This is a genomic window from Achromobacter sp. SIMBA_011 (genome assembly GCF_046535435.1).
Taxonomy (GTDB): Bacteria; Pseudomonadota; Gammaproteobacteria; order Burkholderiales; family Burkholderiaceae_B; genus Achromobacter; species Achromobacter dolens.
Genome location: NZ_JAWRWN010000004.1, coordinates 169,151 through 226,271 on the forward strand (window position 1 = coordinate 169,151; position 57,121 = coordinate 226,271).

The 57,121-nt window shown below is 68.3% G+C and carries 47 protein-coding genes (1 of these 47 only partly in view); 27 read left to right on the top strand and 20 right to left on the bottom strand.

All coding sequences use genetic code 11. From position 1 onward, the window contains the following. Both SB816_RS16545 and phbB read left to right on the top strand, forming a co-directional pair. On the top strand, positions 1–393 hold the final stretch of the coding sequence (locus SB816_RS16545) for a CitMHS family transporter (protein ID WP_064523123.1). It extends 948 nt beyond the left edge of the window; the window shows 393 of its 1,341 coding nt (coding positions 949–1,341); the start codon falls outside the window, past its left edge; it ends in the stop codon at positions 391–393. 39 nt (positions 394–432) lie between these two features. Further along, positions 433–1,173, top strand: coding sequence for an acetoacetyl-CoA reductase (gene phbB / locus SB816_RS16550; protein ID WP_054417571.1), 741 nt, complete (start codon positions 433–435; stop codon positions 1,171–1,173). Positions 1,174–1,276: 103 nt separating this feature from the next. Here the strand turns inward: phbB and SB816_RS16555 are convergent, their stop codons facing one another. The 3 genes from SB816_RS16555 to SB816_RS16565 form a co-directional block, all read right to left on the bottom strand. Further along, positions 1,277–1,636, bottom strand: coding sequence for a helix-turn-helix domain-containing protein (locus tag SB816_RS16555; RefSeq protein ID WP_054433400.1), 360 nt, complete (start codon positions 1,634–1,636; stop codon positions 1,277–1,279). 19 nt (positions 1,637–1,655) lie between these two features. After that, entirely contained in the window at positions 1,656–1,910 is a 255-nt protein-coding gene (locus tag SB816_RS16560) for a type II toxin-antitoxin system RelE family toxin (RefSeq protein WP_054501956.1), read from the bottom strand. 185 nt (positions 1,911–2,095) lie between these two features. After that, a complete protein-coding gene (locus SB816_RS16565; protein WP_175188608.1) occupies positions 2,096–2,860 on the bottom strand; it encodes an SDR family oxidoreductase in 765 nt (254 codons plus the stop codon). 157 nt (positions 2,861–3,017) lie between these two features. Between SB816_RS16565 and SB816_RS16570 the strand changes: the two genes are divergently transcribed. Next, a complete protein-coding gene (locus tag SB816_RS16570; protein WP_410547297.1) occupies positions 3,018–3,851 on the top strand; it encodes a symmetrical bis(5'-nucleosyl)-tetraphosphatase in 834 nt (277 codons plus the stop codon). Here the strand turns inward: SB816_RS16570 and SB816_RS16575 are convergent. Further along, positions 3,806–4,207: a response regulator gene (locus SB816_RS16575; RefSeq protein WP_269873258.1), complete on the bottom strand. Its 402-nt coding sequence runs from the start codon at positions 4,205–4,207 to the stop codon at positions 3,806–3,808. The genes SB816_RS16570 and SB816_RS16575 overlap by 46 nt on opposite strands. A gap of 435 nt (positions 4,208–4,642) precedes the next feature. Here SB816_RS16575 and galU point away from each other — a divergent pair, with 435 nt between their 5' ends. Next, complete coding sequence (gene galU / locus SB816_RS16580; protein WP_054501634.1) at positions 4,643–5,476, top strand: UTP--glucose-1-phosphate uridylyltransferase GalU; 834 nt, start codon at positions 4,643–4,645, stop codon at positions 5,474–5,476. Positions 5,477–5,618: 142 nt separating this feature from the next. Here galU and SB816_RS16585 read toward each other — a convergent pair whose 3' ends face one another. Continuing rightward, entirely contained in the window at positions 5,619–5,927 is a 309-nt protein-coding gene (locus SB816_RS16585) for a DUF1272 domain-containing protein (protein WP_054501633.1), read from the bottom strand. Between the two features lie 163 nt (positions 5,928–6,090). Here SB816_RS16585 and SB816_RS16590 point away from each other — a divergent pair, with 163 nt between their 5' ends. Further along, positions 6,091–7,002: a DUF808 domain-containing protein gene (locus tag SB816_RS16590; RefSeq protein ID WP_410547298.1), complete on the top strand. Its 912-nt coding sequence runs from the start codon at positions 6,091–6,093 to the stop codon at positions 7,000–7,002. Positions 7,003–7,093: 91 nt separating this feature from the next. On the opposite strand, the gene SB816_RS16595 is transcribed toward SB816_RS16590, so the two are convergent. Continuing rightward, a complete protein-coding gene (locus SB816_RS16595) occupies positions 7,094–9,250 on the bottom strand; it encodes a TonB-dependent receptor family protein (RefSeq protein ID WP_410547299.1) in 2,157 nt (718 codons plus the stop codon). Positions 9,251–9,544: 294 nt separating this feature from the next. On the opposite strand from SB816_RS16595, the gene SB816_RS16600 reads away from it, so the two are divergent. From SB816_RS16600 to SB816_RS16630, 7 genes are all read left to right on the top strand, one after another. Beyond that, entirely contained in the window at positions 9,545–9,970 is a 426-nt protein-coding gene (locus SB816_RS16600) for an Lrp/AsnC family transcriptional regulator (RefSeq protein ID WP_047992161.1), read from the top strand. A 595-nt stretch (positions 9,971–10,565) separates the two neighbouring features. After that, positions 10,566–11,429, top strand: coding sequence for an alpha/beta hydrolase (locus tag SB816_RS16605; protein WP_410547300.1), 864 nt, complete (start codon positions 10,566–10,568; stop codon positions 11,427–11,429). 58 nt (positions 11,430–11,487) lie between these two features. Continuing rightward, positions 11,488–12,432 (top strand): ABC transporter permease, encoded by a 945-nt coding sequence (locus SB816_RS16610; RefSeq protein WP_006393367.1) that lies wholly within the window; start codon positions 11,488–11,490, stop codon positions 12,430–12,432. After that, on the top strand, positions 12,429–13,250 hold the full coding sequence (locus SB816_RS16615; RefSeq protein WP_049071983.1) for an ABC transporter permease: 822 nt from the start codon (positions 12,429–12,431) through the stop codon (positions 13,248–13,250). The genes SB816_RS16610 and SB816_RS16615 overlap by 4 nt, the downstream gene beginning before the upstream one ends. Further along, the gene (locus SB816_RS16620) at positions 13,247–14,902 is read left to right on the top strand and encodes an ABC transporter ATP-binding protein (protein WP_175142137.1); all 1,656 of its coding nucleotides are present in this window, start codon (positions 13,247–13,249) and stop codon (positions 14,900–14,902) included. Before SB816_RS16615 ends, SB816_RS16620 begins: the two co-directional genes overlap by 4 nt. Before the next feature lie 90 nt (positions 14,903–14,992). Continuing rightward, entirely contained in the window at positions 14,993–15,613 is a 621-nt protein-coding gene (locus tag SB816_RS16625) for a GntR family transcriptional regulator (RefSeq protein ID WP_049071990.1), read from the top strand. A gap of 190 nt (positions 15,614–15,803) precedes the next feature. Further along, positions 15,804–17,363 carry an ABC transporter substrate-binding protein gene (locus SB816_RS16630; protein ID WP_144654926.1) on the top strand — a complete coding sequence of 520 codons (1,560 nt, stop codon included), beginning with the start codon at positions 15,804–15,806 and terminating at the stop codon, positions 17,361–17,363. A gap of 303 nt (positions 17,364–17,666) precedes the next feature. Here SB816_RS16630 and SB816_RS16635 read toward each other — a convergent pair whose 3' ends face one another. The 5 genes from SB816_RS16635 to SB816_RS16655 all read right to left on the bottom strand — a co-directional run bounded on the left by SB816_RS16635 (position 17,667) and on the right by SB816_RS16655 (position 23,316). Then, positions 17,667–19,229, bottom strand: a complete 1,563-nt coding sequence (locus SB816_RS16635) for an ABC transporter substrate-binding protein (protein ID WP_410547301.1) — start codon at positions 19,227–19,229, stop codon at positions 17,667–17,669. Positions 19,230–19,305: 76 nt separating this feature from the next. Beyond that, positions 19,306–20,442, bottom strand: coding sequence for a C45 family autoproteolytic acyltransferase/hydolase (locus tag SB816_RS16640; protein WP_054501626.1), 1,137 nt, complete (start codon positions 20,440–20,442; stop codon positions 19,306–19,308). Positions 20,443–20,645: 203 nt separating this feature from the next. Continuing rightward, positions 20,646–21,416 (bottom strand): polysaccharide deacetylase family protein, encoded by a 771-nt coding sequence (locus tag SB816_RS16645; protein ID WP_410547302.1) that lies wholly within the window; start codon positions 21,414–21,416, stop codon positions 20,646–20,648. Continuing rightward, the gene (locus SB816_RS16650) at positions 21,413–22,303 is read right to left on the bottom strand and encodes a polysaccharide deacetylase family protein (protein ID WP_175142140.1); all 891 of its coding nucleotides are present in this window, start codon (positions 22,301–22,303) and stop codon (positions 21,413–21,415) included. Before SB816_RS16650 ends, SB816_RS16645 begins: the two co-directional genes overlap by 4 nt. After that, positions 22,303–23,316 (bottom strand): Bug family tripartite tricarboxylate transporter substrate binding protein, encoded by a 1,014-nt coding sequence (locus tag SB816_RS16655; RefSeq protein ID WP_410547303.1) that lies wholly within the window; start codon positions 23,314–23,316, stop codon positions 22,303–22,305. Before SB816_RS16655 ends, SB816_RS16650 begins: the two co-directional genes overlap by 1 nt. Positions 23,317–23,581: 265 nt before the next feature. Between SB816_RS16655 and SB816_RS16660 the strand changes: the two genes are divergently transcribed. Then, positions 23,582–24,352 (top strand): IclR family transcriptional regulator, encoded by a 771-nt coding sequence (locus SB816_RS16660; protein WP_082401890.1) that lies wholly within the window; start codon positions 23,582–23,584, stop codon positions 24,350–24,352. A 45-nt stretch (positions 24,353–24,397) separates the two neighbouring features. Here the strand turns inward: SB816_RS16660 and SB816_RS16665 are convergent, their stop codons facing one another. The 3 genes from SB816_RS16665 to SB816_RS16675 are packed head-to-tail and all read right to left on the bottom strand — an operon-like array spanning position 24,398 to position 30,302. Next, entirely contained in the window at positions 24,398–25,954 is a 1,557-nt protein-coding gene (locus SB816_RS16665; protein ID WP_410547304.1) for an efflux transporter outer membrane subunit, read from the bottom strand. 2 nt (positions 25,955–25,956) lie between these two features. Next, positions 25,957–29,130 carry an efflux RND transporter permease subunit gene (locus SB816_RS16670; RefSeq protein WP_410547305.1) on the bottom strand — a complete coding sequence of 1,058 codons (3,174 nt, stop codon included), beginning with the start codon at positions 29,128–29,130 and terminating at the stop codon, positions 25,957–25,959. After that, a complete protein-coding gene (locus SB816_RS16675; RefSeq protein WP_082401862.1) occupies positions 29,127–30,302 on the bottom strand; it encodes an efflux RND transporter periplasmic adaptor subunit in 1,176 nt (391 codons plus the stop codon). Before SB816_RS16675 ends, SB816_RS16670 begins: the two co-directional genes overlap by 4 nt. 167 nt (positions 30,303–30,469) lie before the next feature. On the opposite strand from SB816_RS16675, the gene SB816_RS16680 reads away from it, so the two are divergent. The 6 genes from SB816_RS16680 (at position 30,470) to SB816_RS16705 (ending at position 39,875) form a co-directional block, all read left to right on the top strand. Continuing rightward, positions 30,470–31,093 carry a TetR/AcrR family transcriptional regulator gene (locus SB816_RS16680; RefSeq protein ID WP_054501620.1) on the top strand — a complete coding sequence of 208 codons (624 nt, stop codon included), beginning with the start codon at positions 30,470–30,472 and terminating at the stop codon, positions 31,091–31,093. Between the two features lie 120 nt (positions 31,094–31,213). Further along, a complete protein-coding gene (locus SB816_RS16685; protein WP_054417589.1) occupies positions 31,214–33,184 on the top strand; it encodes a BCCT family transporter in 1,971 nt (656 codons plus the stop codon). 228 nt (positions 33,185–33,412) lie between these two features. Next, positions 33,413–34,543: an efflux RND transporter periplasmic adaptor subunit gene (locus tag SB816_RS16690; protein ID WP_116792037.1), complete on the top strand. Its 1,131-nt coding sequence runs from the start codon at positions 33,413–33,415 to the stop codon at positions 34,541–34,543. A 16-nt stretch (positions 34,544–34,559) separates the two neighbouring features. Beyond that, positions 34,560–37,679 carry a MexW/MexI family multidrug efflux RND transporter permease subunit gene (locus SB816_RS16695; protein ID WP_410547306.1) on the top strand — a complete coding sequence of 1,040 codons (3,120 nt, stop codon included), beginning with the start codon at positions 34,560–34,562 and terminating at the stop codon, positions 37,677–37,679. Positions 37,680–37,689: 10 nt separating this feature from the next. Next, complete coding sequence (locus SB816_RS16700) at positions 37,690–39,159, top strand: efflux transporter outer membrane subunit (protein ID WP_144654935.1); 1,470 nt, start codon at positions 37,690–37,692, stop codon at positions 39,157–39,159. 53 nt (positions 39,160–39,212) lie between these two features. Continuing rightward, positions 39,213–39,875: a helix-turn-helix transcriptional regulator gene (locus tag SB816_RS16705; RefSeq protein ID WP_144654936.1), complete on the top strand. Its 663-nt coding sequence runs from the start codon at positions 39,213–39,215 to the stop codon at positions 39,873–39,875. A 43-nt stretch (positions 39,876–39,918) separates the two neighbouring features. Here the strand turns inward: SB816_RS16705 and oprZ are convergent, their stop codons facing one another. Genes oprZ through axyX form a run of 3 tightly spaced genes read right to left on the bottom strand, consistent with a single transcriptional unit; the run spans position 39,919 to position 45,626 of the window. Continuing rightward, positions 39,919–41,310, bottom strand: a complete 1,392-nt coding sequence (gene oprZ, locus SB816_RS16710) for a multidrug efflux RND transporter outer membrane subunit OprZ (RefSeq protein WP_175142146.1) — start codon at positions 41,308–41,310, stop codon at positions 39,919–39,921. Continuing rightward, complete coding sequence (gene axyY, locus SB816_RS16715; protein ID WP_175142147.1) at positions 41,307–44,444, bottom strand: multidrug efflux RND transporter permease subunit AxyY; 3,138 nt, start codon at positions 44,442–44,444, stop codon at positions 41,307–41,309. Before axyY ends, oprZ begins: the two co-directional genes overlap by 4 nt. Positions 44,445–44,450: 6 nt before the next feature. After that, complete coding sequence (gene axyX / locus SB816_RS16720; protein ID WP_054501613.1) at positions 44,451–45,626, bottom strand: multidrug efflux RND transporter periplasmic adaptor subunit AxyX; 1,176 nt, start codon at positions 45,624–45,626, stop codon at positions 44,451–44,453. Positions 45,627–45,857: 231 nt separating this feature from the next. Here axyX and axyZ point away from each other — a divergent pair, with 231 nt between their 5' ends. The 7 genes from axyZ (at position 45,858) to SB816_RS16755 (ending at position 53,724) form a co-directional block, all read left to right on the top strand. Further along, entirely contained in the window at positions 45,858–46,496 is a 639-nt protein-coding gene (axyZ, locus tag SB816_RS16725) for a multidrug efflux transcriptional repressor AxyZ (RefSeq protein WP_054501612.1), read from the top strand. A 45-nt stretch (positions 46,497–46,541) separates the two neighbouring features. Further along, the gene (locus SB816_RS16730) at positions 46,542–47,438 is read left to right on the top strand and encodes a LysR family transcriptional regulator (protein ID WP_144654939.1); all 897 of its coding nucleotides are present in this window, start codon (positions 46,542–46,544) and stop codon (positions 47,436–47,438) included. A gap of 246 nt (positions 47,439–47,684) precedes the next feature. Continuing rightward, positions 47,685–49,187, top strand: a complete 1,503-nt coding sequence (locus tag SB816_RS16735) for an ABC transporter substrate-binding protein (protein WP_410547307.1) — start codon at positions 47,685–47,687, stop codon at positions 49,185–49,187. Positions 49,188–49,282: 95 nt separating this feature from the next. Further along, on the top strand, positions 49,283–51,082 hold the full coding sequence (locus tag SB816_RS16740) for a gamma-glutamyltransferase family protein (RefSeq protein WP_410547355.1): 1,800 nt from the start codon (positions 49,283–49,285) through the stop codon (positions 51,080–51,082). Positions 51,083–51,158: 76 nt separating this feature from the next. Next, positions 51,159–52,130, top strand: a complete 972-nt coding sequence (locus tag SB816_RS16745) for a diacylglycerol/lipid kinase family protein (protein ID WP_054501951.1) — start codon at positions 51,159–51,161, stop codon at positions 52,128–52,130. Further along, positions 52,127–52,921 (top strand): metallophosphoesterase family protein, encoded by a 795-nt coding sequence (locus tag SB816_RS16750; RefSeq protein WP_410547308.1) that lies wholly within the window; start codon positions 52,127–52,129, stop codon positions 52,919–52,921. The genes SB816_RS16745 and SB816_RS16750 overlap by 4 nt, the downstream gene beginning before the upstream one ends. A gap of 35 nt (positions 52,922–52,956) precedes the next feature. Beyond that, positions 52,957–53,724: a phosphatase PAP2 family protein gene (locus SB816_RS16755; protein ID WP_269875700.1), complete on the top strand. Its 768-nt coding sequence runs from the start codon at positions 52,957–52,959 to the stop codon at positions 53,722–53,724. Here SB816_RS16755 and SB816_RS16760 read toward each other — a convergent pair. From SB816_RS16760 to SB816_RS16770, 3 genes are read right to left on the bottom strand one after another with little or no spacing between them, the layout of a single operon-like run. Then, entirely contained in the window at positions 53,695–54,129 is a 435-nt protein-coding gene (locus SB816_RS16760) for an NAD(P)-binding domain-containing protein (RefSeq protein ID WP_064525988.1), read from the bottom strand. The genes SB816_RS16755 and SB816_RS16760 overlap by 30 nt on opposite strands. Continuing rightward, a complete protein-coding gene (locus SB816_RS16765; RefSeq protein ID WP_054501607.1) occupies positions 54,126–54,572 on the bottom strand; it encodes a PaaI family thioesterase in 447 nt (148 codons plus the stop codon). The genes SB816_RS16760 and SB816_RS16765 overlap by 4 nt, the downstream gene beginning before the upstream one ends. Continuing rightward, positions 54,569–55,183, bottom strand: a complete 615-nt coding sequence (locus SB816_RS16770; RefSeq protein WP_054501606.1) for a TetR/AcrR family transcriptional regulator — start codon at positions 55,181–55,183, stop codon at positions 54,569–54,571. The genes SB816_RS16765 and SB816_RS16770 overlap by 4 nt, the downstream gene beginning before the upstream one ends. A 442-nt stretch (positions 55,184–55,625) precedes the next feature. On the opposite strand from SB816_RS16770, the gene SB816_RS16775 reads away from it, so the two are divergent. Continuing rightward, positions 55,626–56,789 carry a porin gene (locus tag SB816_RS16775; protein WP_054501605.1) on the top strand — a complete coding sequence of 388 codons (1,164 nt, stop codon included), beginning with the start codon at positions 55,626–55,628 and terminating at the stop codon, positions 56,787–56,789. Positions 56,790–57,121 lie beyond the last annotated feature (332 nt).

The window sequence follows — 57,121 nt, forward strand, 5'->3', positions numbered from 1 at the left end:
GGCATGGTGGAAGCCATGTCGCGCAGCCTGCTGGCGGTGATCCCCGACGCGCTCGGACCGTACCTGGCCGGCATCACCGCGCTGGTCAGCCTGCCGTTCACCTTCTTCATGTCGAACGACGCTTTTTATTTCGGCGTGCTGCCGATCCTGAGCGAAGCCGCGCAAGGCTATGGCATCACGCCGGTGGAAATGGCGCGCGCCTCGCTGATCGGCCAGCCGGTGCATCTGCTCAGCCCGCTGGTGCCGTCGACCTACCTGCTGGTGGGCCTGGCGGGCGTCGAGTTTGGCGACCACCAGCGCTATTCGCTCAAGTGGGCCACGATGGTCTGCCTGGTGATGCTGGCGGCCGCGCTGGCGTTCGGCCTGTTCCCCCTGGTCGGCTCCGTCGCCTGACGGCCGCGCTTTCCCACGTTTCTTGAAAGGAGCACGTTCATGGCTTTGCGCATTGCTTACGTCACCAGCGGGATGGGCCACACGGGCACCGCGATCTGCCAGGCCCTGCACCGCGCCGGTCACCGCGTCATCGCCGGCTGCGGGCCGCGCTCGTCGCGCAAGGATCACTGGCTGAAGGAACAGAAGTCGCTGGGTTACGACTTCATCGCTTCGGAAGGCGACGCCACCGACTGGGCCTCGACCGAGGCGGCCTTCGCCAAGGTGCGGCGCGAGGTCGGGGAGATCGACGTGCTGGTCAACAACGCCGGCGCCATGCTCGACATGCGCTTTCGCCAGATGAGCCACGCCGACTGGTCGGCCGTGCTGCGCAGCAACCTGGACACGCTGTTCAACAGCACCAAGCAGGTGGTCGACGGTATGGCCGAGCGCGGCTGGGGCCGCATCATCAACATCGGCTCGGTCGCCGCCGAGAAGGGCCAGATCGGCCAGATCAACTACGCCACCGCGAAGGGCGCCGTCATCGGCTTCACCCGCTCGCTGGCGCAGGAAGTGGCGGCGCGCGGCGTCACCGTCAACCTGGTGTCGCCGGGCTTCATCGCCGACGACACCGTCAAGGCCTTCCCGCCGGCGCTGCTGGACCGCATCATTGAAAGCGTGCCGGTGGGCCGCCTGGGCACCGCCAAGGACCTGGCCGGACTGTGCGCCTGGCTGGCGTCGGACGAGGCGGCGTTCGTGACCGGCGCGAACTATGCGATCAATGGCGGCGTGTATATGAGTTGAGGGGGGCTTGGCGAGTTTGCTGTCGGTGGTGTCGTCCGGACCTAAGGCAATCGGTGATCACTGTGGGGAATGGCCCGCCTGAAGGGCCATTCCTTTTCCCGAGCTACACGTCGAGCTGGTCGAACTGGATGCCGAGGGCTGCCGCGATGCGCTCACGCGTGCTCTTTCGAGGATTGGCATCGGGGGCTTCCATCGCCGCGTAGCTGGGTTGACGTATGCCCAGCCGGGTGGCCATGTCGATCTGGGTGATCTCCAGGTACTCGCGCCACGCGCGTACGATGCTCCAGCCATTTCCGCTCATCAACGCAACGACCTCATGGGGAATCGAGCCATCCGCGGGCACCCGCGCAGGGCGCCGGGTCTGGCGCGATTTCTTGCCGGTCAACGCCAGGTATTCCGCGTAGGGAAGGACGACGAACGCAGGCTTGCCGTCGGACTCGAGAATAGTGGGGTGCAGGCGCATGGAGGTTCCACGGTTGGTATCAATAGGTATTGTCGTCGCGTCGCTTCACTTCCTGAACGTCAATGATGCGAACGGCGGTTGCGACATCAAACAGGACGCGGTACGCGCCGATCCGCAGACGGAAGCCATATTGGTGTTGGCTGAGTGCCTTGATGTTGTGCATGGCCGGGAAGGCTTCCAGTTTGGCGACTTCTCCAAGGATGCGTCGTTGATCGCTGACGGGGAGTTTCAACAATTGCCTGACGGCCTTCTTTGCCCAGTTGATGACGTACACAATGCGGAGCCTGTCCAGTATATAGCTTAATCTATATAGGTTTACGCCCTGCCAAAGCAAAAGAAGCAGGAACCTGAGACTTTCTAAGGTTCCTGCCCACACGTATCAAGCTTGTTGCGTGTTTCTAGGACAATCGACTGATTCTTCGCCGAGCGTCTGCGGCGCGAGAATGTCCACGGCGGCGCTCACCCCCGATTGACCGACACCCCGCCATCCACCAGCAATGCCGTGCCGGTGGTGAAGCTGGACGCGTCCGAGGCCAGGTACAGGGCCGAGCGCGCGATCTCGGCCGGCGTGGCCAGGCGCTTGAGCGCGTGCAGGCCTTCGATGTAGCGGCGCGCCTCGGGCGAGTCCATCGAGGCGCGGCCCATCGATGTGTCGGTGCCACCGGGCAGCAGGGCGTTGGCGCGGATGCCCTGGGCGCCGTATTCCACGGCGATGGCCTGGACCAGGCCGATCAGGCCGGCCTTGCTGGCGGCATAGGCGCCCATGCCCGGAAATCCCGCGGTATGGCCGACGAACGTGGACGTGAAGACCAGCGAGCCGCCGCCGCGCCGCAACAAGGCCGGGATCTGGTGGCGCGCGCCGAGGAAGGCGCTGCCCAGGTTGGTGTCCAGGATGGTGCGCCACTGCGCCGGCGTAACCTGGTGCAGCGGCATGGCGTCGCCGGTCATGCCGGCATTGTTGAAGGCGATGTCCAGGCCGCCGTAGTGGGATTCGGCGGCGGCGACGGCCGCTTCGGCCACCGCCTCGTCGCGCACGTCGCCGGCCAGCGCCACGGCGCGGCCGCCGTCGGCCTCGAGCAGCGCGGCCAGTTCCTCCAGTTCGGTGCGGCGCCGCGCCACCAGCACCAGGCTGGCGCCCTCGCGGGCGAACAGCTTTGCCGCTTCGTAGCCGATGCCCGAGCTGGCGCCGGTGATGATGGCGACTTTGCCGGTCAGTTGTTGCATGGTGAATCCTTGTAGATAAGTAACCTGGCGACGATAGGCAAGCCGCGGCGCGTCGGCTATCCGGATCTTGCGATGGGGCCCGGGCGCGGCAATTGCTGACATCGTCCCGACGTCCGCGCATGCCTGCGCGTGGCGCTGTGCAGAAGGACTGAACGCCATGGAATCGATCTGGGTGATCGGCGATGTGCATGGTTGTCGCGACTCCCTGGATGCCTTGCTGGCACGTCCCGAGATCGCCGATGACCCGCGTTGCCGGTTCTGGTTCGTGGGTGACCTGGTCAACCGCGGGCCGGCCTCGGCCGCGACGTTGCGACGGGTCAGGGCGCTGGGCGAACGCGCCTCCGTCGTGCTGGGCAATCATGACCTGCGGGCATTGGCGGTCGCCGCGGGCTGCCTGCGGCCGGGCCGCCGCGATACGCTGGACGAGTTGCTGCGAGCGCGTGACGCCACGTCGCTATTGGACTGGCTGCGCCGGCAGCCGTTGCTGCACGCTGAAGCCGGCCACCTGCTGGTGCACGCGGGCGTCTACCCCCACTGGGATCCCGCCACGGCGATGGCGCGCGCGCGTGAGGTCGAGGCGTTGCTGCGCCACCCGCGATGGCGCCAGCACCTGCCGCGGATCCGGGGGCCGTCGACGCTGTCCTGGCGCGACACAATGTCGGGCGCGGATAGGCTGAGGTTCATTGTCCGGGCGTTTACCCAGATGCGGCTCTGCCGCCCCGACGGCACATTGGCGCCGCACGCCAAGGCCGCGCCGGGACGCTGGCCATCCGGCGTGCTGCCCTGGTTCGACGTCCCGGGGCGGCGGGCGGGCCCAGCTCCCGTCCTTTTCGGACACTGGGCAACGCTGGGACTGCTGGTGCGGTCGGACGTGGTGTGCCTGGACACCGGGTGCGTATCGGGCGGCGTATTGACAGCCCTGCGCCTGGCTGACCGCAAGTTGCTTCAGGTGGGACGCGAGGCGTTGCGGCCCGTGCCAGCCCGAGCGTGATCGGCGCAGCGATTCAGATAGTCCAGCAACTCGGCGGGATCGGCAGGCTTGGTGAAATAGCGGTCGAAGCCGGCGATGCGCCCGCGTTCGAGGTCTTGCGGGCCGCCGTAGCCGCTGAGCGCGGCGATCACCAGGCCCGCGGCCCAGGGTTCGCGCCGCAACCGTTGGCAGAGGGTGTAGCCGTCCAGTTCCGGCATGCTGATGTCGAGCAAAACGATATCCGGCCGGTGCGCCTGCGCCAGGGCGAGGGCCGTGCGTCCTTCGAACGCGGTATGGACCTTGTGGTGGTCGAGCCTGAGGATTTCCGCCAGGGTTTCGACGGCGTCCTGGTTGTCGTCTGCGAGCAGGATGGTCAAAGGCCGCGGGGGTGTCGGCGGGCCATTTTGTCCGGTCGCGGGCTGCGGGTTGTGCGATAGGGTGCCGGCCGTATCCTGTCTGGGCGTGCGGATTGTCACGGATGGAGTCCTCCTCAACCTGTTTGCTGGCAGCTTAGTTGCTGTGGTCGGACGGATGCTTCACTTTTGTTTCACTAAATTTCATCCTATGCCGTCATCCCGGGGGACGGTGAGAGGCCCGCAAACCAGTGCATATGTACCCGCCCGCGGCAGAACGCGGCGTCACTCACGGATGTTTGGGCGCGCCGACCCCGGCAGGGTAATGGACACTTACATTTTCGGCGCCGCCAGGTGATCGGGTGCTTGCGCCGCGACGCGGCTCGCAATCGGGCACGGCATTTGCTAAACGCTGCCACGGCTCCCGCTCCGGCGAGCCGCCCGACTGAGGTTCATACCATGCTTCCCATACGCAAAGCGGTTTTCCCCGTTGCTGGCCTCGGCACGCGCTTTCTGCCCGCGACCAAGGCCATGCCCAAAGAAATGCTGCCCATCGTCGACCGGCCGCTCATCCAGTATGCCGTCGAGGAGGCGGTGGCCGCCGGCATTACGGAGCTGATCTTCGTGACTGGCCGCAACAAGCGCGCCATCGAAGATCATTTCGACCGCGTGCCGGAACTGGAGCGCGACCTTGAACAGAAGAACAAGGCCGTGCTGCTTGATAGCGTGCGCAATGTCATTCCGGAGACCGTGAAGTGCGTCTATACCCGCCAGCCCGCCGCCCTGGGGCTGGGCCACGCCGTGCTGTGCGCCGCCTCGATCGTGGGCAATGAGCCGTTCGCGGTATTGCTGGCGGACGACATGATCGACGCGGAAACGCCCGTCATCGGCGAGATGATGAAGGTGGCGCGGGAGTTCGACGGCAGCGTGATCGCGGTGCAGAAGGTGCCGCCTGCCAACACCGATCAGTATGGGATCGTCTCCGGCACGCAGGCCTCGTACGGAGTGCTGCGCCTGACCGGCATCGTGGAGAAGCCGCGCCCCGAGGACGCGCCGACCGATCTGGGCGTGGTGGGACGCTACATCCTCGATCCCGCCATCTTCCCGGCGCTGCAGGCGACCCAGCCGGGAGTCGGCGGCGAGATCCAACTGACCGACGCCATCTCGGCCCTGCTCGATGGGGGCCGCGTGTTCGGCTACCAGTACGACGGTCAACGCTACGACTGCGGCAGCAAGGAAGGCTTCTACCGCGCCACCATGGAGATGGGCCGGAAGTATCACGGCCTGGGGTGAGCGGCCGGGGCGTGGGCTTGTGGCTCCGTTTTCTACCCCGAAGAGGATCGCGCCGCCTGCAGGGCGGCACGCGGACTCATGCACGCCGGCTCCCTGTCCCGCCGTGGCGGCGAGGGATGCGCGGCGCGCGGGCCCGGCGGTTTCAGCGGTCCTGTGGCGGGATGCCGCGCAGCGCCTGCCGCAGCGCGGCGTGGGCGGCCAGGTCGGCCGGCCGGTGCTTGCGCTCGGCCGCCGCCGGATACCTGCCCAGGAAATTGCCATTGCGCCGGTCCGTGGCCGGCCGCACCGGCCGTGGCGCGAAGCCGCCGCCGCAATTCGGGCAGACGTTGCCCAGCACCTCGTCGGCGCAGCGCGCGCAGAAGGTGCATTCAAAGCTGCAGATGCGGGCCTCGGTCGAGGCCGGCGGCAGGTCGACGTCGCAGTGTTCACAACTAGGGCGCAATTCGAGCATGAAAGTCTCCTTCGGGCGGACTGGTGGCCAGCATACGCGGACAGCAGGTGGGCGCCCACGCCGCCTCCGGACAAGTAACGGGCGGAAACGGCCATGTCCGGGACGCGTCTGCTGGCCGGCGGGCGCCTGTACACTCGGGCATCTCCACTTTGCGGAATCCGCCATGGCAGGCAGCAGCTTCTTCGCACTGTTCGACGACATCGCCACCATCCTGGACGACGTCTCCGTCATGACCAAGGTGGCGGCCAAGAAAACCGCCGGGGTGCTGGGCGACGACCTGGCGCTGAATGCGCAGCAGGTCTCGGGCGTGCCGGTCAATCGCGAACTGCCGGTGGTGTGGGCGGTGGCCAAGGGCTCGCTCATCAACAAGCTCATCCTGGTGCCGTCGGCGCTGGTGATCAGCGCCTTCGCGCCCTGGGCCGTGACGCCGCTGCTGATGGCCGGCGGCCTGTTCCTGTGTTTCGAGGGTGTCGAGAAGCTGGCCCACAAGTTCCTGCCGCACGGCGACTCCGCCGAGGGCAACCATGCCGCCCGCGCCGAGGCGCTGCAGGACGCGACGGTGGACATGGTGGCCTTCGAGCGCGACAAGATCAAGGGCGCGGTGCGCACCGACTTCATCCTGTCGGCGGAGATCATCGCCATCACCCTGGGGGCGGTGGCCGGCGCCGATCTGCTGCGTCAGACGGTGGTGCTGGCCGGCATCGCCCTGGTCATGACGGTGGGGGTCTACGGCCTGGTGGCAGGCATCGTCAAGCTCGACGACCTGGGCCTGTACCTGAGCGCCCGCCGCGCCGCGCTGGCCGCCTGGTTCGGCAAGCGCATCGTGGCGGCCGCGCCCTACCTGATGAAGACCTTGTCGGTGGTGGGCACCGCCGCCATGTTCATGGTCGGCGGCGGCATCCTGACGCACGGCATCGCGCCGCTGGGCGCGGCCATCGAACACGTCGCGGCGGCCAGCGGCGGCGGCCTGCTGCCGCCCTTGGTGTCGACCTTGCTCAGCGCGCTGTTCGGCATCGTTGCCGGGGCGGTGACGCTGGGCGTGGTCGCTGGCGTCAAGCGCCTGTTGGGCAAATAGCGGCGCCGAGATCCCGCGATGAACGCGCGGGTTCAGCCCGCCGTGCCGCCGGCGCATGCGCCGAAGCGGCGCCGCACGCGCCGGCGCCCGATCAATACGCCAGCGACGCCTGCAGGTACACCGTGCGCGGCATGCCCACGTACTTGCCCGCGTTGTTGTCGGTGGAGCGCGTGAAGTAGCGCTTGTCGAACAGGTTCTTCACGCCCAGCGCGAGGTTCAGGTTGTGCATCTGCTTGCCGAAGTCGTAGGCCGCGCGCACGTGCACCGTGCCGTAGCCCGGAATGTCGCCGTAGGCGCCGTTGGCGCTTTCCTCGGTCTGGTAGCGGGCGCCAGGGTCGGGCGCGCCGGGCGACCGCTGCTTGGACTGCAGGAAGGTGTCGACGTTGAAGGTCCACTGGTTGCGCGTGTAGCGCGCGCCCAGCGAGGCCACGTTGCGCGAATAGAAGGGCAGGTCGCGGCCCTCGAACACGCCGGCCTTGTAGGTGGCCTGGGTGTAGGTATAGGTGCCGTACAACGACAGGCCCGACAGCGCCGCCGACAGTTCGCCCAGGTCGTACGACAGCCCGGTCTCCAGCCCGCGGTGGCGGGTGGCGCCCAGGTTGGTCCAGGCGTCCGAACCGCCGTTGGTGCCGCCGCGCAATTGCAGTTCGTCGTCGAAGTCGATGTTGAACAGCGTCAGCTCGCCCTTCCAGCCGCCGCTATTGAAATGCGTGCCCACTTCATAGGTGGTGGCCTTTTCCGGATGCAGGCCGTTGGTGGTCGAGGCGATCTGGAAGTACTGCAGCGGGCCGAATGACTGGCCGGCGTTGGCGAACACGCTCCATTGTTCGCTGACGTGGTAGACCACCGACAGCGAGGGCAGGGGTTCTTCGGACTTGATGCTGGTATGGGTCCTGGCCGCGGGATTGGACTTGTCGTTCAGGAACGAGTCGATGAATTCATAGCGCAGGCCCGGCGTGATGGTCCAGTTGCCCACGTTGATGGTGTCATCGATGTAGACCGCATGCGCCGTGGTGCCGCCGGTGCGGTACTGGTACTGCGGATTGGGCGCGTTGGGCGCGTCGAAGCCGCTGTCCGGCACGTAGAACGCGGTGCGCGAGGCGCGCTCGTCGCTGGCTTCCTTCAGGTAGCGGTAGCCCACGCTGATCTCCTGCGTCACGTCGGCGCCGCGAAACAGGCGCGAATAGCGCGGCTCGATCGCGAAGGTGTGATAGTTGCGCGGGTTGAAGGTCAGGCGGCGCTTGCCGGCGTTGGCGCCGGTGCCCTCCGTCTCGATACTGCTGCCGCGGAAGCTGTCGGTGTAGTACGTCAGCAGCTCGAACTTATTGATGCCGTCGTCGTGGTTGTAGCGGAACGAGGCGTCGGTGCGGCGGCCGGTGAAACTGTCGTAGGGCCGGGTGGACTGGAACGGGTCGTCGGAATACTGCCGCGCGGTCAGCCCGCCCGGCATGCCGGCGCGGCCTTCGTAGTGATGCAGCGCGGCCGACACGCTGTCGTCGGCGCCGATGCGATAGGTGCCCTTGAGCATCACGTCATCGATGTCCACGCGGTCGTTGCTCTCGCGAAAGCCGTTGCCGTGCGTGCCGGAATAAAGCAGTGCGCCGCCCAGGCCGCGTTCGTTGGTGCCGCCGATGAATGCGCTGGGCGAGGTCTTCACGCCGCCGTGGCTGTACATGTCGGTCTCGACCGTGGCGTCGGCGGTGAAGTCCCGCGGAATCGCGCGCGTCACGAAGTTGATGATGCCGCCCACGTTCTGCGGGCCATAGCGCACCGAGCCCGCGCCGCGCACCACGTCCACCGCCGACAGGTTGCCCAGCGACACCGGCGCCATCGACAACTGCGGCTGGCCATAGGGCGCCACCGCCAGCGGAATGCCGTCCATCAGAATGGTCGAGCGCGGCGACAGGCGCGAGGTCAGCCCGCGCACGCCCACGTTCAGCGACACATCGCTGCCGCCCGTGCCATTGCTTTCCTGCACCTGCACGCCCGGCACGCGGCGCAACACATCGCGCACGTTGGTCGCGCCGGTGTCCTGGAACGACGAACGCTCGATGATCGTGCGCGCGCCGCCATGTTCAAGCACCTTCTCTTCATTCGGGTTTTCCAGCCAGTCGCCCACGACGCTGATCGCGCCCAGGGTGTTGTCGGCGGGCGTGGCGTCTGCGGCGGTCTGCGCCTGGCTGTGGGCGGCCAGCGTCAGCATGGCCAGCGCGAGCGTCAGGCGTCGCGGGGGAAAAGGAATCGGCATTGGGAGTCCAGGAAGCGGGGGAGGGCGCGCGTCATTAATACGAGCGTCAATCACATTGAGAATCTTTACTGGTTCGGCGCGGACCACTACCAGGGGCGCTCACGAGCCGAGTCGGACCTTGCCCGACCGGCCCGAAATATAGCAAAAATTGGCGCCAATCCAAACGCGGTAAATTGGGGTCGTGGCAAAAACACGCCACCGCCCGCCAGGACCGTGCGCCCGATGGCGCGCGCCGGTATCGCGTCGAATCCGTATAAGATGTGAAATTGGCGCCAATTTTTAGCGGGAACAATCATGGACACACTCGATCAGCAATTGCTGGGTCTGTTGCGCGCCGACGCTCGCGCAACCGTCGCGACCCTGGCCAAGAAGCTCGACGTATCAAGGGGCACCATCAACAACCGCATCGCCCGCATGGAAGACGAGGGCATCATCGTCGGCTACACCGTCCGGCTGCGCCCCGAATCCCAACCCGACCAGATCGGCGCCTGGATGAACATCGCCGTCGACGGCAACGAAACCCGCCGCGTCGTCAGCATCCTCCTGGGCGATCCCGCCGTCGTCGCCCTGCACGACACCAACGGCCGCTGGGACCTGCTGGCCGAACTGCGCGTCGCCAACATCGAGGAAATGTCCCGCGTCCTGGACCGCGTCCGCCTCATCAAGGCCATCTCCGCCACGGAAACCAGCATCCACCTGAAAAGCTACAAGCTCGATTGAGCCCTGCCGCCCATCCTTGCGACCGTCCCTCCCAGAGCGCAAAATCGCCGCTCTTGTCTCTACCCTTCCTGTTGACGACGCCTACATCATCTCCGCAAACCCGGACGTCGACGCCGCACCGCTGAACGCCCAAAAAGGCCGCCCGCGCGGCCGCCTTGGGCGACCCCGCAAGATCTTCCTACTCCACACAACATCGCCACGAAGCCCAAGCACGTGACACATCCCGGCGGCGTCTCGAAACGCGCTGACGCAGCGGGGTGGCCGGGCCGGGCGGAGGGCGGGGCGTGTAGATGCGCCCAAGGGAAACCGTAGGGAGCCGAAGGCGTACGAGGTTGACGCAGGGGCAGTCCGGAGCGAACGCTCCGGACCGCAATCGTAGCCCCGCCCTCCGCCCGGCCCGGCCACCCCGCGTCAAAAGAACCACAGCCCTAGCCGCCCGACCCATCCCCCCGGGGCAAGGTCAAGAACCACCCGTTAGGGATTCCCCCCGCTTGCCCCCACCCACACCTGGTTCCTAAAATTGGCGCCAATTTAGTCAACCATACCCGCCCGCAACACCCCCCCGGCACACCCCCGCCCGGGAATCGAGGAAACCATGCAGTCCACCGCAGCACCCGCCCTGGCCCCCGACGCCGCCCGCGCCCGCGCCATCTACGACCTCGGCCACAGCACCGTCTTCGCCTCGCGCATCGACCCGCGCTTCTCGTACTGCATGTACGTCCCCCCGCACATCGACCAGGCCAAACACCCCATGGAGCTGGTCGTCATCATGCACGGCACCGGCCGCGCCTTCGTCGAATACCGCGACGCCTTCGCCGAATTCGCCCGCTGGAACGACTGCATCGTGCTGTGCCCGCTGTTCCCCGTCAGCCCGCTCGGCGACGGCAACCGCGACGGCTTCAAGCAACTGATCGAAGGCGACATCCGCTACGACCACATCCTGCAAGGCATGGTCGCCGAAGTCGGCGAGAAATTCGGCCGCGACTTCACCCGCTTCGCCCTGTTCGGCTATTCGGGCGGCGGCCAGTTCGTCAACCGCTACACCCTGCTGCACCCCGAAACCCTGTGGGCCACCTCGATCGGCGCGCCCGGCTCGGTCACGCTGCTCGACCCCACCCAGGACTGGTGGGTCGGCGTGCGCGGCGCCGAGGCCCGCTTCGGCAAGGCCGTCGACATCGAGGCCCTGCGCCAGGTCGCGGTGCACATGATCGTCGGCAAGGCGGACCTGGAGACCTGGGAAATCACCCACCGCGAAGGCGGCAAGTTCTTCATGCCCGGGGCCAACTCCGCCGGCGCCACGCGCCCCGAGCGCCTGGAATCGCTGCGCCGCTCGTTCGAGGCGGCTGGCGTCAAGGCCGTGCTGGACGTGGTCGACAACGTGCCCCACGACGGCCTGAAGTGCGTCGGCCAGGTGCAGGACTTCCTGGCCGCCGAACTGCGCAAGCTGCGCAATGAATAACGTCGACAACCCGATCGGCGGGCGCGCGAGCGCCTGCCTGCCGCGATAGGAGAGGGCCATGCTGCGTTTCGCGCTATCCCGTATCGTCATGGCCATTCCCACACTGCTGATCGTGGCGGTGGCGGTGTTCGTCATGATCCGCCTGATTCCGGGCGACCCCGCGCAATTGCTGCTGGGCGACCTGGCCACGCCGGCGGCCCTGGCCGACCTGCGCGCGCGGCTGGGCCTGGACCAGACCTGGCCGACCCAGTTCGGCATCTGGTTCGGCAACATGCTGCACGGCGACCTGGGTTCGTCCATCAACACCGGCCAGCCCGTGCTGCCGCTGGTGTGGGACCGTTTCCTGATCAGCGGCCGCGTGGTGCTGGTGGCCGTGCTGTTCGCCGCCCTGGTGGCCGTGCCCGCCGGCATGATCGCCGCGTGGAAGCAGAACAAAGCGCCCGACCTGATCCTGGTCGGCACCGCCACGCTGCTGGTGTCCATTCCCACCTTCTGGCTCGGCCTGCTGCTGCTGATCTTCTTCGGCCTGAAGCTGCAATGGCTGCCGGTGGTGGGCTACGTGTCGATCGGCGAAGACTGGAAGGCCGGCCTGCTGTACCTGGCCATGCCGATCCTGACGCTGTTCCTGCACGAGATCGGCGTGCTGATGCGCATGGCGCGCGCCAGCACGCTGGAAGTGCTGCGCCTGGACTACATCACCCACGCCCGCGCCAAGGGCCTGTCGGAGTCCGCGGTGCTGATGCGCCACGCCTTCCGCAACGCCTTCGGTCCCACCTGGACCCTGATCGGCCTGGTGCTGGGCAACCTGCTCGGCGGCATCGCCGTGGTCGAAACCGTGTTCACCATTCCCGGCCTGGGCCGGCTGCTGGTGGATTCGATCTTCGCCCGCGACTATCCCGTGATCCAGGGCTGCCTGCTGTTCGTCGGCGTGATCTACGTGATCGTCAACCTGCTGATCGACCTCTGCTATCCCATCTTCGACCCGAGAGTGACCGCCGAATGAAAAAGCGAATTGCAGCTAACGCGCTGATAGGCGGCGTGATCGTGGCGGCGATGCTCGTCGCGGCCATCATGGGCGCCTTCTGGACGCCGCACGACCCGCTCAAGATCAACTTCGTGGCGCGGCTCAAGCCGCCCGGCGGCGACTTCCTGCTGGGCACCGACGAGTTCGGCCGCGATGAACTGTCGCGCCTGCTCGCCGGCGCGTCCAGCAGCGTCTGGATCAGCCTGCTGACGGTGGGCTTCGCCATCATCGCCGGCACCATTGTCGGCACCCTGACCGGCTTCGTGCGCGGCTGGACCGACCGCATCATCATGGCCTTCAACAACGCCCTGCTGGCCTTTCCCGGCCTGCTGCTGGCGCTGGGCCTGCTGGCCGTGGTCGGCGCCAACAAGTACGGCATCATCCTGGCGCTGGGCCTGGCCTATACGCCGTCGGTGACGCGCATCGTGCGCGGCACGGTGCTGTCGCTGCGCGAGAAGGAGTTCATCGAATCCTCGCGCGTGCTGGGCAACTCCGAGCTCTACACCATGGTGCGCCACGTGCTGCCCAACTGCGTCGCGCCGTTGACGGTGCTGGCGACCTCGATGTTCGGCTGGGTGATCCTGGCGGAAAGCGCGCTGTCGTTCCTGGGCCTGGGCGTGCCGCCGCCGGCGCCCACCTGGGGCAACATGCTGGCCGCCGCCCGGCCGTTCATGGCGCAGGCCTCCTATCTTTCCATTCTTCCGGGCCTGGCCATCGCGCTCGCGCTGCTCGGGATCAACCTGCTGGGCGACGCGGTGCGTGACCGTCTCGATCCCCGCATGAGGGGCGTGCAATGAGCGCACTGGTTACCGTATCGAATCTGTCCCTGACCGTCGGCCGCGGCGGTCGCGAGATCGTCAGCGGCGTGTCCTTCGAGGTGGCGCCGGGCGAAATGGTCGGCATCGTCGGCGAGTCTGGCAGCGGCAAGACCCAGGCGGCGCGCGCCATCATGGGCCTGACGCCGCCGCCGCTGGTGGTGGCCGGCGGCTCGATCCGCTTCGAGGGCGTGGAAGTCACTCAGGCCCGCCCGGCCGAGCTGCGCAAGCTGCGCGGCGCGCGCATCGGCATGGTGTTCCAGGAACCCATGACCTCGCTCAATCCGTCCATGCCCATCGGACGCCAGTTGGACGAGGGCCTCAAGCTGCACCGCCGCGACCTGTCGACGGCGCAGCGCCGCGAACGCATCCTGGAGATGCTGCGCCGCGTCGGCATCCGCGATCCGAAGGCCGCCGTCGAGGCGTGGCCGCACGAGTTCTCGGGCGGCATGCGCCAGCGCATGATGCTGGCCTCGGTGATGCTGCTGGAGCCGGCGCTGCTGATCGCCGACGAGCCCACCACCGCGCTCGACGCGGTGGTGCAGCGCGACGTGCTGGAACTGATGGTCGACCTGACGCGCGAGCACAACACGGCCGTGCTGATGATCAGCCACGACCTGCCGATGGTGGCGCGCTACACCGAACGCATGGTGGTGATGCAGCACGGCAAGGTGCTGGAAACCGGCACCACCGCCGGCATCCTCGAGCGCCCGCAGCATCCCTACACCCGCAAGCTGCTGGACGCCATGCCGCGCCGCCTGCCGGCGCGGCCTCCGATCCAGGAAGCGCCGATCGTCGAGGTCAGGAACCTGGTGGTCGATTACGCCGGCCACCAGCGCCTGTTCTCGCGCACCGGCGCCAAGCGCGCGCTCAATGGCATCGACCTGCACGTCAAGCCGCGCGAAGTGGTGGCGGTGGTGGGCGGCTCGGGGTCGGGCAAGACCACGCTGGGCCGCGCCATCGCCGGCCTGCTGGCGCCGACATCAGGCCAGATCCTGTTCCGCGACCAGCCGGTCAGCCGCCGTTCCCCGGCCTGGCGCGACTACCGCCTGAACTGCCAGATGGTGTTCCAGGACCCGTATTCGTCGCTCGACCCGCGCATGACCATCGGCGAGCTGGTGGGCGAGGGCCTGCGCATGCTGGTCGACATGCCGGCCGCCGACAAGCGCCGCCGCGTCGACGAAGTGCTGGCCGAAGTCGGCCTGGGCTCGGAATACGCCAAGCGCTTTCCGCACGAACTGTCCGGCGGCCAGCGCCAGCGCGTGGCCATCGCCCGCGCGGTGGTGCGGCGGCCGTCCTTCGTCATTGCCGACGAGCCGGTGTCGGCGCTGGACGTGACGGTGCGGGCACAGGTGCTGGACCTGTTCGCCGACCTGCAGGAGCGCCACGGATTCTCGTGCCTGTTCATCAGCCACGACCTGGGCGTGGTGGAACAGGTGGCCGACCGGGTGGTGGTGATGCGCGACGGCGGCATCGTGGAGCAGGGCACGCGCGACACGGTGTTCGACCAGCCGCGCGAGGAATACACCCGCAGCCTGCTGTCGGCGATTCCGGCCCTGGAATCGACCGAAACCGGCGGCGTGCGCCTGCGCTGGCGGCTGGACCAGCCGGAGCCGTCGCGAGTTACGGCCTGAGGGGACGGGTCCGCGCCGGGCGGAAGTTCCGTTGCGGCGCGGACTTATGCATAAAATACGCGGTTTGGATTTGATTCACGGGAGTGGTCCATGCCGAAAGCGGCGGCGACACAGCCGGGCCTGGTTGACCGTATTGCCCTGGATATTCAGTCGGGGGTATACGGCCCTGGCGCGTGGCTGAAACAGATCGATCTGCAGGAACGCTACGGCGCCAAGCGCCTGGACGTGCGGCGGGCGCTCGATCAATTGACCGCCAAGCGGCTGATCGCCCACATCCCGAACCGGGGCTATCACGTTTATACGATGGACCCCGATCAGCACCTGCAGATCCGCGACATCCGCGTGCTGCTGGAAACCGGCGCGGCGGCCGACCTGATGCCCAACGTCACGGCGGCCAAGGTGCGCGCCCTGCGCGCGCTGGCCGAGCGGTTTTCCAAGCTGTTGCAGGACGGCACCCTGCTGGAGCAGTACGAGGTCAACCTGGCGTTCCACGCCGGGATGTACGACATGTGCTCCAACCGCGAATTGGCGGCGCTGATCCAGGAAACCCGGGCGCGCGGCCCGGCGGCCCCCGCCAAGGAATGGGTGACGCGTTCGCGCATCGAGATCTCGGCGCGGGAGCACTTCGACATGGTCGAGGCGCTGGAAGCGCGCGACGTCAAGCGCCTGCAGAAGATCATCGCCCAGCACGTCGGGCAGGACATTTCCTGACCCCCCGCGGGCGCGATGGCCCGGTTTTCGCGGCGGCCTTCCTGAAAAGGAGGCCGCCGCGGTCATTTCGGGGCCGTCTTCAGGGATACCCCGGATACCGCCCCAGCCGCAAGTCTTCATAATGGGCAGCTATTTTTGGCGCCAATATAGTTATGAATCCGGCGCCGCATGCCCCCGGGGGATTTCCACAATGCACCACCTTCCTGTTTCCCGAGCGCTCGCGCTCAGCCTGGCCCTGGCCGCCGCGGGCGCGGCCCATGCCGCCACCCTGACCATCGCCCAGCCGGCCGACATCCGCTCGACCAATCCGGGCGTCAACCGCGACAACACCACCGACGGCGTGGTGCTGAACATGGTTGAGGGCCTGGTGGGTTACCGGGAGAACGGCACGGTGGCGCCGCTGCTGGCCAAGTCGGTCGACCTGTCCGAAGACGGCCTGACCTATACCTTCAAGCTGCGCGACGGCGTCAAGTTCCACAATGGCGCCACGCTGACCTCGGCCGACGTGCTCTGGAGCTGGCAGCGCTACATGGATCCGAAGACGGACTGGCGCTGCCGCAGCGACTTCGACGGCCGCAACGGCCTGAAGGTCACGGACGTGACCGCGCCGGACCCGCAAACGGTCGTCATCAAGATCGACCGCAAGTCGGCGGTGTTTCTCGATTCGCTGGCGCGCACCGACTGTGGCATGACGGCGATCCTGAGCAAGGATTCGGTCAACGCCGATGGCTCCTGGAAGCAGCCGGTCGGCACCGGCCCGTACCAGTTCAAGGAATGGAAGCGCGGCGAATACGTGCTGCTGACCGCGTTCAAGGACTACGTGTCGCCCGGCGCCGGCGACAAGCCGGACGGTTACGTCGGCGCCAAGCGTCCGCTGGCCGACGAGGTCCGCTTCCTGGTGGTGCCGGACCCGTCGACCGCCAAGGCCGGCCTGGTGTCGGGCGCGATCGACGCGAGCCAGATCACCATTACCGACGTGGCCGAGCTGAAGAACAATGCGGCGGTGTCGGTGATGAGCCCGCACGACGCCACCAAGCACACGCTGCTGTTCCAGACGCAGGATCCGGTGCTAAAGAACGTCAAGCTGCGCCAGGCGATCGCGGCGGCGCTGGATATTCCGCAGGTGGTGGCGGCGGCTTCCGAAGGGCTGGGGCAGTTGAACAATTCGGCGGTGTATGCCGGCTCGGCCTATTACCAGGAAGCCGAGAAGCGCACCTACAAATACGATCCGGCGCGCGCGCAGCAGTTGCTCAAGGAAGCGGGCTACAAGGGCGAGCCGATCGTGATCTACGCCAACAAGCGCGCGCATGTGCCAAGCTACCAGGTGGCGGTGATCGCGCAGGCGATGATGCAGGCGGTGGGCATCAATGCCAAGATCGAGGTGCTGGAATGGGCCACGCAGTTGGACCGCTACAACACGGGCAAGTACCAGATCAGTTCGTTCACGTTCTCGTCGCGGATCGATCCGGCGCTGAGTTTCGAGCAGTTCGCGGGCGACAAGAGCAAGCAGCCGCGCAAGGTCTGGGATGATCCCGAGGCGCAGAAGCTGATCGATGAGAGCTTCCTGGAGTCGGATCCGGCGAAGCGGCAGAAGCTGTTTGACCAACTGCATGCGTTGATGCTGGAGCAGACGCCTTTGTTGGTGCTTTATAACGGGGCGGATGCTTGGGCGACCAACAAGCGGGTGCAGGGGTTTTCGGTCTGGGAGGGGAAGCCGCGGGCTTGGGAGACCAAGATCGTTGGCAAGTAAGTCGCTTTTTTCGGGCGGTCTCTTTTTTGGGGCCGTCCGGGGCGGCGTTGGCCTGGCGTGCGCGGGGCTACGATTGCGGTCCGGAGCGTTCGCTCCGGACTTCCCCTTCGTCATCTTCGTCACAGCCTGCGGCTGTTCCTTCAGATTCCCTCGGGCGCATCTACACGCCCCGCGCACGCCAGGCCAACGCCGCCCCGGACTCCACCGTTGAAGCTTGACGGTTGCCGGGGCGGTTTTTTTCTATCATGTGCTGCAATGCAAAGAGGCCGCTTTTCGCGGCCTCTTTGCTTGGCGTTGCGCGGGTTACTTCGCCACGCGCTCCACTTCCCAGGCGCGCGGCTTCTTCACGGCCCAGGGGGTGTAGCCCTTGATGTCGGTGCGGAAGGCGCCGATGTCCAGGCCGTTGTAGAGCGGGATGCTGGGGACGTCGGCCAGGAACAGCTTGTGCAGCTGGTCGAAGGAGGCCTGGCGCTTGGCGTGGTCGGTGTCGACCGAGGCGGCGTCCAGGAGCTTCTGGGCGTCGGGATTGTCCCAGACCTTGCGCGGCTGCTTGGCCTTGTCGCCGGTGACCATTTCGTAGTTCAGCGCCGCGTCCAGGCGGGCGGAGTACGGGAAGGTCATCATCTGGTAGGTGCCGGCGTTGTAGCGGTCGAGCTGGGTGGCCCATTCGGACACGGACAGCTTGGCGTTGATGCCGACGGCCTGCAGCATGGCCTGGATGATGACGGCGGAGTTGTACGACTGCGGGTAGCGCTTGGTGGTGATGAGCTCGATCTCCTGGCCCTTGTAGCCGGCTTCCTTGAGCAGCTTCTGGGCCAGTGCCGGGTCGTATTTCCAGCCTTCCTTCTGGGTGGCGTCGTGGTAAGGCGAGACCAGCGGGACGATGGAGTTGTTGGGCTTGGCCAGGCCTTCGGTGACGGCGGCGGCCAACTGGTCGTAGTCGATGGCGTGGGCCAGGGCCTGGCGCAGCTTGGGATTGGACAGCAGCGGGTCCCTGGTCTGCAGCAGCAGCGCGGTCATGCTCATGACCGGCGCGTAGGCGACCTTGACGTTGGGGGTGCCTTGCAGCACCGGCACGTCATTGTTGGAGACGTCCTCGATGATGTCGATGTTGCCGCGTTGCAGGGCGGCCTTGGCGGTGGAGTCGTCGGGCACGATGACGAAGCGCACTTCATCGACCAGGGGGCGCTTGGAGCCGGTGTAGCCGTCGCGCTTGCCGTCGCGGTTGGCGTAGTCGGCGAACCGGGTCAGGCGCACATATTCCCCACGCTTCCATTCGGCGAAGACGAAGGGGCCGGTGCCGATGGGCTTGTCCCAGGTGCCGTCGGCCTTGACCGAGGCTTTCTGCAGGATGCCGGTGCCGCCACAGTCGGCGCGCGCCAGCGAGGCCAGGAACAGGCTGCTGGGTTTTTCCAGGTGGTAGACCACGGTCTGGGCGTCGGGCGCCTCGACGCCGGTGACCTTGACGGTGCCGCGGCCATCGAATTCGCTGGCGCAGCGCCAGCCGGCGTTGGCGGCGGTGTAGTGCTGCCAGGTCCAGAGCACGTCGGCCGAGGTCAGCGGCGCGCCGTTGTGGAACTTGACGCCCTGGCGCAGCTTGAAGGTGTAGGTCTTGCCGTCGGGGCTGATGTCGATGGATTCGGCCAGCAGGGGGCGCACTTCGGCATCCTCGCCGTAGGCCACCAGACCCTCGACGATGTGCAGCACCACCGCGTCGCTGTTGCTGTCGCGGTTCACGCCGGGCTCGGTCGAGCGGATGTCGGCGGTGAACGAGATGCGCAGCGGCGCGGGCGCCTGGGCCAGCGCGGAGCCTGCCAGCGCGCCCAGCGCCAGGGCAACCGCGGTATTCAGGAGTTTTGTTTTCATCGATGCGTTTCCAGGGGTTGCGAGGGCGGCCCGGGGGGATCCGGCCGCCACCGGCGGTCAGGGGACCGGGAAAGCTTCAGGCCGCGGCCAGCAGCTCGGGATCGGCGTCCAGGCTGTAGCGGGTAAACGTGCGGTTCAGCGCCGGCAGGGGCGCGACTTCCATGAGGCCGGCGGCCGGCTCCATGACGACCATGGCGACGGTGGCCGACAGATTGTCGTGGCTGCCGGGGCGCGGCGGGCGGCAGACCGAGTAGGGCGTGCCGAAGTCGTCGAACAGCGCGCGCTTGAGGTCTTCGCGCGTCAGCTTGTCCTTCTCGTTCAGCAGGCGGCGCACGCGCCAGTCGCGGTAGGCGCTCTCCGGGGTGCTGGCGCGGCCGGTGTCGCGCAGCTTGCCCAGGGCGACTTCGCTGACCCAATGGTTGGCGTGCACGATCAGGTCATCGGCGCCCGGGTAGATCGGGAAGGCTTCATCGGTGGTGCATTCGTAGTCCACGCCGAAACCCGCGGCCATACCGATCATGATGTTGTTCGAGCACGACTTCTGGGTGGTGCTGACGGCCTTGATGGCCAGCGCGAAGTGCTCCTGCTCCAGCACCTTGCGGCGGATCAGCGACAGCGGCACGCCCAACTGGCGGAAGTCGCGGTCGGATTCCAGGTAGTTGGCGGTGATCGACACGCCGGCGCTGTTCAGGCCGCTGCGGGCCAGTCCGCCGGCCTCGACGAAGGTCAGAATGTCCGGGCCGTTGTCGTTGCGCACGCGCAGCACGATGGCGGTCTCGGCGCATTCGGCGCGCCAGTCCCAGTTCTGCCCATGGATCAGGCGGCCGTTGGCCGAGCGGGTCGGCAGGATCAGGGCGCCGGTGCAGCCGTCGCCCGGTTCGAGTTCGGCGGCTTTCTTCTTTTCGGCGCGGGCCTTGGCGATGACTTCGGTGCGGGCGTTGACCATCACGATGTCTTCGAAGGGCACGTTGGCGCCGGCGGCGATGCCGCGCATTTCCTCGAGGTAGTGCGGCGCGAAGTTCTCGATCTCGCGGGCGAAGCTTTCGATGAGGCGGGTGCGCGCCATGGCGTCATAACCCAGATCGACCAGCGTCTGGCCGTACATGGCGGCGCTCTTGCGCACGCGGTCGGCGGCCTGCTGGCCATAGGCGCGGCCACGGGCCTCGGGGGTACCGGAGACCGATACGAAGGGGAATTGGGTGATCTGGGTCATGGACGGATAGCGGCGCGCGGCGCCGTGAGGTCGGGGAAGGGGAGAATGTTGCAAAAATATTAGCTTATTTTGGCGCCAATATTACCGAGGGTTTGCCCGAGGATGAAGCGCTGGCACGACGTGAGCGCAGACCGCCGCCACATTGCCGGGGTGCCGCCCGCCGGGCGGGCGGACAGGCGTGTCGGCAGGGGCGCGCGGCATCGTCAGGGGCGCGCCGCGTGTTCGCGCGCCAGATCTCCGCAGCGCGCAAAACCGGCGCCGGCGGCGCGCAGGCGGTCGAGCAGCCGCTCGACCATCTGCAGCCGCGCGGCGCGTCCCACGCCGTTGTCGGCGCGCGGGTGCAGCGTCAGGCAGGCGTAGCCCTCGGCGGCCAGCAGGGCTCCGCCCTGTTCGGCCAGGTGCGCATAGGCGCGGTCCTGGGTGACGCGGCGGCTGAAATGGCTGGCGTCACACAGGCCTTCGCTCCAGGGCAGTTCAACCATGCCCGGCGCGCCGTCGGCGTCCAGCGCGTAGGGCGCGTCGTCGTCGATGGCGCTGCTGTCATAGCGGTAGCCCAGCTCGCGCAGCAGTGGCAGGGTGCGCGGGCTGAAGCCGCCGCCGGTCCAGCGAAAGCCCTGCGGCGCCTGGCCGGTCAGCGCCGCCAGGCGGTCGCGGCCGCGTTGCAGCACCTCGGCCTCGCGCTCGCCCAGCGTGGCCAGGTCTTCGTAGGCGTTGCCCTGCGAGGCGGCCTCATGGCCGTCGCGCAGGCTCTGGTCCAGCAGGTCGCGGCAGCGTTCGGCCTCGAAGGCCGGCCAGAACAGGGTGGCGCGGATCTGCTGGCGCCGCAGCATGTCCAGCACCCGCGCCAGGCCGCCGCCATAGGTGTAGCGGCCGTGACCGTCGCGGCCGTGCAGCTCGTGTTCCGGGCGGGCGGCGGCTTCGGGGCCGATCCCCTGCACGTTGAGGGTGACCAGTACGGTCTTGGTGGCCATCATGCGGTTCTCCAGGCGTCGGGGCGGGCCAGGCAGTGGCGGGCCAGCGCATCCAGCGTCATGCAATGCACGTCCGGCTGGGCGCCGACGTAGGCCAGGAAGCGGTCCATGGCGGCGGCGCGGGCCGGCGTGCCGGAGCCGCCGGCGGCCTTCGGGTGCACCGTCAGGTGGATGTAGCCCTCGGCCTGGCGCAGCGCCTCGAATTCCTCGATCCAGTTGTCGCAGGCCTCGGCGGCCAGGCTGTGGCCGGTGAAATAGAACGGATAGTCATCCAGCGACACCGTGTTGTTCGGCAGCATGACGAAGTCATCGTTGCCGCCGGCCGGCAGGTAAGGGCGGTCGCGGTCCTTTTCGCTGGCGTCGTAGCGGTAGCCGAGCCGCCGCAGCGTGGGCAGGGTGCGGTGGCTCTTGCGGCCCGACGGCGAACACCAGCCCACCGGCGTCACGCCCAGCCGCTGCTGGATCAGGCTGTGGGTCTTCTCCAGCAGCGCGGGTTCGTCCTCGCCCAGGTCCCAGGCTTCGTGCAGGTAGCCGTGGGCGGCGATCTCATGGCCGGCGGCCAGGATGGCGCGGAAGGTGTCCGGGTAATGCTCGACGTCGTAGCCGCAGGCGAAGAAGGTCGCCGGCATGGCGTGGCGCGCCAGGATCTCCAGGTGGCGCGCCACGCCGCGGCGGATGGCGTAGCGGCCGGCGGTATGGATGCCCCCGCCGGGGAACTGCTTGCGGCCGACCTCGACGGCGGGGCCGTCGACGTGCACGGTCACGCACACCACGGCCCGCACCGGCGGGGCCGATGGCGCGCGCCGGCGCTCGGCGCGCAGTTCATGGTCGAGCGCCAGCCAGGGATTGGCGTCGGCGTCCAGCGGGACGCCATAGGGAATGGCTTGCATCAGGTGGCCTTGATATTGGCGTTCTTGATCAGGGTGCGCCATTTCTCGCTTTCGGTGGCGACGAAACGGCGCAGTGCTTCCGGCGTGCCGCCGTGCAGTTCCAGCCCGTTCTGCGTAAGCTGGGCCATGGCGGGTTGCTTGAGCGCGCTCTGCACCGCGCCGTTGAGCGTCTGGACGATGGCCCGCGGCGTGCCGGCGGGCACGAACACGCCGTTCCAGCCGATCGCCTGATAGCCCGGATAGCCGGACTCGGCCACCGTCGGCACGTCGGGCAGGGCGGGCGAGCGAGCGGCGGACGTCACCGCCAGCGGCCGCGATTTGCCGCCCTGGATGAACTGCTGCTGGTTGATCACCACGTCCATCAGCACCGGGAACTGGCCGCCCAGGAAATCGTTGACCGCCGCCGCCGCGCCCTTGTAGGGTACGCCGGGCAGGTCGAGGCCGGCCGTGGCCTTGAGCAGTTCCATGGCCAGGTGCGCCGAGCTGCCGTTCTGCGTGATGCCGTAGAAGTACTTGCCGGGGTTGGCCTTGATGAGGGCGACGAACTCCTGCAGGGTCCTGGCCGGGAACGACGGGTGCGCCACCAGCACGTTGTTGTAGTAGCAGACCATCGAGACCGGCTCGAAGTCCTTGATGGGGTCGTAGGCGATGTTCTCGTACAGGCTCTGGTTCACGGTGTGGGTGCCGGTGGAGCCGAGCGCGACGGTGTAGCCGTCGGGCGCCGAACGCGCCGCCTGCTGGGTGCCGATGATGCCGGCCGCGCCGCCCTTGTTGATCACCACCACGCTCTGCTTGAGCGCTTCGCCGATGCCCTGGGCCAGCGGCCGCGCCACCAGGTCGGTGCCGCCGCCCGCCGGGAACGGCACGATGAACTGGATCGGGTGTTCCGACGGGTAGCCGGCCGCGCGGGCCGCGCCGGGACGGGCGAGCGCGGCGCCCGCCAACGAGGCGGCCGACGCCGCCATGAATTGCCGGCGGCTGATGCCGCCGGGCCTGCTGCTGGACTGCTTCATGCGATTTCCCCTTGGATGTGCATGCCGGGCGAGGCGGGCCGCGGACTTTTTTCTGTCTGCTGGTCTGCTGCTTAAGTATCATTATTCGATAAAAAACAATCTTAACCAATTAGTTTTTATCTATAAATGATAAAAATAACGAAGCTGATAGTATGAGTAGAAGTGCCGCGCTTGGGCTGATAGCCGTGGGTTATGGCGCTGCGGGGCTCCGGGATCCCTGTGATACGCTGCGCCGATTCCGCCTCGCCCGATGTCCGCCGATTCCATGTCCACCCTGAAGCGCGCCCTCGCGATCCTCGACCTCTTCAGCCTGGCCACGCCGGTGCTGACGGCCGAAGAGATCATCTCCAAGCTGTCCTACTCGGCGCCGACCGGCTATCGCTACATCCGCGACCTGTCGGACCTGGGCTACCTGCTGCGCATGACGGGCGGCGGCTACAAGCTGGGACCGCGCATCATCGAGCTGGACCATCTCATCATCGACGGCGATCCGGTGCTGGGCGTGGCCCGTCCGATCATGCGAGAGGTCGTGGACCAGGTCGGCGGCGACGTGCTGCTCAGCGTCATCCACGGCCTGCGGATCCTCAACATCCACCACGAGCGCGGTCCCGACGCGCTCGGCATCCCGCACGGCCGCGGCCGCGCCCACCCGCTGTTCCGCGGCGCCACCGCCAAGACCATCCTCGCGTTCCTGCCGCGCAAGGACCAGCGCAAACTCTACGAAGGGCATGCCGCCGACGTCGAGGCCGCGGGCCTGGGCGCGACGCAGGCCGAGTTCATCCGCCACCTGGACGAGATCCGGGTGCGGGGGGCGTATCTGGGGGTGGGCGAGATTTCGCCGGAACGCGCCGGCATCGCGGTGCCGGTGTTCCAGGAAGACCGGCGCATCTTCGGCGCGCTGACCGTGACCTTCCTGGCGACCCGGCTCAACACCATCGCGCAGGACAAGACCACGGCGCTGCTGCAGGCGGCGGCGCGGCGCATCGAGTCCCTGGCGCTGGCAACCCGCATCAAGGAACAGGCCCCCGCGCCGTAGGCGCCGGGGACCTGTGGACGCCGCGCGGGCAGCGCGGCGTAGCGGTCACTGCTGCTGCTGCTGCTGCTGCTGCTGCTGCTGCTGCTGCTGTTGAGGTTGAGCCGCTTGCGGACTGGCCGCCGCACCTTCGCTGGCCCGTTGCGCCGGCGCCTGCGGCGCGCGCACCGGCGAACCCATCGCCTGGAACAGCGCCGCCGTTTCAGTCAGGCGGGCATTGGCGTATTCCACTTCCCGCACCCGCGCCGCGACGTAATGCTGTTCGCTGGCGTACGCGGTGTAGGGCGCCAGGGCGCCCAGGCGCACGCGGTTGGCGGTGTTGCGGTGCGACTGCTCCGCGGCCCGGCGCGAGGCCTCGGCCGACGCCAGCGCCTGACCGTCCGCCTCCAGTTGCGCCAACGTGTCGGCCACGTCGCGGAAGGCGGTCAGCACGGTCTGCTTGTATTGCAGCACCGCCGCCTCATAGCGCTCCTTGGCGGCGCTGCGTTCGGCCAGCAGCGCGCCGCCGTGGAAGATCGGCTGCGTCAGCGACGCGCCCACCGCCCAGATCGAACCCGCGCCCGACAATGCCGTCGGCCAGCTAAAGCCGCCTTTGCCCATCGACGCCGACAGCGACAGGCTGGGGAACAACTGCGCCGTGGCCACGCCGACGTCGGCCGCCGCCGCGCGCAGCACGGCCTCGGCGACGTGGATGTCGGGCCGCGCCGCCAGCAGTTCGGAGGGCACCAGCACCGGCACCTCCTCGGGCACGGCGATCATGGCGAAGGCCAGGTCCGGCGGGGCCTGATCCGGGCTGCGGCCCATCAGCACCGCCAGCGCGTGGCGCGTGGCCTGCCATTGCGCGCGCAGGCCCGGCAGCGAGGCTTCCAGCGTGGCGGCGTCCTGGTCGGCCTGCAACGCGTCGTTCTGCGAGGCCGAGCCCAGTTCGTAGCGGCGCTGGGTGTCGCGCGCCACCTGGCGCGCCAGCACCACCTGCTTTTCGGTCAACGCCACCCGCTCGGCCAGCGACGCCGAGGTGATGGCGCCGGTGACGATGTTGCCGGCCAGGGAACGGCGCGCCGATTCGAGCTGATAGGCCTGCTGTTCCACCTGGGCCGCGCGCGACACGTTCTCGAAGCGCGCCGCGCCGAACAGGTCGAGGTCGTACTTGGCCTGGACCTGGCCGGTGAAGACGTTGTAGAGCGCCGTGGGTTGCGGCAGGTTCGGCATGGTCAGCGCGCGCTTGCGAGAGACGTCGGCGCCGGCATCCACCGATGGCAGCAGCGACGAATTGACCTGTCCGCGCAACTGTTCGCGCGCGCCGGCCAGATTGCGCTCGGCCGCGGCCAGGTCCGGGCTGTTGGCCAGGCCTTCTTCCACCATGGCGTTGAGCGCGTCCGAGCCAAAGCGTTTCCACCACTCGGGCACCGGACGGCCGTCGCGCGCATAGCGCTGGGCCACGCCCTGCGCCGGCGCGCCGGCGGCGGGCAGCGCTTCGACGCCGTATTGCGCGGGCTGCGCCATCGCCGGCGGCTTGCTGTCGGGGGCGAAGGCGCAGGCGCCCAGCGCCAGCAGCAGCGGCAGGGTGGCCAGGCGCCAGGCCGGGGTCGGGAGACGGAGGGACATCGTCAGGCTCCTCGTTCTACGTTGTCGCCGGCGTGGGCGCCGGGCGGCACGCCTTCGGGCTCCTCGCGCTCGTCGTGGCGCACGCGGAACCAGGCCGCGTACAGCGCGGGCAAAAAGAACAGCGTCAGCACCGTGGCGCTGGTGATGCCGCCCATCAAGGCCGTGGCCATGGGGCCGAAGAAGTTGCTGCGCAGCAGCGGGATCAGCGCCAGCACCGCGGCCGCCGCCGTCAGCGTGATGGGGCGGAAGCGCCGCACCGTGGCGCCGACGATGGCGTCCACGCGCTTGTGCCCGGCGCTGATGTCCTGCTCGATCTGGTCGACCAGGATTACCGAGTTGCGCATGATGATGCCGAACATCGCGATCACGCCCAGCATGGCGACAAAGCCGAACGGCTTGCCGAACAGCAGCAGCGCGGCCACCACGCCGATCAGGCCGAGCGGCGCGGTCAGCACCACCATCAGCACGCGGGCGAAGCTCTGCAACTGCACCATCAGCAGCGTCAGCACCGCCACGATCATGATGGGCATCTGCGCGTTGATGGACGACTGGCCCTTGGCGCTTTCCTCGACCGGGCCGCCGACCTCGATGCGGTAGCCCACCGGCAGTTCGGCGCGCAGCGCGTCCAGCTTCTTGTCGATGGCGTGGGTCACGTCGATGCCCTGCGCGCCGGCCTTGACGTCGGCCTGCACGGTGATGGTGGGCTGGCGGTCGCGTTCCCAGATCACGCCGTATTCCAGGCCGTAGCGCACCTGGCCCAGGCTGCCCAGCGGCACCGGGCCGTTGGGCGTGGGCATGGCCAGCGTGGCCAGGCGGCCCGGATCGACCCGCTCGCTGTCGGGGGCGCGCAGGCTGACGTTGATCAGCTTGTCGCGTTCGCGGTATTGCGTCACGGTGTAGCCCGACAGCGTCATCGCCAGGAAGCTGGAGATGTCGTTGGAGCTTACGCCGACCTCGCGCGCCTTCTGCTGGTCGATGTCAAAGCGCACCGAGCGCTCGGACGGTTCGTCCCAGTCGAACTGCACGTTGACCGAGCGGCTGTCGGCGCGCACTTCGGCGGCCACCTTCTCGGCCACCTGGCGCACCTCGGGGATCTTGTCGCCGCTCACGCGGAACTGCACCTGGAAGCCCACCGGCGGGCCATTTTCCAGCCGCGACAGGCGGCTGCGGATCGCCGGGAACTGCTCGCGCAGCACCGGCTCCAGCCAGTGCGCCAGCTTCTCGCGGTCTTCCACCGAGTTGGCGGTGATGACGATCTGGGCGAAGTTGGGCGTGGCCAACTGTTGGTCCAGCGGCAGGTAGAAGCGCGGCGCGCCGGTGCCGACGAAGCTCACCGAATGGGCGATCTCGGGCCGGCCGTCCAGCACTTTTTCAAGCCGCTCGACCTGGCGCAGCGTGGCCGCGAACGAGGCGCCTTCCTGCAGCCGCACGTCCACCAGCAGCTCGGTGCGGTCCGAGCTGGGGAAGAATTGCTGCGGCACCAGGCCGAAGCCGGCCATCGACAGGATGAACACCAGCACCGTCGCCAGCAGTACGCGCCAGCGCCGGTCCACGCACCACTCCACCCAGCCGCGCAGGCGCTGGTAGAAGCGGGTGTTGTAGATGTCGTGCTCGTGGTCATCTGGCAGGTGCGCCTCGCGCTTGCGCTCGGGCAGCATGCGGTAGCCCAGCAGCGGGATCAGCACCACCGCGGCGAACCAAGAGGTGATCAGCGCGATCGCCGACACCTGGAAGATCGAGCGGGTGTATTCGCCGGTGCTGGACTTGGCCAGCGCGATCGGCAGGAAGCCGGCCACCGTCACCAGCGTGCCGGTCAGCATCGGGAAAGCGGTGCTGGTGTAGGCGAAGGCGGCGGCGCGCGCGCGACTCCAGCCCTGTTCCAGTTTCACCGCCATCATCTCGACCGCGATGATGGCGTCGTCCACCAGCAGGCCCAGCGCCAGCACCAGCGTGCCCAGCGAGACCTTGTGCAGGCCGATGCCGAACATGTCCATGAACAGCGCGGTCACCGCCAGCACCACCGGAATCGAGATCACCACCACCATGCCGGTGCGTAGCCCCAGCGACACCAGGCTCACGATCAGCACGATGGCCACGGCCTCGGCCACCGAGCGCAGGAATTCGTCCACCGAGAACGACACCGCCTTGGGCATGCTCGACACCTCGGTCAGCGTCAGGCCGGCGGGCAGCCGCGCCTTGAGCTCGCCGAACTTGGCCTCCAGGGCCTTGCCCAGGTGCACCACGTCCTGGCCCGGCTGCATGGTGATGCCGATGCCCAGCACCGGCTCGCCGCGCGTGCGCATCTGCTCGGCCGGGGGATCGTCGTAGCCGCGGTGGATGGTGGCGATGTCGCCCAGCCGGATCGACTTGCCGTTGACGCGGATCAGCGTCTCGGCCAGCGCCCGGGTGTCCTGGAACTGGCCGCTCGGACGCACGAAGATACGGTCATCGGCGGTGGTCAGGGTGCCGGCGCTGGCCACCGCGTTCTGGCTGTTGATGGCCTCGGCGATCTGCTGCGGCGACACGCCCAGGCGCGTGAGCTGCGTGTTGCTGATCTCGATGTAGACGTGCTCGGGCTGTTCGCCGAAGTAGTCGACCTTGGCCACACCCGGCACGCGCAGCAGCACCGTGCGCAGATTGTCGGCGTAGTCGCGCAACTGCGCCGGCGAGAAACCGTCGCCGGCCAGGGTGTAGATGTTGGTGTAGACGTCGCCGAACTCGTCATTGAAGAATGGCCCCTGCACGCCTTGCGGCAGGGTGGCGCCGATGTCGCCGACCTTCTTGCGCACCTGGTACCACTCGTTGGCCACCTCGCTGGCCGGGGCCGAGTCCTTCATGGTGAAGAAGATCAGCGACTCGCCGGGGCGCGAGTAGCTGCGCAGGAAGTCGGTGGACGGCGTTTCCTGCAGCTTCTTGGCGATGCGGTCGGTGACCTGTTCCTGCACCTGCTGCGAGGTGGCGCCGGGCCACAGGGTCTTGATGACCATCACGCGGAACGTGAAGGGCGGGTCTTCCGACTGCGCCAGGCGCGAATACGACAACACGCCGAACAGCGTCACCAGCGTGATCAGGAAGATCACCAGCGGCTGGTGCCGCAGGGCCCATGCCGACAGGTTGAACTTGCCTTCCTCGTGGCGGTGCGCGGCGTTCTGATTCTCGGGAACCGGCGCGCTCATGATGCGAAGTCCTCGGGGTGCAGCGGCGGCACCGCGCGGACCTTTTCGCCGGCCGACACGGCGTGCACGCCTTGCCACACCACGCGCTCGCCGGCCTGCACGCCCTGCGACAGGGTGACGCTGCGCGCGTCATAGCGCAGCACCTGCACGCGGCGCAGCTCCAGCGTGTCTTCCTGCGGCTTGACGATCCAGATGGCGGGCTCGGTGCCGTCATGGAACAGCGCCGTCGCCGGCACCGTGTAGGTGGTGGCGCCGTTGGCCTGGCGGTTGTCGAAGCTGATGTTGGCGGTCATGCCCAGTCGCACCTCGGGCGAGGGCGACTCCAGCGTCAGCTTGGCGCGATAGGTGCGGCTCTGCGGATCGGCGGCCGGCGCGATCTCGCGCAGCACGGCGCTGAAGGTCTTGCCGGGCAGCGGCGCCAGGGTGACGGTGGCGCGCTGGCCGATGGCCAGCCCCGCCAGCACGCTTTCGGGCACGTCGCAGAGCGCGTCGACGTCGCCCGACCAGGCCAGGTTGTAGACAGCCTGGCCGGCCGCCACGTTCTGGCCGGTGTCGGCCTGTTCGGCGGTGATGACGCCGGCATGGTCGGCCACGAGAGTGGTGTAGTTGAGCTGGTCGGCCGACAGCGCGGCCTGTTGCGCCGCCTGATCGCGTTGCGCCAGCGCCGAGGCGTAGGCGTTGCGGGTCTGTTCGAGCTGGTTGGCGGCGATCAGGTTTTCGCGGGCCTGGGCGCGGTCGCGGTCCAGTTGCTGCTTGGCGTAGTCCAACTGGTGCTGGGCGGCCGACAACTGGGCGCGGGCGGCGGCGGCGTTCTTGGTGGCGTCGGCGGGATCGAGCCGGGCGACCACCTGGCCGGGCTTGACCGTGTCACCCAGGCGCACCTTGCGTTCGATGATCTTGCCGCCCACGCGGAATGACAGCGGCGTGCTGTAGCGCGCCTGCACCTCACCCGGCAGGGTCCAGGCTGGCAGCGCGGCGTCGGCCTTGGCCGGCATGGCCACCACCGGACGCGGCGGCGGCGCCTCGGCTTCCTTGCTGCCGCAGCCGGCCAGCGCCAGCGTCAGCGCCAGGGCGAGCGCCGGCCAGCGGCGGCGCGGGGAAAGGCGGGAAGACGCCGCGACGGCGGCGGGATTGCGCGCGGCGACGGGCGCGCAAGAACCTGAAGAATTCACGAAACACCTCGCGACGCGGGCAGGAGGAGGGGGGCGGGACGCGAGGCGGCAGGCCGTTCCAGGCCGGCGGGACACCCTGGCAATCCGATACGGGATGGATTCTAATGCGGCTATGTATTCAAATACAAGTATGAATCTGAAATCGTTCCAGATGATAGAATCGGCGCATGTCAAAAGTCCGCCTTACCCGAGAGCAAAGCCGTGACCAGACGCGCCAGCGTCTGCTCGATGCCGCGCAATCGATCTTCCTGACCAAGGGTTTCGTGGCGGCCAGCGTCGAGGACATCGCCGAGCTGGCCGGCTATACCCGCGGCGCTTTCTATTCCAATTTCGCCAGCAAGTCCGAACTGTTCCTGCAGTTGCTCAAGCGCGACCACGAAAACGTCATGGGCGACATGCGCGCCATCTTCGAGGCCGGCGAAACCCGCCAGCAGATGGAAGACAGCGTGCTGCACTACTACAGCAATCATTTCCGCGACAACGAGTGCTTCCTGCTGTGGATGGAAGCCAAGCTGCAGGCCGCCCGCGACCCCGAGTTCCGGGTCGGCTTCATCGCCTGCATGGGCGAGCTGCGCGACGCCACCACCGAATACATCCGCCAGTTTTCCGAGCGCGTCGGCACGCCACTGCCGCTGCCGGCGCGTGAGCTGGCCATCGGCCTCTTGGCGCTGTCCGACGGCATGCAGTTCAGCTTCGCCTTCGACCCGCAGAACGTCAGCGCCGAGACCACCGAGTCGGTGCTGGAGGGATTCTTCCGCCGCGTGGTGTTCGGCGAACGCGACCCCGGCTAGGGCCCCGCGGGCATTGTCACCGCCAGCGGCGGCATGATAGTAATAACGGCGGCGCGCCGGCTGGACTGAGGGGGCCAGCGCCGTTGCCTTGCGCATCCCTCGGGCGAAAGGAGCGGCAGCATGTCTTCAGAAACCCGACCATCCACCATCAATCGCCCGGTCTTCTACACGGCGGCGCTGTTCACGCTGCTGCTGGTGGGCTTCGCCATCGCGACGCCCAGGACCGCGCAGAACCTGTTCGAATCGATCCAGGGCTGGATCCTGGGCAACGCCAGTTGGTTCTACATCCTGGTGGTCGCCATCATCCTGCTGTCGGTGGCGTTCCTGGCCATCAGCCGCTATGGCGACATCAAGCTGGGGCCCGACCACAGCGAGCCCGACTACCGCAACTTCACCTGGTTCGCCATGCTGTTCTCGGCGGGCATGGGTATCGGCCTGATGTTCTTCGGCGTGGCCGAGCCGGTCATGCACTTCATGTCGCCGCCGGTGGGCGAGGGCGCCACCGCGGCCGCCGCGCGCGAATCCATGAAGATCACCTTCTTCCACTGGGGCCTGCACGCCTGGGCCATCTACGCGGTGGTGGCGCTGACGCTGGCTTTCTTCAGCTTCCGCCATGGCCTGCCGCTGACGCTGCGGTCAGCGTTGTATCCGCTGATCGGCAACCGCATCCACGGCCCCATCGGCCACGCGGTCGACATCTTCGCCATCATCGGCACGGTGCTGGGCGTGGCCACCTCGCTGGGGCTGGGCGTGGCGCAGATGAACAGCGGCCTGAACCATCTGTTCGGCATTCCCGTGGGCGTAATGCCGCAGATCATCCTGATCGTCATCACCTGCGGGCTGGCCACGCTGTCGGTGGCCAGCGGCCTGGACAAGGGTATCCGCATCCTGTCCGAAGCCAACATGGTGCTGGCGGTGATCCTGCTGCTGTTCGTGCTGGTGGCCGGCCCCACCGTGTTCCTGCTGCAGACCTTCGTGCAGAACACCGGCGCCTACCTGTCGGACATCGTCAACAAGACCTTCAACCTGTATGCGTATGAGCCGACCGACTGGATCGGCGGCTGGACCCTGTTCTACTGGGGCTGGTGGATCGCCTGGTCGCCGTTCGTGGGCCTGTTCATCGCCCGCATCTCGCGCGGCCGCACCATCCGCGAATTCGTCAGCGGCGTGCTGCTGGTGCCGGCCGGGTTCACGCTGTTCTGGATGACCGTATTCGGCGACACCGCCATCCACTTCATCCTGGTCGACGGCATCAAGGGGTTCGCCGACACCGTCAAGGACGACAACTCCCTGGCCCTGTTCGCGTTCTTCGAGCTGTTGCCGTGGAGCGGTGTGATATCGATCTTCGCCATTGCCATGGTGGCGGTGTTCTTCGTCACTTCGGCGGATTCGGGCGCGCTGGTGGTGGACCTGCTGGCCTCGGGCGGCGCCGACCGCACGCCGGTGTGGCAGCGCATCTTCTGGTCGCTGTCGATGGGCGCGGTGGCCATCGCGCTGCTGCTGGCCGACGGCCTGACGGCGCTGCAGACGGCCACCATCGCCAGTGCGCTGCCGTTCTCGGTCATCCTGCTGCTGTCGCTGTGGGGGTTGTTCAAGGCGCTCAAGCTCGACGCCACCAAGCGCGGCATCCGCTACCAGTCGCTGACGCTGTCGCGCCCGGCGCGCGGCGGCCAGTCGTGGGAACGGCGGCTGCGCAACATGGTCATGATGCCGCGCCGCGCCCATGTGCTGCGCTTCATCGCGGACGTGGTGACCCCGGCCCTGGAAGACGTGGCCGATGAACTGCGCAAGCAGGGCTACGCGGTGGCGGTCAAGGAAGGCGACGGCGAGGGCGGCGTGGTGCTGGAAGTGAACCACGGCGAACACCTGGACTTCTTCTATTCGGTGCAGCCGCAGGCCTTCGTGCGGCCCAGCCTGACGCCCGAGGAGGCCGCCGACGAAGAGGAGCGCAAGTACTTCCGCGCCGAGGTCCACCTGCGCGAGGGCGGGCAGGACTACGACATCATGGGCTGGAGCCGTGATGCCGTGATCGGCGACATCCTCGACCAGTACGAGCGCCACCGCCACTACCTGCACATGGTGCGCACTTAGGCTAGCGCCCGCCTGTCGCGCGGCGCCGATCCCTGGCGCCGGAAGCGCGCTACCCGCGTCCCGTCGCAACCCGTTTCCCCGCAAACCGCCGGCTTTCACCGGCGGTTTTTTCTTGCCCGTTTGCGCCGATAGGTTTCCTCAATCCTCAACATTACTTTAGGTTTTTTGACTTCGTCTGATTTTTCTAGGATTATCCAAGCCATTCCTTTGATAAATAGCGAGAGAATCATGAAGGCGAAATCGGGTGCATGGGTCGCCGGGGTGCTGGCCCTGGCGGTGGTGGCGGGGGGCGGGCTGTACTGGAAATTCGGCGGCGCGCAGCACAAGGGCGGCTGGGCCATGGCGCCGGCGAAGGTGGCGGTGGCGCCCGTGTTGCAGGCCGACTTCCCGGCGGCGCTGTCGGGCATCGGCTCGATCGAGGCGACGCGGCAGGTGCTGGTGCCGGCCGAAGTCGATGGCAGGGTGGCGCAGATCCTGTTCACGCCCGGCGAGCGGGTACGCGCCGGGCAACTGCTGGTGCAACTGAACGACGCGCCCGAGCAGGGCGAACTGGCGCGCCTGCAGGCCCAGGCCAGGAACGCCCGGGCGTTGCTGGAGCGCACCCGCCGCCTGGTGCCGCTGCAGGCCGCGACCCGCGAACAACTGGACCAGGCCCAGGCCGACTACGACCAGGCCGCCGGCGAAATCAAGCGCATCCAGGCGCTGATCGAACAGAAGCGCGTCAAGGCGCCGTTCGACGGCGTGCTCGGCGTGCGCCGCGTCAATCTGGGCCAGTTCGCCCGCGCCGGCGATCCGCTGGTGTCGCTGACCGACGCGACCAGCGTCTACGCCAACATCACCCTGCCCGAACAGGCGCTGGGCGCGCTGCGCGCCGGCCAGCCGGTGACCGTGACGGTCGACGCCCACGCCGGACGGGTTTTCGAAGGCGCCGTCACCACCATCGAGCCGCAGGTCGACCCGGGCTCGCGCACCGTGCGCGTGCAGGCCACGCTGGCCAATGCCGACGGCGCGCTGGCGGCGGGCATGTTCGCCCACGGCCAAGTGGTGCTGCCGCCGCGGCCCGGCGTGCTGACCGTGCCGGAAACCGCTGTCAGCTACAGCGCCTACGGCGACTCGGTCTATGTGGTGACGCCGCCCAAGGCCGGCGACGCATCGGCGCCGCCGACCGTGACCCAGGCCTACGTGCAGACCGCCGAGCGCGCCAGCGGCCGGGTGGTGGTGACCAAGGGCCTCAAGCCCGGCGACCGCGTTGTGACCTCGGGCCAGTTGCGCCTGCATAACGGCGCGCCGGTCGAGATCAGCGCCCAGGACACCGTGGCGCTGGACGCCGCGCCGCACTCCGTGGCGCAAGCCCGCTGACCCCGCGGAGCCGATCATGAAGTTCACCGATCTGTTCGTGCGCCGGCCGGTGCTGGCGCTGGTGGTCAGCACACTGCTGCTATTGATGGGGCTGCGCGCCCTGAGCGGCCTGCCGATCCGCCAGTACCCGCTGACCGAAAGCACCACCATCACCATCACCACGCAGTACCCGGGCGCCTCGCCCGACCTGATGCAGGGCTTCGTCACCCAACCCATCGCGCAGTCCGTCGCCACCGTCGAAGGCATCGACTACCTGTCGTCGTCCTCGACCCAGGGTCGCAGCGTGATCACGGTGCGCATGAAGCTCAACGCCGATTCCAACAAAGCCATGACCGAGGTCATGGCCAAGGTCAACGAAGTCAAATACCGCCTGCCGCAGGACGCCTACGACCCGGTGCTGGTCAAGTCCGCCGGCGAGGCGACGGCCGTGGCCTACGTGGGGTTCTCCAGCTCGACCATGTCGCTGCCGGCGCTGACCGACTACCTGTCGCGCGTGGTGCAGCCGCAGTTGTCGTCGATCGACGGCGTGGCCAGCGTGGAACTGTACGGCGGCCAGAAGCTGGCGATGCGCGTCTGGCTCGACCCCGACCGGCTGGCGGCGCGCGGCATCTCGGCCGGCGAGCTGGCCGAGGCCCTGCGCCAGAACAACGTGCAGGCCGCGCCCGGCCAGGCCAAGGGCCTGTATGTGGTGTCCAACATCAAGGTCAACACCGACCTGGTCAACGTGGCCGAGTTCCGCGACATGGTCATCAAGCGCGAGGGCGACGCCATCGTGCGCCTGGGCGACGTGGCCACGGTTGAACTGGGAGCGGCCTCGACCGACTCCAGCGGCCTGATGGATGGCGAGCCGGCCGTGTACTTCGGCCTGAACGCCACGCCGGTCGGCAACCCGCTGGTGATCGTCAAGCGCCTGAACGAGCTGCTGCCCAACATCAAGCAGAACCTGCCGCCGGGCACCAGCGTGCAGGTGCCGTTCGAGCTGGCGCGCTTCATCAGCGCCTCGATCGACGGCGTGGTGCACACGCTGATGGAAGCCATCGTCATCGTGGTGGCGGTGATCTTCCTGTGCCTGGGCTCGCTGCGCGCGGTGCTGATCCCGGTGATCACCATTCCGCTGTCGATGCTGGGGGGCGCGGCCATCATGGCGCTGTTCGGCTTCAGCGTGAACCTGCTGACGCTGCTGGCCATGGTGCTGGCCATCGGCCTGGTGGTGGACGACGCCATCGTGGTGGTCGAGAACGTGCACCGCCATATCGAGGAAGGCAAGTCGCCGGTGCGCGCGGCGCTGATCGGCGCGCGCGAAGTGGCCGGCCCGGTCATCGCCATGACCATCACGCTGGCGGCGGTGTACGCGCCGATCGGCCTGATGGGCGGCCTCACCGGTTCGCTGTTCAAGGAATTCGCCTTCACGCTGGCGGGGGCGGTGGTGGTGTCGGGCGTGATCGCGCTGACGCTGTCGCCGGTGATGAGTTCGTTCCTGCTCAACAGCCACGTGTCCGAGGGCTGGATGGCGCGCCGCGCCGAGCATTTCTTCGGCCGCCTGGGCGAGGCCTACGGCCGGCTGCTGGATGTGTCGCTGCATCATCGCTGGGTCACCGGCCTGCTGGCGGTGGCGGTGATGGCCAGCCTGCCGTTCCTGTACAACGCTGCCCAGCGCGAATTGGCGCCGGTCGAGGACCAGTCCACCGTGCTCACCGCGATCAAGTCGCCGCAGCACGCCAATATCGACTACGTCGAGAAGTTCGGCAAGAAGTGGGACGACGTGATGGCGACGCTGCCCGAGCAGAAGGGCCGCTGGCTCATCAACGGCTCGGACGGCGTCTCCAACAGCATCGGCGGCGTCAATTTCGTCGACTGGCACGAGCGCAAGCGCTCGGCCGACCAGATCCAGGCCGACATGCAGTCGATGGTCAACCAGATCGAGGGCAGCAACATCTTCGCCTTCCAGTTGCCGCCGCTGCCCGGCTCGACCGGCGGCCTGCCGGTGCAGATGGTCATCATGAGCGCGGCCGACTATCCGGTAGTGTACGAGGCCATGGAGAACCTGAAGCAGGCGGCGCGCGCCAGCGGCCTCTTCATGGTGGTCGACAGCGACCTGGACTACAACAACCCGGTGGTGCAACTGAAGGTGGACCGCGCCAAGGCCAACAGCCTGGGCGTCACCATGAAGGCGGTGGGCGACACGCTGGCGGTGCTGGTGGGCGAGAACTACGTCAACCGCTTCGGCATGGACGGCCGCTCGTACGACGTGATCCCGCAGAGCCTGCGCCAGCAGCGCATCTCGCCCGAATCGCTGGCGCGGTACTACGTCAAGAGCGCCAGCGGCGCGCAGGTGCCGCTGTCGAACTTCGTGTCGGTGTCGATGGGCGTCGAGCCCAACAAGTTGACCCAGTTCAACCAGCTCAACGCCGCCACCTTCCAGGCCATCCCGATGCCAGGCGTGACCATGGGCGATGCGGTGCAGTTCCTGACGCGCCAGGCGCAGCAGTTGCCGGCCGGCTTCAGCTACGACTGGCAGTCGGACGCGCGCCAGTTCAGCCAGGAAGGCTCGGCGCTGATGATCACCTTCATCTTCGCCATCATCGTCATCTACCTGGTGCTGGCGGCGCAGTACGAAAGCCTGCGCGACCCGTTCATCATCCTGGTGAGCGTGCCGCTGTCGATCTGCGGCGCGCTGATCCCGCTGGCGCTGGGCATGGCGACCATCAACATCTACACCCAGATCGGGTTGGTGACGCTGATCGGGCTGATCAGCAAGCACGGCATCCTGATGGTGGAGTTCGCCAACGAGATGCAGGTCAGCCACGGCCTGGACCGGCGCAGCGCCATGGAGCACGCCGCCCGCATCCGCCTGCGGCCGATCCTGATGACCACCGCCGCCATGGTGGTGGGCCTGATTCCGCTGCTGTTCGCCAGCGGCGCCGGCGCCCACAGCCGCTACAGCCTGGGGTTGGTGATCGTGGTCGGCATGCTGGTCGGCACGCTCTTCACGCTGTTCGTGCTGCCCACCGTCTACACCGTGCTGGCGCGCGACCACCGCGCCGCCAACGACACGCCGCGCGCCCGTGAACTGGCCCGGGCGCAGGCCGAGGACGCGCTGCCGGTGGCAACGTCGCGCCCGGCCGAATCGCATTGAGGAACCGATCATGAAACATCCCGACCTGTCCAAACGCCTGCGTCGCGGCACCCTGGCGCTGCTGGCCGCGCTGGCCACCGCCGGCTGCGCCGTCGGTCCCGACTATCAGAAACCCCAGGCCGCGCCGGTGGCGCTGGCCAGTCCCGAGCAGGCGCTGTTCTCCACCGACCGGGTGCAGCAGGATTGGTGGAAGCAGTTGCAGGATCCGCAGTTGGACCGCCTGGTGGTCCTGGCGCTGCAACGCAACCACGACATCCGCATCGCCCAGGCCCGCCTGGCCGAGTCGCGCGCGGTGCTGGATGAGAAGGAACTCGACCAGTTCCCCACCGTGACGCTGGGCGGGCGCTTCGAGCGCAGCCTGTCGCAGGCCAATCCCGGCAATGCGGGCGAGCGCAATCTCGCCAAGAGCTACCGCGCCGGCTTTGACGCCGCCTGGGAGATCGACCTGTTCGGGCGCCTGCGCCGCGCGGCCGAGGGCGCGGCGGCGCGCAGCGAGGCTCAGGCCGCCGACCTGGCGCAGGCCCGCATCGTGGTGGTGGCCGAGGTGGCGCGCAACTACTTCGAGCTGCGCGGCGCCGAACAACGCCTGGCGGTGGCGCGCGCCAACCTGGACAGTCAGCGCGACAGCCTGCGCATCATCCAGGCCATGGTGTCGGCCGGCCGCGGCGACGAGGGCGACCTGGCCAGCGCGCGCGCCGAACTCGAAACCGTGCAGGCCAGCGTGCCGCCGCAGGAAACCGCGCGGCGCCTGGCGCTGTACCGCCTGGCGGTGCTGGCCGGGCTGCGGCCGGTGGAACTGGGCGAGCTTGACGCGGCCACGCCGCAGCCGCCGCTGGCGGCGCGCCTGCCGATCGGCGACGTCGGCGCCTTGCTGTCGCGTCGCCCCGACATCCGGGCGGCCGAGCGCAACATGGCGGCGGCCAATGCCGACGTGGGCGTGGCCACCGCCGAGCTGTATCCGCGCATCGATCTGGGCGGATTCCTGGGCTTCGTGGCCCTGCGCGGCGCCGATTTCGGCAGCGCTTCCAGCCGCGCCTTCAGCGTGGCGTCCGGCGTCAACTGGCCGGCCTTCCACCTGCCTACCGCGCTGGCGCGCAAGCGCGCGGCGCAGGCGCGTTCGCTGGGCGAGGTGGCGCGCTACGAACAGACCGTGCTGCAGGCGGTCGAGGAACTGGAGGGCGCGCTGACGCAGTATGGCCAGACCCAGCAGCGGCTCGGCAATCTGGCGCAGGCGGCCGCCCACAGCGCCCGGGCGGCGGAACTGGCGCGCCTGCGCTACCGCGAAGGCGGCACGCCGTACCTGACGGTGCTGGACGCGCAGCGCACGCAACTGCGGGCGCAGGACGCGGTGGCGCAGGCCGAAACGGCCTCCTACACCAGCCTGGTCGCGCTCTACAAGGCGCTGGGCGGTGGCTGGGAGGCGCCGTCGGAAACCGAGACCCCGCGAGCGCAGTCGCCCGCGCCCGCGCCGGCCGGCTGACTGACGGGCGCGGTTCGTGGCACCATAAGGGCTTGGCGCCCATCCGATCTTCCATGTCCGACGACACTCTGTCCCATCCCATTTCCTGGCAACCGCACCAGCCGGCGGACCGCGTGCTCATGACGCTCAAGACGCGCGGCCCGCAGTCGGTCGCGGTCATCGCCAAGGCGCTCGACGTCACGGCCGAGGCGGTGCGCCAGCAGATGGCGCGGCTGCACGCGGATGGGCTGGTGGATTCCGAAAGCCGCAGCGCGGGGCGCGGCCGCCCCACGCAGATCTGGTTCCTGACCGATGCCGGCCAGCGCCGCTTCCCCGACACGCACGCCGACATGACGGTGCAGATGATCAACGCCGTGCGCCAGGTGTTCGGCGAGGAAGGCGTTGACAAGCTGATCGCGGTGCGCGAGGCCGCCATGCTGGCGACCTACCGGCAGGGGCTCGAGGGCGCGCAAGACCTGCCGCAACGGCTCGAATGCCTGGCGCGGGTGCGCTCGGCCGAGGGCTACATGGCCGAGATGCGCCGCGACGGCGACGACTTCCTGTTCATCGAAAACCACTGTCCGATCTGTGCGGCGGCCCAGGCCTGCATGGGCTTTTGCCGCAGCGAACTGGAATTGTTCCGGCAGGTGCTGGGGGATGAGGTGCGCGTCGAGCGAGAAGAGCACATCCTGCTGGGCGCGCGCCGCTGCGCCTACCGCGTCAGCGCGCGCGCCTGATCGCCGCGGCCGCCGCACCCCGCGGCGTCAAGGCCGGGCCGCGTCAGGACGCCGGCGATGCGCCGTCGTCCCATCCCCCCAGCGCCTTGTACAGATCCACCGCATTGACCAGCCGGCGCTGCTGCAGCCGGATGTACTCCTGCTCGGACTCGAACAGGCTGCGCTGGGCCTCCAGCATCTCCAGGTAGTTCGCCACCCCGCGCGCATAGCGCCGCTCGGCCAGCCGCTGGCGCTCGCGGTCGGCGTCGCGCACCTTGCGCTGGGCCTCGATCTGGTCGCGTAGCGCGTCGCGCGCCGACAGGGCGTCGGCCACGTCGCGGAAAGCCGCCTGGATGCTGCCTTCGTACTGCGCCACCGCGATGTGCTTGCGGGTCTCGGCCAGCGACAGGTTGGCGCGGTTGCGTCCAGCGTTGAAGATTGGCAGCGTCAGCCGCGGCGCGAAGGTCCAGCCGCCGGTGCCGCCGCTGAACAGATCCGAAAAGCGGTCGGCGGTGGTGCCGATGTCGGTGGTGAGCTGCACCGAGGGGAAGAACGCCGCGCGCGCCGCGCCGATGTCGGCGTTGGCCGCGCGCAGCGCCTGCTCCGCCTGGCGCAGATCGGGGCGGCGCGTCAGCAGTTCGGACGGCAGGCCGGCCGCCAGCGGCATCAGGCTCTGGCTCTCCAGTGGCGCCGGATCGACGCCGAGCGGCAGCGCGAAATCGCCCGCCAGCAGGCCCAGCGCGTGCCGCGCCAGGCTGGCTTCGCGGGTCAGCTCGGCGCGCGTGGCGCGCGAGCTCTCCACCAGCATCTGCGCGGTGCGCAGGCCGATGGCGGTCTCCAGCCCGGCGTCGTAGCGGCGCCGGGTCAGCTTGAGCGAGGTCTCGCGCAGCGCCAGCGTGTCGTCGGTCAGGCGCAGTTGCTCGGCCAGCGAGCGCTGGTTGAAGTAGGCCGTGGCCGTTTCCGCCACCAGCGCCAGCGTCGCGGCGCGGTGCGCCTCCTCGCTGGCCAGGTAGCGCGCCAGCGCGGCCTCCGACAGGCTCCGCACCCGGCCGAAGAAATCCAGTTCGAAGGCGGTAATGCCGACGGCGGCGCGATAGCGGCTGGACACCGCCGTGCCGGACTGGCCCGGTTCGGTAAAGCGGCCGCGGCTGAATTCGCCGCTGGCGTCGATCGCCGGCAGGCGCTCGGACTGCTGCACGCCGTACAGCGCGCGCGCCTCCTCGATGCGCAATGCCGCCACCCGCAGGTCGCGGTTGTTGGCCAGCGCGGCCGTGATCCAGGCCTGTAGCGCCGGGTCGTTGAAATAGGCGCGCCAGTCCTGTGGCGCGGCGGCCTGGCCGGGCTGCGCCGGCGTGTCGTACCGCGCCGGCACCGGCGCCGCGGGGCGCTCATGGGTGGGCGCCAGCGAGCAGCCGGACAGCGCCAGCGCCAGCAGGGTCATTGCCACGGGTTTCATGGCGTCGTCTCCAGCGGTTCGCGGCCCTCGGGGCGCGCGGGGCGGGCGCGCATGCCGACCATGCGCCCCACGATGAGAAAGAACAGCGGCACCAGGAACACCGCCAGCACGGTCGCGGTGATGATCCCGCCCAGCACGCCGGTGCCGATGGCGGCCTGCGCGCCCGAGGCGGCGCCGCTGGCCAGCGCCAGCGGCAGCACGCCCACGCCGAAGGCCAGCGAGGTCATCACGATCGGCCGCAGCCGCAGCCGCGCCGCTTCCAGCGTGGCGGACAGGATGCCCTGGCCGTCGCGCACCAGGTCCTTGGCCACTTCCACGATCAGGATGGCGTTCTTGGCCGACAGGCCGATGGTGGCGATCAGGCCGACCTTGAAGTAGATGTCGTTGGGCATGCCGCGCACGGTCACCCCCAGCAGCGCGCCGATCACGCCCAGCGGCACCACCAGGATCACCGCCAGCGGGATCGACCAGCTTTCGTACAGGGCCGCCAGCGCCAGGAACACGATCAGCACCGACAGCGCGAACAGCACCGGCGCCTGGTTGCCGGACAGCCGCTCTTCGTATGACTGGCCCGACCAGTCGAAGCCGATGCCGCGCGGCAGCTCGGCCGCCAGCGCCTCCATGGCGCGCATGGCCTCGCCGCTGCTGTGGCCCGGCGCCGCCGAGCCGTTGATGGTGAACGACGGGAAACCGTTGTAGCGGTTCAGTTGCGGCGGCCCCATCGACCACTTCAGCGTGGCGAACGCCGACAGCGGCACCATCTGGCCCTGCAGGTTGCGCACGTGCAGGCGCGAGATGTCGTCCACATCCACGCGACGCTTGCCGTCGGCCTGCACGGTCACGCGCCGCACCTGGCCGTTGAGCATGAAGTCGCCGATGTAGTCCGAGCCATACATCACCGCCAGCGCGGTGTTGATCTCGTCGATCGGCACGCCCATGGCCTGCGCCTTGTCGCGGTCGACGCGCAACTGCAGTTGCGGCGCCTCTTCCTGGCCGGCGAACACCACGTCCGTCAGCGCCGGATGCTCGGCCGCCGCCGCCAGCAGTTTCTGCCGCGCCTGCGTCAAGGCCTCAAAGCCCAGGCCGCCGCGGTCCTGCAGCCGGAAGTCGAAACCCGAGGTCGATCCCAGGTCCGGCAGCGGCGGCGAGTTGAGCGCGAACACCATCAGGTTCTTGCGGTCGGCAAAGGCCTCGTTGATGCGCTTGACCACCGCATCGACGTGCAGCGAGGCATCGCGCCGCTCCTTCCAGTCCTTGAGCGTGACGAAGAACATGGCCGAGTTCGGGCCGCTGCCGTACTGGCTGAAACCGTTGACCGAATACACGTACTGCACCGGCTCGTGCTCCATCATGTAGCGCTCGACGTCCTTGACCACGGCCATGGTCTCGGCCTGCGGCGAGCCTTGCGGCAGGATCACCATGGCCATGAAGCTGCCCTGGTCCTCGTCGGGCAGGAACGACGACGGCAGCCGCGCGAACAGCAGCGCCGCCACGCCGATCACCAGCGCGTAGGCCAGCCCGAAGCGCGCCGGCCGCGCCAGCACGCCGGCCACGCGCGCCGTATAGCGCGTGGTCAGGCGCGCGAAGGCGCGATTGAACCAGCCGAAGAAGCCGCGCTTCTCGTGGTGGCCGGCCGGGATCGGTTTCAACAGGCTGGCGCACAGCGCCGGCGTCAGCGACAGCGCCAGGAAGGCCGAGAAGGCGATCGACACCGCCAGCGTCACGGCGAACTGGCGGTAGATGTTGCCCACGGCGCCGTCGAAGAAAGCCATCGGCACGAACACCGACACCAGCACCACCGTGATGCCGACGATGGCGCCGCTGATCTGGCCCATGGCCTTGACCGTGGCGTCATGCGGCGACAGGCCTTCCTCGGCCATGATGCGCTCGACGTTCTCGACCACCACGATGGCGTCGTCCACCAGGATGCCGATGGCCAGCACCATGCCGAACATCGTCAGCACGTTGATCGAATAGCCCAGCCCCAGCATCACCCCCAGCGTGCCCAGCAGCGCCACCGGTACCACCAGCGTCGGGATCAGCGTGGCGCGCAGGTTCTGCATGAACAGGTACATCACGCAGAACACCAGCGCCACCGCCTCCAGCAGCGTCATCAGCACCTTCTTGATCGATATCTCCACGAAGGTGGAAGTCTCGTACGGAATGTCCCAGCTCACGCCCGGCGGGAAATATTGCGCCAGCTCGCGCATGGTCTCGCGGATGCGGCGGGTGGTCTCGACCGCGTTCGAGCCAGGCGCCAGCTTGATGCCCAGGCCGGTGCCCGTCATGCCGTTGACGCGCGACAGGTACATGTAGTCGGTGCCGCCCAGTTCCACCCGCGCCACGTCCTTCAGGCGCAGGGTCGCGCCGTCCGGCAGCGCCCGCAGCGGGATGTTGGCGAACTGCTCGGGCGTGTGCAGCGATTCGCCCGCCACGATGCTGGCGTTCAACGGCGCATCCTTGGGCACGGCCTGGTTGCCGAGCTCGCCGATGGTGACGCGCGCATTGTGGCTGCGCAGGGCCGAGACGATATCGCCCGGCGTCAGAGACAGGGCGGTGAGCTTGGCCGGATCCGGCCAGATGCGCATCGCCGCTTCCGCGCCGAACGACTGCACCTTGCCCACGCCCTCGACCCGCCGCAGCGCCTGCAGCACGTTGGAGGCCGCCAGTTCACCCAGTTGCATGTCATCGAGGCTGCCGTCGGACTTCAACGACACCACCAGTTGGATGTTGTCCGCCGCCTTTTCCACCCGCACGCCGTCGCGCCGCACGGATTCCGGCAGGCGCGGCTCGACCGCCTTCAGGCGGTTCTGCACTTCCACCGCCGCGATGTCGGGGTTGGTGCCCTGCTTGAAGGTCAGGTTGATGCTGGCCCAACCGGTCGAGTCGCTGCTGGACGAGGTGTACATCAACCCCGGCGCGCCGTTCATCTCGCGTTCGATGATGGCGGTGACGGCTTCCTCGACCACCTTGGCCGAGGCGCCGGGATAGCTGGCGCCGATGTTGACGACGGGCGGAGCGATGTCCGGATACTGCGCCACCGGCAGCGCACGGATCGACAACAGGCCGATCAGCGCGATCAGCAGCGAGATCACCCACGCGAAGACGGGGCGATCGATAAAGAAACGCGCCATGGCGGTTTACCTTTTTTCGTTATTTCCCGCGGTCGCCGCGGGCGCGCTCGGCGCGGCCCGCTCGACCGGTTTGATTTTCTGGCCGGGGGCCAACTGCGCGGCGTTTTCCACCACCACGCGCTCGCCGCCTTTCAGTCCCTCTGTGACGACCCAGTTCGGGCCCAGCAGCCGGTGCGCGGCCACCGGCACGCTGCGCAGCTCGCCGTCGTCGCCGGCCACCAGCAGGTGCGCGCCATCGGCGTTGCGCAGCAGGGCGTTGCGCGGCACCAGGAAAGTGTCGCGGTTGACCGCCTGCTCCAGCCGCACCCGCACGTACATGCCCGGCAGCAGTTCGCGCCCCGGGTTGTCGAACAGCGCGCGCATGGTCACGTTGTCGGTGCCGGGATCGACCGCCAGGTCGGCGAACGACAACGTGCCGCCCTGGCCGTACTCGGAGCCGTCCGGCAGCAGCAGGCGCACCCGCATCTTGTCTGGCGCGACGCCTTGCAGGGCGCCGGCGCGGATCTGCTTCTGCAACTGCATGACTTCGGCGGCGGGCTGCGAGAAATTGACGTAGATCGGGTCGAGCTGCTGCACCACCGTCAGCGGCGTGGCCTGGCCTTCGCCCACCAGCGCGCCCTCGGTGACCAGGGCGCGGCGCGCGCGGCCATCGATCGGGGAGGTGACCCGGGCGTATTCCAGCCGCAGCCTGGCGCTTTGCAGGTTGGCCTTGGCCAGGGCCACCTCGGCGCGGGCCTGGCGCTCCTCGGCCACGCTCTCGGCGTGGTCGCGTTCGCTGATGGCGCGGTCCGACACCAGGTCGGCATAGCGGCGCAGCTTGTCGGCGGCGGCGGACAGGTTGGCCTGGGCGCGCGCCAGCGAGGCCGCCTCGGAATCGTAGGCGGCCTGCAGCGGCGCCGGATCGATCTGAAAGAGCGGCGTGCCGCGCGTCACTTCCTGGCCTTCTTCATACAGGCGGCGGGTGACGATGCCGGCCACGCGGGCGCGGACCTCGGCCTCGCGGTAGGGCTCCAACCGGCCGGGCAGCTCGCTGGCGACGGCGGTGGGCGTGGCCCTGGCCACGATGACGCCGACTTCGGCGGGGGCCTTGGCGGCTTCGGGCGTTTCCTGCTTCGAGCATGCGGAAACAAGAACCAGTACGGAGGCGAATGCGAGCGTTCTGAGGGGAACTCGGTGCGTCATTTCTAAAAATTATTGTGAGGCGCCCGTTGCGGGCGAGAGCGGGAAAATCGCGGGTTTTCCCTGTGGGGTCCGCAGTCTATCATTTAATCCGTCATGCTTGATTAATTGTTTTGTTCGAAAGTATGCTGGCGGCTGCATACTTCTTTACAGTGCGCAGACGGCGGCCCCCGCAAGGCGGGCCGCCGTTTTCATGTCCCCCCTTCAACCCTTTTTCCACAAGGAGATCCCTGTATGGCCCGCAAGACGAAAGAAGAATCCCAACGCACCCGCGACCGCATCCTGGACGCCGCCGAACACGTGTTCCTGTCCAAGGGCGTGGCCAGCACCACCATGAGCGATATCGCCGATTTCGCAGGCGTGTCCCGGGGCGCCGTCTACGGCCATTACAAGAACAAGATCGATGTCTGCATCGCCATGTGCGACCGGGCCCTGGGAGAAGCGGTGTCGCTGACCCGCGTGTCGACCGACGGCGAGGCGCTGGAAGCGCTCTACGCGTCGATGCGCCAGTACGTGCAGATCTACGCCGAGGAAGGCTCGGTTCAGCGCGTGCTGGAAATCCTCTACCTGAAATGCGAGCGCAGCGACGAGAACGCGCCCCTCCTGCGCCGTCGCGACCTGTGGGAACGCCACGCCCTGCGCACGTCCGAGAAACTGCTGCGCGCCGCCGTCAGCCGCGAAGACCTGCCGCCCGCCCTGGACGTGCGCCTGTCCAATGTCTACCTGCATTCCCTGATCGAAGGCGTGTTCGGCACTATCTGCTGGTCCGATCGCCTCAAGGGCGATATCTGGCCGCGCGTCGAGCGCATGCTCCGCGCCGCCATCGATACGCTGCGGCTGTCGCCGCAACTGCGGTTGCCGCAGGCCGCCTGATCGCAGGCCGCCTGATCGCAGGCCGCCTGATCCTACAATCGGGGCATGACCCTCAAGCAACTCGAAGCCTTCTATTGGGCCGCCACCTGCGCCAGTTTCGCCGTGGCGGCCGAGCGGCTGCACCTGTCGGTGTCATCGCTGTCCAAGCGCATCGTCGAGCTCGAGGACGCGCTGGGCCGGCCGTTGTTCGACCGCAGCGGCCACAAGGCGGTCCTGACCGACGCCGGCCAGCGGCTGCTGCCGCAAGCGCGCGAACTGCTGGCGGCGGCCGACGGCATCCGCGCTTCGCTGGCCGAAACCCCGGGACTGCGCGGCCGTTGCCGTTTCGGCGTGGGCGAACTGACCGCGCTGACCTGGCTGCCGCGCCTGATCGGCGTGGTCCGCGCCGCCTATCCCGACCTGGTGCTGGAGCCCTATGTGGATATCGGCCAGGTGCTGGAGCAGCGGGTGGCCGACGGCGAACTGGATTTCGCCGTCATCGCCGGGCGTTCCTCGCGCCCCAACATCGCATCCGCGCCGATCGGGGAGGCTGCGTTCGCCTGGGCCGCGGCGCCTGCCGCGCTGGCGGGCGCGACCCGCATGTCGCCCGGCCTGCTGGCCCGGTTGCCGCTGGTGACCCTGCCGGCGGGCGCGGGCACCACCCGCATCGTGGACGATTGGCTGGCTGGACGCGACGTGGCCGGCGAGCGGCTCTGCTGCAACAACTGGGGCGCCATCGCCGGCCTGCTGATCGAGGGCACCGGGGTGGGACTGCTGCCCAGCCATTGGGCGCGGGCGTTGCAGGACGAGGGCAGCCTGCGGGTGCTCGATTGCGATCCGGCGCCAGCGGCATTGCCGTATTCCTTTCAGTACCGCCGCGACGACACCCGGCCGCTGGTGGGCAAACTGCGGGAATCCGTGCTGGCGGCGGTCGACTTCTCGGCGCCTTGCCGCCTGCCTTGAGACCGCGGGGCCGGCGGCGCGCGGGCGACCTGTCCGCAAGGCGGTCGCCGCGGGCGCGTTTGGACGGCTGACTGCCCGCGCTCTATACAATCGTGGCGCGCCTGGCGCAGAATCCAAACAAGAACGTGCGCAACGGGGGGATGGGCCCGGCGATGCAGCACGGCTCGGGGTCTGTTCCCTCACCGCCGGGCGGCGCGCCGTCCGGCGCGGGGGGAAGCAGGCCGCCTGAATCGACGGAGATCATTCATGCGTAAACTCTGCCTCGCCATGGCCATGGCGGGAATGCTGGCCAGCGGGCTGGCCCAAGCCCAGTCGACCCTGCGGGTCGGCCTGCAGGACGACCCGGACGTGCTCGATCCGACCCGCGCCCGCACCTTTGTCGGCCGCATCGTGTTCGCCTCGCTGTGCGACAAGCTGGTCGACATCACGCCGGACCTGAAGTTCGTGCCGCAGTTGGCGCAGTCCTGGAGCACCAGCCCGGACAACAAGACGCTGACCTTCAAGCTGCGCACCGATGTCGTGTTCCATGACGGCACGCCGATCGACGCCGCCGCGGTCAAGGCCAACCTGGATCGCGCCCGCACGCTGCCCGACAGCAACCGCAAGAGCGAGCTGGCCACCGTGGCCAGCGTCGACGCGCCCGACGCCAGCACCGTGGTGCTGCACCTGTCCGAGCCCGACGCCTCGCTGTTGTCGCAGTTGTCCGACCGCGCCGGCATGATGATCTCGCCCGCCTCGTTCGACAAGGATCCCGGCGGCAAGCCGGTGTGCTCGGGCCCGTACCAGTTCAAGGAACGGGTGCAGAACGACCGCATCGTGCTGGAGAAATTTCCCAAGTATTGGGACGCCGCCAATTACCACTTCGACCGAGTGGTGTTCACGCCGATCCCCGACAACACCGTGCGCCTGAACAATCTGCGCGCCGGCGACCTCGACATCATCGAGCGCGTGGCGCCCAGCGACGTCAAGGCGGTCAAGGACGACGCCAATCTGCGCCTGGCCCCGGTCACCGGCCTGGGCTTCCAGTCGATCTCGGTCAACCTGGGCAACGGCGCCCGCGCCAACAACCCGCTGGCCAAGGACAAGCGGGTGCGCCAGGCGCTCGACCTGGCCATCGACCGCGACGTGCTCAACCAGGTCATCGGCGAAGGCCAGTACCAGCCGGCCTACCAGCCGTTCCCGCCGGCCAGCTTCGCCTACAACAAGTCGTTCGAGCACGCCGGCCGCGATCCCAGGAAGGCCCAGGCCCTGCTCAAGGAAGCGGGCTTCGACCGCGTCAAGTTCGAGATCACCTTCGGCAACAACACCACCATGCAGCAGGTGTTCGAGCTGGTGCAGGCCATGGGCGCCGAGGCCGGCTTCGACATTACCCTGCGTCCGGTGGAGTTCGCCTCGCTGCAATCGTCGCTGGCCCGCGGTGACTTCGAAGTCGGGCAGAGCGGCTGGTCCGGCCGCGTCGATCCCAGCGGCAACATCCACCAGTACCTGAGCTGCAAGGGCAACCTGAACGACGGCAAGTTCTGCGATCCCCAGGCCGACAAGCTGCTCAACGAGGCCCGCGCCGAGCCGGACACGGCCAAGCGCCGCGCCCTGTACGACCAGGTGCTGTCGGTGATGCAGGACCAGCGTCCCATCGTCTACCTGTTCTACCTGCCGTGGACCTTCGGCACGCAGAAGAAGCTGGAAGGCTTCGTGCCGTATCCCGATGGCCTGATCCGCCTGAAGGGCGTCACCCTGGCCGGGAAGTAGCATCGAGCCAGATACGGGACCCGGTTGCGGGTCCCGTTTTTACTTGTCTCTCGCGGCCGCCGGCCTCGCGCCGTCCGCAACAGGATCGCATCATGATGTTTACGACTCGCCCGGAAATCCTCGGCACCTTTGGTGTCGTGACCTCCACCCATTGGCTGGCCAGCTCAGCCGGCATGTCGCTGCTGGAGCGCGGCGGCAACGCCTTCGACGCCTGTGTCGCCTCGGCCTTCGTGCTGCAGGTGGTCGAGCCCCACCTGGTCGGCCCGGCCGGCGAAGTGCCGGCGGTGTTCTATTCCGCCCGCACCGGCCGCCTCGAAGTGCTGTGCGGCCAGGGCACCACGCCCGCCGCCGCCACGCTCGAGCGCTACCGCGCCGAAGGCCTCGGTCTGATCCCCGGCAACGGCCTGCTGGCCACCGTGATCCCCGGCGCGTTCGACGCCTGGATGCAGTTGCTGCGCGACCACGGCACGATGCGCGTGCGCGACGTGCTGGAACCGGCCATCTACTACGCGGAGCACGGCCACGCGCTGATGCCGCGCATCTCCAACACCATCGCCGGCCTGAAGGACTTCTTCCAGGCCCACTGGCCCACCACCGCGCAGGTCTACCTGCCCGGCGGCAACGTGCCCGAGGCCCGCAAGCTGTTCCGCAACCCGGCGCTGGCCGCCACCTGGACCCGCGTGTTGCGGGAAGCGGAACAGGCCGGCGGCGACCGCGAGCGCCAGATCGAGGCCGCCCGCGACGCCTTCTACCGCGGCTTCGTGGCCGAGGCCATCGACAAGTTCGCGCGCGGCACCGAGGTCATGGACGAGAGCGGCCAGCGCCATCGGGGCGTGATCACCGCCGACGACCTGGCCGGCTGGTCCGCCAGCTACGACCCGCCCGCCACCTATGACTACCACGGCTACACCGTGGCCAAGGCAGGCGCCTGGAGCCAGGGGCCGGTGTTCCTGCAGACCCTGGCGCTGCTCAGGGAGATGGACCTGGCCGGCGTCGGCCCGACCAGCGCCGAGTTCGTGCACCGAGTCACCGAGGCCATGAAGCTGGCCTTCGCCGACCGCGAGGCCTACTACGGCGATCCCGTCTTCGTCGATGTGCCGCTGGCCCAATTGCTGTCGGACGACTACAACGACGCGCGCCGCGCGCTCATCGGCGAGCAGGCCTCGCAGGACCTGCGGCCCGGCGTGATTGCCGGCTTCGAGGTGCAGGTGGCGCGGGTGATGGACACGCTGCAGCGCCTGTCCAAGGTGTCGGCCCCCGGCAGCGCGACCAACGAACCGACGCTGGCCGACATGCGCGCCTCGGTCAAGCGCGGCGACACCACCCACGTCGACGTCATCGACCGCTGGGGCAACATGATCTCGGCCACGCCGTCGGGCGGCTGGTTCCAGTCCTCGCCGGTGATCCCGGAACTGGGTTTCGGCCTGAACACCCGCGCCCAGATGTTCTGGCTGGAAGAGGGACTGCCGGGCACGCTGGCGCCGGGCAAGCGCCCGCGCACCACGCTGACGCCGTCGCTGGCGCTGCGCGAGGGCCGGCCCTATCTGGCGTTTGGCACACCGGGCGGCGATCAGCAGGAACAATGGCAACTGCTGTTCTTCCTGCGCCACGCGCACCACGGCCTGAACCTGCAGGAAGCCATCGACCTGCCGATGTCGCACACCATGCATTTCCCCACCTCGTTCTACCCGCGCGATCGCAAGCCGGGGCACCTGGCGGTGGAAAGCGGCTTCGGCGCCGAGACCATCGCCGCGCTGCGCGCCCGCGGGCACCACATCGAGGAAGTCCCGCAGTGGTCGGTTGGCCGCCTGACCGCCGCTTCGCGCGACGCCGACGGCCTGCTGCACGCGGCCGCCACGCCGCGCCTGATGCAGGCCTACGCGGTCGGCCGCTGAGCCGCGTGCCGGCGCGTCCGACAGGCGCGCGCCGGCACGGTTGCGGCGATTTGCCGCCATGGGCTATCTTTTGTCCATGACGCCTATCCAGCAGAGCCCGGCGAACGGGGCTCGTCCCCTCGCGGGACACGAACCTCTCTTCATCGTCCTGAACACCGGCTCCGGGCGCGGCGACGCGCAAGTGCTGCAGGACATCATCCGCCGCGTGCTCGACGAGGCCGGCCGGCGCTACCAGTTGATGCCAATCGACGATCCATCGCGCCTGGTCGACACCGCCCGCGAGGCCGTGGCCCTGGCGCGCGAGGCTGGCGGCATCGTGGTCGCGGCCGGCGGCGACGGCACGCTCAACGCCGTCGCCGGCCAGGTGCTGGGGCAGGGCGTGCCGTTCGGCATCCTGCCGCAAGGCACCTTCAATTACTTCGGCCGCCGCTACGGCATCTCGCAGGACACCGAAGCCGCGCTGCGCGGCCTGCTGGGCGGCGAGCTGCGGCCGGTGCAGGTCGGCCTGCTCAATGGCCGCCTGTTCCTGGTCAACGCCAGCCTGGGGCTCTATCCGCAACTGCTGGAAGATCGCGAGGCCTACAAGCAGCGTTTCGGCCGCAGCCGCCTGGTGGCGCTCTGGTCCGGGCTGGTGACGCTGCTGCGCGCGCCGCGCCAGCTCAGCCTGCGGCTCGAGTACGAAGGCCGGACGCGCGATCTGCGTTCGCCGACGCTGGTGGTCGGCAACAACCGCCTGCAACTGGAGCACATCGGCATAGACCCCTCCGAACTCGATCGCAACCGCCTGGTGGCCATGGCCGCCCGGCCGGTGGGCACGCTGGCGCTCTATGGCCTGCTGTTGCGCGGCCTGTTCAGCCGCTTGGGCGAGGCCGAGCATGTGGTCAGCTTCGCCTTCGACCGTCTGAGGGTCTCGATTCGCGGACGCCGCCGCGTCAAGGTCGCCATGGACGGCGAGATATCCTGGATGGACACGCCCCTGGAATTCAAGGTGTCCGATACGCCCCTGCCGCTGGTGGTGCCGGTCGACGCCGAAGAGGAGCGCCCATGACGCGCATCCTGCAATTGTCGGACACCCACTTCGGCACCGAACGCAAGCCGGTGGTCGAGGCCGCGCTGGACCTGGCGCACGCGCTCGCGCCGGACCTGGTCGTGATCAGCGGCGACATCACCCAGCGCGCCCGGCGCGGCCAGTTCGCGGCGGCCCGCAAGTTCATCGAGCGGCTCTCGCTGCCGGTGCTGGCGGTCCCGGGCAACCACGACATTCCCTTGTTCAATGTGTTCGCCCGGGCGCTCAACCCCTACGGCAACTACAAGCGCGCGCTCGGCGCCGTGCTCGAACCGGTCTATGAAACCGCCGGCCTGCTGGCCATCGGCGTCAACACCACGCGGCCCCGCCGCCGCAAGGATGGCGAGATCTCCGACGCCCAGATCGCGCGCGTGGCGCAGCGGTTGCGCCAGGCCCGGCCCGGCCAGTTGCGGGTGGTGGTGGCGCATCACCCGGTGCGCGCCAAGGTCGAGTCCGATCGCTTCAACCTGCTGATCGGCCGCGAGCGCGCGCTGGCGGCCTGGGCCCAGGCCGGAGTCGACCTGATCCTCGGCGGGCACATCCATCTGCCCTACGTGCTGCCCGCCAGCGCCGACCCGGGCGTCATGGCCGGCTGGGCGGTCCAGGCCGGCACCGCGTGCTCGCGCCGGGTGCGCGGCAACATCCCCAATTCGGTCAATGTGATCACGCGCGAGGGCGAGGGCGAGACCCGGGTCTGCCACGTCGAGCGCTGGGACTACGCCGCTGGCGCCCATGCCTTCGCGCCGGTCGACAAGACCCTGGTGGCGGGGTAGGGCGTGGCAACGGGAATCGGGACGGAGTGGGCGCCATGATCGACGCCGGGGCGGCATGGATTTCGTTCCACGCGCTGTCGTTGTTTCTGCTTTTGCCTTTGGGCGCGGCGCTCGTGGCGGTGGCGCTGGCGCGCGCCTGCATGCGGGCCCGGCCCGCCACGCGCCTGGCGGCGGGCGCGGGCGCCGTGGCGTTGGCCGGCGCGCTGTTCCTGGGGCTGGCCTTCGCCGTCACGCGGCAGGGGCCGGTGGTGGAATTCGACAGCGCCCTCGCCGCAGCGCTCAGCATGTCGCTGGGCGATTCCCTGCTGTGGCTGCTGTCCTGGTTCACCACACTGGGCGACCGGAATGTGCTGACGGTATTCGCAGTCCTGATGACCCTCGCGCTGCTGGCGCGCCGCCAGTGGGAATTGGCGGCTTTCTGCGCGGCCGCCACGGGCGGCGGCGGCCTCATCAACCGCCTCCTCAAGCAGGGTTTCGAACGCGTGCGGCCCGAGCATGATCATGGTTTCGCCACCGCCTTCGGTTGGAGCTTTCCCAGTGGCCATGCCTCGGCCGCCATGGCGGTGTACGGGGCCGCCTGCTATCTGGCCTGGCGCCTGGCGCCCGCCTCCTGGCGGTTGCCGGCAGCGGCCCTGGCGGCGGCGCTGGTGACGGCGATCGGCCTGAGCCGCGTGCTGCTGCAGGTGCATTTCGCCAGCGACGTGGTGGCGGGCTTCGCCGTCAGCTTCGCCTGGCTGGCGTTGTGCGTGGCCGCGGCCGAACGCCTGGGCGGCTCAGCGCGGCGCGATCAGGGCCTCCAATAGCCGCGCATCCGGCCCGCCGCCGGCCGTTGGCCGCAGCGGCGCGCAGGCGTAGCGTCCGCCGGCGGTGGCGATCGCCAGGTCCAGCCGGCGCGCCCGCTCGGGCGGCGGCGGCTCCAGGTCCACGATCAGCTTGCCGGCCACGGGCGCGGTGACCTCGCCGTCGCTGAAGCGCTCAAGGGTCCGATCGATTTCACGTTCGCGCGGCAGGGCCAGTACGATGGTGTCGGACTCCGCCAGCGCTTCGCGCGCCGAGGTCGCCAGGGTGGCGCTGCCGCGGAAGTCCTCGCAACGGTCCGGGTCGATGTCGTAGACGGTCAGGGCGATGTCCGGCTCGGCCGCGAGCAGGCGCCGCGCCGCCTGCGTGCCGGTGCGGCCCATGCCGACGATGCTGATGCGCAGGCTCATGGCTTCGGCACCGACCAGGTGCTGACGATATGGGCCAGCGGCTCATCCGAACCCGCGGCGGTCAGGATGACCTCGCCCGCGGACAGGCGGCCCACCTTGAGCAGCCGCGCCTCGGCGTGGATTGCGCCGGCCGGGCTCTTGCGCAGGAAGTTGATGGTCAGGCTGGCCGTGACCGCGTGGGCCTGGCCAGTGGCGCCGACCACCGCCGCATACATGGCCAGGTCGGCCAGCCCCATCAGCATCGGGCCGGCGACGATGCCGCCGAGCCGCTGGTGGCTGTCGCGCGCGGGCAGCACGGCCAGCGCGGTGCCGCGGCCGATGCGCTGCACTTCGATCCCCAACAGTAGCGAAAACGGATGTTGCTCGGCCAGCAGCAGCCGGAAATCGGCCAGGCTGATCAGCGGCGCGTCGGTGTCGGCGCAGGGCAGGGTCGTGGCGGTCATCGTTGTTCCAGGGCGTGGCAGTAGTGATCCAGCAGGACGTCGGCCTGCTGGCCCAGCGATTTCAGGCGGCGGGTGTGCAATAGCAGAAGCAGCCCGATCAGGTAGGTGAAGACATTCATCTGCTCGACCTGCACTGCCTCGGCCGTCCAGGACTTGGTGCGGGCCAGGGCCTGGCCAAGCACGTCGACGCACAGCCGCAGCCGGCCGTTGAGCCGTTCGTCCATGTCGCGCCCCAGCCCGCGCGGCCCCAGCCCCTGGAACAGGTACAGCCCCAGCGAGAAATCGGTGCGGCGCTCGGCGTAGTAGCCGAAGAAAGCCTGGATGGCCTGGCGCGCGGCGGACGCGGGCGCGCCGCCGGAGGTCGCGCCCAGCAGATGGGTGTGCAGGCGCTGCAGCGATTCGTCCAGCAGGGCGCCGTACAACGCCTCCTTGCCCGCGAACCAGGGGTAGATCGCGCCGGTGGTGCAGCCGGCCTCCTTGGCGATGGCGCGCAGCGTGGTCTTTTCCAGCCCGTCGCGCTCGAATACCCGCTGGGCGGCGTCCAGGATCATCTGCCGGCGCAGCGCGCTCAGGCGTTCATTGCGGTCGCTGCGAGGAGTGACGGTGGTCATGGCCAAGGAAGCGAAGGGGTGACTATGTTGCGAAATAATATCGCTGCTTTATTTAAATAACAACGTTATCCAAGCTGACGGCGCCAATGTGGGGAGGCCGCCCGGGCAGACCGGGAAGCGGTCTTGCCGAAGAGGTTATTCGGTCTGGAAAGACATATGAAAGAAACCCGACGCGATCCCTTCATTTATTAGGGCCAGGGCTGAAAGTCGCATGGATACGTGGTCATTCGCAAAACGCAGGGTTAGCCCTATGGGGAGTTGGTCTGATGTTGCAATATCCCAACAGGGCTGTCGCAAACGTGCACTTTTCTGGTGTCGACCATAGCCAGCCCCCCCGATTTTTGATGCAATAGCGTCAACTTCCCTTCGCGGAGTTAGGGGGGCGGCAGGCTGGTTTGCTGGATTGCTGCTCTTGTCACTCAAATCAACGGAGATTTCTTAAATGAAAAAGACTCTGCTCGCTGCCGCCCTGCTCGCCGGTTTCGCCGGTGTCGCCCAGGCAGAAACGTCTGTCACCCTGTACGGCATCATCGACACGGGTATCGGCTACAACAAGATCAGCGGTGCTGGCGATGCCAAGAACGGCAGCCGTATCGGCATGATCAACGGTGTCCAGAACGGTTCGCGCTGGGGTCTGCGTGGTTCGGAAGATCTGGGTGACGGCCTGCGCGCTGTTTTCCAACTGGAATCGGGTTTCGACTCGGGTAACGGCAAGTCGGCTCAAAACGGCCGTCTGTTCGGCCGTCAAGCCACCGTCGGTCTGGCCAGCGACAGCTGGGGTCAACTGGACTTCGGTCGCCAAACCAACATCGCGTCGAAGTACTTCGGCTCGATCGATCCGTTCGGCGCCGGCTTCAACGTCGCCAACATCGGTACCGGCATGAGCGCTGCCAACACGCAACGCTACGACAACATGGTCATGTACCAAACCCCGTCGTTCAGCGGCTTCCAGTTCGGCGTTGGCTACTCGTTCAGCGCTGACGAAGGCAATGCCGACAGCTCGACCAAGGCTGACCCGGCTCGCGTTGGCTTCAAGACCGCCGACAACGTCCGTGCCATCACGACCGGCCTGCGCTACGTCAATGGTCCCCTGAACGTCGCTCTGTCGTACGACCAACTGAACGCTTCGCACAACCAAGCTCAAGGTGAAGTCGACGCGACGCCCCGTTCGTACATGATCGGCGGTTCGTATGACTTCGAAGTGGTCAAGCTGGCCCTGGCCTACGCTCGCACCACCGACGGCTGGTTCGCCACGTCCAACCCGGCCGGCGCTTCGGGCTCGATTACCGTTGACGGTACGTCGCGCAAGCTGGGCTTCGGTGCCAACCAGTTCGCTGATGGCTTCAAGGCCAACTCCTACCTGCTGGGTCTGTCGGCTCCGATCGGCGGCGCTTCGAGCCTGTTCGGTTCGTGGCAGCGCGTTGACCCGTCGAACAACAAGCTGACTGGCGACGATGCCACGATGAACGTGTTCTCGGCCGGCTACACCTACGACCTGTCCAAGCGTACCAACCTGTACGCCTACGGTTCGTACTCGAAGAACTACGCGTTCAACGACGGCGTCAAGGCGACCGCTGTTGGCGTGGGCCTGCGTCACCGCTTCTAATCGAAAGCAGGGCGCAAGTCCTGCCTAGATTCTTAGTGCATGAGCGGGCTTCGGCCCGCTCATATGAAACCACCCTTCGGGGTGGTTTTTTTATGTCCGAAATGTCTGATTTTTAGGCGACAGGTCCGCGCGCATGGCGGTGTGGGCGGGCGGGGGGGGGGCGTGTGTCGTCGCGAGGTGTGCGCGATCGGCGGCGAAGAGGGGGTGTGAATGGCATCGCGTGGCCGCTGTGCGGGCGTTTTATCGTGCTGGCGGCGCGGGCGTAGCGCGATTGCGGTAAGCTGTTTGCTTCCCGTCAAAGATTGCGATTGTTCCACTGGAGAAATGCAGTC

Bases quoted from the DNA above. Each gene is read 5' to 3' on its own strand.
- phbB (WP_054417571.1), top strand. From the start codon at position 433: ATGGCTTTGCGCATTGCTTACGTCACCAGCGGGATGGGCCACACGGGC.
- SB816_RS16555 (WP_054433400.1), bottom strand. From the start codon at position 1,636: ATGCGCCTGCACCCCACTATTCTCGAGTCCGACGGCAAGCCTGCGTTC.
- SB816_RS16565 (WP_175188608.1), bottom strand. From the start codon at position 2,860: ATGCAACAACTGACCGGCAAAGTCGCCATCATCACCGGCGCCAGCTCG.
- SB816_RS16570 (WP_410547297.1), top strand. From the start codon at position 3,018: ATGGAATCGATCTGGGTGATCGGCGATGTGCATGGTTGTCGCGACTCC.
- galU (WP_054501634.1), top strand. From the start codon at position 4,643: ATGCTTCCCATACGCAAAGCGGTTTTCCCCGTTGCTGGCCTCGGCACG.
- SB816_RS16585 (WP_054501633.1), bottom strand. From the start codon at position 5,927: ATGCTCGAATTGCGCCCTAGTTGTGAACACTGCGACGTCGACCTGCCG.
- SB816_RS16590 (WP_410547298.1), top strand. From the start codon at position 6,091: ATGGCAGGCAGCAGCTTCTTCGCACTGTTCGACGACATCGCCACCATC.
- SB816_RS16595 (WP_410547299.1), bottom strand. From the start codon at position 9,250: ATGCCGATTCCTTTTCCCCCGCGACGCCTGACGCTCGCGCTGGCCATG.
- SB816_RS16600 (WP_047992161.1), top strand. From the start codon at position 9,545: ATGGACACACTCGATCAGCAATTGCTGGGTCTGTTGCGCGCCGACGCT.
- SB816_RS16605 (WP_410547300.1), top strand. From the start codon at position 10,566: ATGCAGTCCACCGCAGCACCCGCCCTGGCCCCCGACGCCGCCCGCGCC.
- SB816_RS16610 (WP_006393367.1), top strand. From the start codon at position 11,488: ATGCTGCGTTTCGCGCTATCCCGTATCGTCATGGCCATTCCCACACTG.
- SB816_RS16615 (WP_049071983.1), top strand. From the start codon at position 12,429: ATGAAAAAGCGAATTGCAGCTAACGCGCTGATAGGCGGCGTGATCGTG.
- SB816_RS16620 (WP_175142137.1), top strand. From the start codon at position 13,247: ATGAGCGCACTGGTTACCGTATCGAATCTGTCCCTGACCGTCGGCCGC.
- SB816_RS16625 (WP_049071990.1), top strand. From the start codon at position 14,993: ATGCCGAAAGCGGCGGCGACACAGCCGGGCCTGGTTGACCGTATTGCC.
- SB816_RS16630 (WP_144654926.1), top strand. From the start codon at position 15,804: ATGCACCACCTTCCTGTTTCCCGAGCGCTCGCGCTCAGCCTGGCCCTG.
- SB816_RS16635 (WP_410547301.1), bottom strand. From the start codon at position 19,229: ATGAAAACAAAACTCCTGAATACCGCGGTTGCCCTGGCGCTGGGCGCG.
- SB816_RS16640 (WP_054501626.1), bottom strand. From the start codon at position 20,442: ATGACCCAGATCACCCAATTCCCCTTCGTATCGGTCTCCGGTACCCCC.
- SB816_RS16645 (WP_410547302.1), bottom strand. From the start codon at position 21,416: ATGATGGCCACCAAGACCGTACTGGTCACCCTCAACGTGCAGGGGATC.
- SB816_RS16650 (WP_175142140.1), bottom strand. From the start codon at position 22,303: ATGCAAGCCATTCCCTATGGCGTCCCGCTGGACGCCGACGCCAATCCC.
- SB816_RS16655 (WP_410547303.1), bottom strand. From the start codon at position 23,316: ATGAAGCAGTCCAGCAGCAGGCCCGGCGGCATCAGCCGCCGGCAATTC.
- SB816_RS16660 (WP_082401890.1), top strand. From the start codon at position 23,582: ATGTCCACCCTGAAGCGCGCCCTCGCGATCCTCGACCTCTTCAGCCTG.
- SB816_RS16665 (WP_410547304.1), bottom strand. From the start codon at position 25,954: ATGTCCCTCCGTCTCCCGACCCCGGCCTGGCGCCTGGCCACCCTGCCG.
- SB816_RS16670 (WP_410547305.1), bottom strand. From the start codon at position 29,130: ATGAGCGCGCCGGTTCCCGAGAATCAGAACGCCGCGCACCGCCACGAG.
- SB816_RS16680 (WP_054501620.1), top strand. From the start codon at position 30,470: ATGTCAAAAGTCCGCCTTACCCGAGAGCAAAGCCGTGACCAGACGCGC.
- SB816_RS16685 (WP_054417589.1), top strand. From the start codon at position 31,214: ATGTCTTCAGAAACCCGACCATCCACCATCAATCGCCCGGTCTTCTAC.
- SB816_RS16690 (WP_116792037.1), top strand. From the start codon at position 33,413: ATGAAGGCGAAATCGGGTGCATGGGTCGCCGGGGTGCTGGCCCTGGCG.
- SB816_RS16695 (WP_410547306.1), top strand. From the start codon at position 34,560: ATGAAGTTCACCGATCTGTTCGTGCGCCGGCCGGTGCTGGCGCTGGTG.
- SB816_RS16700 (WP_144654935.1), top strand. From the start codon at position 37,690: ATGAAACATCCCGACCTGTCCAAACGCCTGCGTCGCGGCACCCTGGCG.
- SB816_RS16705 (WP_144654936.1), top strand. From the start codon at position 39,213: ATGTCCGACGACACTCTGTCCCATCCCATTTCCTGGCAACCGCACCAG.
- oprZ (WP_175142146.1), bottom strand. From the start codon at position 41,310: ATGAAACCCGTGGCAATGACCCTGCTGGCGCTGGCGCTGTCCGGCTGC.
- axyY (WP_175142147.1), bottom strand. From the start codon at position 44,444: ATGGCGCGTTTCTTTATCGATCGCCCCGTCTTCGCGTGGGTGATCTCG.
- axyX (WP_054501613.1), bottom strand. From the start codon at position 45,626: ATGACGCACCGAGTTCCCCTCAGAACGCTCGCATTCGCCTCCGTACTG.
- axyZ (WP_054501612.1), top strand. From the start codon at position 45,858: ATGGCCCGCAAGACGAAAGAAGAATCCCAACGCACCCGCGACCGCATC.
- SB816_RS16730 (WP_144654939.1), top strand. From the start codon at position 46,542: ATGACCCTCAAGCAACTCGAAGCCTTCTATTGGGCCGCCACCTGCGCC.
- SB816_RS16735 (WP_410547307.1), top strand. From the start codon at position 47,685: ATGCGTAAACTCTGCCTCGCCATGGCCATGGCGGGAATGCTGGCCAGC.
- SB816_RS16740 (WP_410547355.1), top strand. From the start codon at position 49,283: ATGTTTACGACTCGCCCGGAAATCCTCGGCACCTTTGGTGTCGTGACC.
- SB816_RS16745 (WP_054501951.1), top strand. From the start codon at position 51,159: ATGACGCCTATCCAGCAGAGCCCGGCGAACGGGGCTCGTCCCCTCGCG.
- SB816_RS16750 (WP_410547308.1), top strand. From the start codon at position 52,127: ATGACGCGCATCCTGCAATTGTCGGACACCCACTTCGGCACCGAACGC.
- SB816_RS16755 (WP_269875700.1), top strand. From the start codon at position 52,957: ATGATCGACGCCGGGGCGGCATGGATTTCGTTCCACGCGCTGTCGTTG.
- SB816_RS16760 (WP_064525988.1), bottom strand. From the start codon at position 54,129: ATGAGCCTGCGCATCAGCATCGTCGGCATGGGCCGCACCGGCACGCAG.
- SB816_RS16765 (WP_054501607.1), bottom strand. From the start codon at position 54,572: ATGACCGCCACGACCCTGCCCTGCGCCGACACCGACGCGCCGCTGATC.
- SB816_RS16770 (WP_054501606.1), bottom strand. From the start codon at position 55,183: ATGACCACCGTCACTCCTCGCAGCGACCGCAATGAACGCCTGAGCGCG.
- SB816_RS16775 (WP_054501605.1), top strand. From the start codon at position 55,626: ATGAAAAAGACTCTGCTCGCTGCCGCCCTGCTCGCCGGTTTCGCCGGT.